A 56,807-nucleotide genomic window follows, 5' to 3' on the forward strand; every position below is an offset into this window, starting at 1 on the left:
TTACCAGAACAGCGAGCGCCTGAGCTACGCCAACATCGTCAAGCTGCAAGCCGTGAGCCTCGATACCGAGCTGGAGCAGCAGTTCCTGACCCGCGCCCGCGAGGAATACATCAAGGCCCGCCGCCAGCTGCCGGGCGAGCTGGTGGACCGCTTCACGGAGGAAATCCGGCGGATGTTCCTGAATCCCGAGCAGGGTCCGTTCTACGCGAACCGCTTGATCTATACGAACAAGGGCGCGAGCCTGCTGGAGCTGATCCGCTCCTACATCGAGACGCTCCGGGAATCGCTGTACCGCATTCCCCAGGACATCGAAGCGGCGAAGGCCGCATCGGAGCAGCGGCTCGGCGACGCGCGGGACGCCTTCATCTCCAAGGAGAAGAAGAAAGACCTGTACATCGAAGCCAAAATCCAGGAATATGAGCTATACTCCGACCGCGAGCGGATGGAGCAGATGGTCGACTTTTACGAGGACCTGTACCGCGTCCTGAACGATCAGAACTCCCGCATTTACTCGGTGTTCACCGAGCTCTTGAACGCCCTGAACGTCATCTTCGAGAAGAACGGCCAGATCCTGGCCGAGGGCGAGGAGAACATCGACCACAAGGGCAACCGGACCTACTACTGGAATATCGTCGGCGTGCCGGATGTCGAGCGGGTGATCAATGGCATCATGGACGAAAAGAACGTCAGCGACCTGATCCGCGATTTTACGGCGGAACTGCTGGACAAATCGGCGAATTGGATCAAGGATTCCGAGGTCGACGTCGTCGGCTCGATCTCCGAATTCATGACCGACCAGTTCGGCGACCTGATCACCAAGTCGATGGAGGACTTCCTGCTGATCAAATACGGCAAGGACGAGTCGATCGAGAGCATCATGGAGAAGATCATCGCCAAGCGGCTTAACGAGGAAGCGGTGCCGGTGTTCCACCTGAGCAACAGCTCGGGCGCGTTTCATTTCCCGTCCTACGGCTTCGTGTCCGTGCCGGTCAAGGCCCCGAACATCTACAAAGGGATCAAGAACTTCGAGGCCCATTCCGTCGGCAACTCCCGGTTCACCGTCAAGGAGAGCGAGGTCAAGAACCGCATCTTCTGGCTGAATACGAAGAACGGGGTGCCGCTGTTCTCTTACGCTCCGCTGAAGAGCTACGAGGAGAGCTACGAGAAGACGATCCTGCTGCCCGAGGGCACGGGACGCCATCTCGTGCAGACCGACAAGGTCAACTGGGTCAACCTGCCGTCTCCGATTCCGGAGAAATCCTGGGGAGACACGTACGGCAACAACCGGGTGCGGCAATTGAACCTCACGGTCCGCGCCCTGTTCGAGGAAGCGGAGCGGCGGCGGATCATCCGCGAGAAGTCGGCGGAGTCGAACACCTCGGCCCGCTTCGAATGCATCCTGACCGCTCCCTTTGACCCGGCGGCCTTCCTCGCCCGCTTCGATCTCCAGCTGACCGGCGGCAAGCCGAACCTCGGCGAGGTGAAGCGCGCGGCGGCGGAGCTGAAGGCGCTGGCCGAGAAAGGACTTGCGCGGCAGGCGAGCCGCGAGATCTTCGGCAGCGTGAACCGGGAGCTGGCCATCGACAACTTCACCCGCTACCCCGGCTTATGCGAAGAGGTGCGGCAGGAGATCGCCAAGTACGAGCGGATCGAGGCCGAGATCGCGAAGCTGACCGCCGTGATCGGAGCGCATCAGGACGAGGAGAAATGGCTGAACCTGTTCATCGAAGCGATCTACACCGGCACCGTCGTCAAGAAAGGCGCGCAGTACGTGTACGACCACGACGCCGAGGAGGAAGCCTGGGAGCCGCTCGTCAACCTGCTTCGCGTGAACCGCTTCGTCGATTACGCTCTCTATGAGAAGCTGAAATCGCTCGATGCGAAGCGAGTCGCCGCACTCGAGCGGAAGGCGGCGCGGCGCAGCGAGAAGCTGACCGGGGCGGCCGACGTCGAGCAGCTCGTCACCCGGCTCGAGGTGATGGCGGCCGGCTTCCAGGAAGCCAAGGAAGCGCTCGACTTCGACCGGGCCGAGCTGGTCAACGGGGAAGAGATGTACCGCTTCTACCGAATGGCGGCCGCCCGGGTGAACGACATTTGGAAGACCATCAAGTAAGCCGCCGTCCGCGGCTGCCGCATGGCCGGGCTCTCAAGGCCCGGCTTTGCCGGTTCCTGCGGCTTCAGGCTTGAAGGATGTGCAAAAGCCGATGCGCGAACGGTTGCGCCAATTTCTATATGAATACGACAACGCGGCCGACAACGCGGCTGCCGAATCGGATGAACAGCGGAGCCTGTACGCTCCGCTCGTGTTCCTGTTCATTGGGGACCGGGCGGGCGAAGCGCTGCGGGCGGTTCACCGGAGGATGGCGCGGGGCTGTGCCAACAGCCGGGCGCTGGTCTACCTGCACCTGGCCGCGAGCGAGCCGGTGGAGGAGTTGGAGGGCGTGCTGCCCTTTCGCCTGAGCGGCGAAAGCGAGCCGGACCGCCGCTCGGCTCGTCCCGAGCTGCACCGCCGTTTCCGGGCCGACGCCGAGCAGCTCGCCCGGCTGAACCGGCTGGTCCGCCAGGCGGGCAACCGCGTCGCCGAGAACGGCCGCCAGTTCGCCAGCTTCGAGCGGCTCAGCTTGGCCGTGGTCACGCGGGCGGACGACCCGGCGAACGTGCTGCTGCCGGAGGCGGTGCTCTTAGCGAAGAGCATTCTGGGCGAATCGTTCAAATTCATCCAAACCGATCTCTACGCCCTGCTGTCCGAGGGAGAAGCGGGCGACGACTTCGCCTATTACTCCTCCCTGGGCTTAAGCTTTCTGGCGGAGCTCGAGGGCTATCAGTCGCGGAGCTTTCGGCTGAGCGAGCCGCTCCTCCTGACCGGGGACGGCTACGCGCTAACGGCGGAGCATGGTCCCGCCCCGTTGTTCGACCTGGTTTACCTGCTCTCGGACAAGGACGAGGCGGGGCTGCTCGCCCCCGACGGGCTGCGCAAGGCCTATGCCGCGATCAGCAGCCTGACGCTGCTCAAGAACCGCCGCACCGTGCACGAGTTCGACCGGGAGAGCGGGCTGTACAACAACCTGCAATACAAGCAGAGCATCATGAACCCCGCCGTCCCGGACAACGTCTATTCCTCGGCGGGGTACGCCGAGGTCCGGCGGCCGAACGCGGCGATCGCCGTGACGGTGCTGCAGCAGGTCTTCCGCGGCTTCCGCGAGCGGCTCCTGGAGGCCGGGCGGGTGCAGCCGGCGGAAGCGGCCGAGCTCTTCGGCCTCGATGCGCCCGCCGTGGCTCGCCGCACACAGGCCCTGCTGCCGCCGGAGTCGGCGCTCAGCGAGCTGCACGCGCTGCTCTCCCGAAGCGTTCCGCTTGGCGAGCTGCAGCGGCTCAGCCTCGGGGAAGCGGCCGAGCAGCTGTACGGCGGGAATGCTTCCGCCTTCTTCTCGGCCCACTTCGAGGCCGCGGCGCGGGAAGCGCTGAACGCCCTTTCGCTCGAGGAGGAGACGGAGCGCCGCCTGGCGGAGCGGCTGAAGCCGCCTTACAGCTTCTACTCCGTCTACGAGTGGACGCATCCGAAGAGCGAGACCGGGCTCGTCCGGGAGCTGCATCGCCAGGAAGCGGAGACGGACCGGCTGCTGGCCGATGCGCGCGAGGAGCTGCGGTCGGCGCTGGACGGCCGCGCCGACCGCCTTCCCGCCGGCGGCCTGCTGCCGGGCGCGCGGCTGCGGCATTTCCGCCGGGCGCTCCTCGACAGCATCTATCCGCTGCGCTACCGCATCCTCGAGCTGGAGACGCGGCTCGCGCTCCTGCAGCGTTCGGAAGAGGTGCTCGCCCGGCTGCATCAGCGCGCCTACCGCCGGGTGGAGCAGATGGAAGAGCTTGCCGCGCTGCTGGACGAGGAGGTTCGGGAATTCGCCGGACCCCGCGGCGACTACCTGAACCGCAACCTCCCGGAGTACTACGGACCCGAGACCCGGCGAATCGTTCAGGAGCTGGCCGCCCGCCGGGGGCCCGATTTCTATTTCGGCTCCGGCTTTTTCGGCGATATCGCCGAATGGCTGGACCGGGGCACGGACGCGCTGCTCGCCCGCCTGATCGAAGTCTGCCGCCGCGAGGTGTTCACGGACGCCGTGTTCCGCCAGTCCTTCGAGGAAGAGCTGCTGGAGCGGGCGAACGTGACGGTTCGGTTCGAGGAACAGGGCCTGATCCTGCCCAAGGAGGAGCTGTTCCGCGACCTCTACGAACGGCTGGAGAGCGGCGCCGCGATCCGGATCGCCCTGTTCCACTACACCCAGAAACACCGCTACGAGGAAAAATACTTTTTCGGCGATTACGAGAGCGAGTTCATCCGCTATTCCTTCGGGCTCGACAAGGGGAGCCGGGCCTATCAGCTCGGCTGCGTCCACGAGCGGAAGACGAGCGGGATCGACAAGCTGTCGATCATGGGCGGCTTCCGTCTCGCGGACACGATCTACGCCCGCAATGCCAGCAAATATTATCGCACCTACTTGGAGAACGGCTTTCGCTTTCACCCGGAGGGACGGGAAGCGAGCCTTTTCGAGGGGACTGCGGAGCATTCCCGGCCGGCGCGGTTTCCCGATCCGGAAGCTCCGGGTTTTCGCACAGGACAGGAGGAGTAAGGAATGGCACGGCGCAAATTCAGCATGCTGTTGTTTTTGTTCAGCCTGATCGGAGGAGCGGTCGGCTTCGTCGCCGGGGAGCTGCTGCTCGCCCGCTTCGGCGCGGAATGGCCGAACGTGTGGCTCATGGCGCTTTACTTCGGCGTCTTCGCCCTTGCGACGGTCTTCTTCTGCCTGCTGGCGGAGACCGTCTCGCCCGAGCTCGCCGGGCAGGGCTGGCGGATGCGGTATTCGGCCACCGGCTGGAAGCTGCTCGTCCCGGCGGCGTTCGTCCTGCTCTTCGCCGCCGGAGCGCTGTTCCAGCTGCTCTACGGCTTCGGCCTCGGCAAGCATCAGCCGGCCCAGGACATCGTGCTCGTCATCGACAAGTCGGAGAGCATGCTCAAGACCGACCCGAACCGCGAGAGCGTGACGGCGGCGCAGAAGCTGATCCGGCGGATGGATTCCCGCAAGCAAGCGGCGGTGATCCTGTTCAACGAGCGGCCGGAGCTCCTGCAGCCGCTCGCGCCGATGCGCACGGATGAGGACCGGGAAGCCGCGGCCGGGAGGCTGGAGGGGTACACGCCGGCCGGACAGACGGATATCGCGGGAGCGCTGGCCATGGCTATCGATCAGCTCGATGCTCGGACGAACCCGCGCAAAAGCATGGTCATCCTCATCTCGGACGGCTACAGCGACGTCGACCTCGCTCAGGCGACGGCCCCTTTTGCCAGTCAGGGCATTCCGATCGAGACGGTGGGCATGAACCACACGAATGAGGAAGCGGTCAACCTGCTGCGGGCGCTCGCGGAACGGACCGGCGGCGGATACTACGGCATCGAGAACGCGGGCGAACTGTCCGGTGTATTCACCAAGATCTACGACTTGAACCGAGGCTGGCACCTGATGGGCGAGCGCTCGGATGAAGGGGCGGACAGCGCCTATTACCGGTTCCTGCGCGTGCTGCTTCTCATGGGCATCGGGGCGCTTATGGGCGTGGCCCTGGGCATCGTGTTCGACAACCGCCATCTGGCCAAGAGCTTCGGCATCGGCGGAGCGATTGCCGGTCTTCTCGCCGGCGTGGTGCTCGAATTCTGGATGGGGCTCGGCTTCGCGCCCGGCCTCGGCCGATTCTTCGGCGACCTCTTGCTGGCTGCGGTGCTGGCGCTGTCTCCCCTCCTGATTCCGGTTAAGCCTCCCGGTACGCTCGGCCCGGCGGCTTCGCTGAATCGTCCCGGCCGCCGCCCGGCCGGAGGACCGGACCGTCGGGAAAGCGGCAGCGGAAGCTTTGACAGAAGGTGATGAACATGAACGAATGGCAGTGGATTCCCGAAGCCCCGGACGAGCGGAGAATTACGGGGGCGGCCTGCCGGGTCCGCGAGGGCTCGGGGCTGCTTACCTGGAACTGGCCGCCGGGACTGACGTTTGTCTACCTGTATGGCTATGCGCCCGATGAAGCGCCCGGTGCGGGCGGGGAAGCGGACGCTTATGCCTCAGGCGGCCTGGCTTCCGGCCGGACTTATCCGCCGCGTGAGAAGCTGAAGCTGTATACCCGCGAGGAATACAAGGCCAAGGGCGGCTACTCGGAACGGCTGGACCGCTACGGCGCGTATGCTTACCGCATTTACCCCGCGGTCAAGCAGGACGGCGCCATCCTCGCCTATGCCCAGGAGGACGAGGGCAATACGGCCCTCTTCAGCATGGGACGGGCGGCGATCCGCTGCCGGGTCCACTACCGAACGGGCTGGTTCGGCAAGGGAAGGACCGCCCGCATGACGTTGAGCGCCGAGACGGCTGTGCCGAAGGAGGCGCTGTGCTACGTCAAGAAGAGCGGCGGCGTTCCCGAGCACCCCGGAGACGGCACCGCGTACCCGCTGTTGTCCGACCTGCACCCGGGAGACAATCCGCTGCCGGAGATTGACATCGGCCGGGACGACCGGGTCCGGTTCTTTTTTACCGACGGCAAGACGTACGGGGAACGCTACGAGCTGGTTCATCTCTAGCGGCGGGGCTTAGCTTAGCTTTCTTCATCCCGCTCCCCGTAAGCGCGAGAACCCCAAAAGGAGGTAGATCCATGCTGAAGGCGCTGAAGGGCTTGTTCCAGAAGACTCCGGTCAAAGTCAAGCCGCCTTATTACGATATCGTCTGCCCTTTTTGCTTCAGCAAATTCCACCCGGACGAAGTGCTGTTCCGGGCTACCCACGACAAGGAAGGCGATCCCGAGTACCGGCTGCAGGAGGATGAGGAGCTGGACCGGTACCGGGCCAAATTCAACCTCGATTCCGCCGGCGATATCGAGGCGGTCATCTCCCCCTCCTCCGTCCCGGAGGAGAACAAAACCTATGCGGACCGGGTGCTGGTCGGCCTCGTCGACAAGCACGGAGAGCCGACGCGCCGCCGCATCTGTCCCCGCTGCCACAACGAGCTGCCGATTTCGGCGGGCAAGGTGCCGAGCAACATCATCAGCATCATCGGCGCCACCTCGGTGGGCAAGTCGGTCTACATGACTTCGCTGATTCACACGCTGCAGCGGGTCACCGCCGCCAACTTCGGGGCGGCCTGCATTCCGATGAACGCCGACATCAGCCGCCGCTTCCGCACCTATTACGAGGAGCCGATCTTCGAGCAGGGCCGGATGCTCGGCGCGACGCAGAAGATCGAGAAGATGGAGCCGTTCATTTTCAACTTCGTGTTTAAGGACGAGAGCTTGTCGCCGCTGACGCTGGTCTTCTTCGACGTGGCCGGCGAAGGCATGACCGACCGGACCTATCTCGATATCTACGCGGCGCACATCCAGAACTCCTCGGGCATCCTGTTCATGGTCGACCCGCTGCAGATCCGCACCATCCGCGACCGGCTGCTGCTCGCGCTGGGAGATGAAACCGGCGACCTCGCCCCCCGTCATGCGGAGCCGCGCGACGTCATCATCACGCTGTTCGAGAACTTTATCGGCCACAACGAGAAGTCCAAGACCGACATTCCGACCGCCATCGTGCTGACCAAGAGCGACATGCTCCAGTACCTGAAGGAGGAGGACGGGGATTACATCGACACCAACAGCAACGTATTCCGCAACGTCGTACATGCCGGCCACCTCGATCTGACCGAGTTCTCCAACATCGACGGGGAAATCCGACGCTTCCTGGAAAAGGTGGACCGCCCGTTCAAGGACGCGGTGGACGTCTATTTTACCAACACGGCCTATTTCGCGGTCTCCTCGCTCGGCAGCAATCCGGTGAACCGGCAGGTCGAGGGCGTCGTCACGCCGCTGAGGGTGGATGAGCCGTTCGTCTGGCTCCTGCATAAGCTCGATTACATCGAGGGGAGAGAGCGCTGATGGCGGCCGATCCGATTGAGCAGCATTATTACACGCGCGGCCGCGAGGGGCTGTTTCAGGGCGGCGAGGGCTTTGACACCGTGGCCAAATCCCCGGGACTCGATCCTTCGTTCATCCGCAAAACCCTGCATCCGTACTGCCTGTATATCGCTCCGCAGGAGCTGATCCGGCGGGGCGAGCTGGACCCGTCCCGCTATCCGGAATCGCTGACCGTTTTTCCGGCGGACACCGGGGAGCTGGTAATCGGCCGGGCCGTCTTCTGCGGCTCGGACTTCACCGGGCAGCGGGAGGCGGTATTCATCCACCAATTCGTCGTGCCCCGTTCCCGTGCCGACGAATTTCGCCGGGAGCCCGCCGCGCTCACGCGGGTGACGGCTTTTCGCAGCCGTCACGAGGAGGGAGAGGGCAAGGAGCTGCCCGCCCTCGCGGAGCTTCCCCACCTAGCGGCGTCGACGGCCGACGAGCGGGACGAGCTGCTCGCCCGGCTCGGTGTCGGAGAGCCGGTGTTCAAGAGCCTGTTGGCCGCCGTTTTTACGGCGGTCGCCTCCAAGAAGAAGGTCTACGTCGCGCTCGATGCGGACATAACCGATACCCCGGCACTGGCCGCCCGCCTGGTGGAAATTCTCTACGGCTGCCTGCCGATGGAGGTGCGCGCCCGGTTCGGCTTTACCACTTACAACAACGAGCCGCAGGGGAAGAAGAACATCGACCTCATGTTCGTGGAAAAAGGCAGCCTCCGTCCCGGAGACCGGACTGGCCGCGACTATGCGTTTGATTTTCCCAACGAGCGTTTCCCTGCTCCCGAACCGGGGGCGAAGGACGCATTCCTGAGCCTCGCCTGGGAGTGGCGCAACCGGCCGGACGAGCTCGGCGACTTCTTCGATTTCGCCGAGGAGGCGCTGGAGGGGCTGCCGGCCGCGGAACGCGGCTCGCTCGCCGCCTACCAGGAACTGGCGGCTCTCTATCGGACCGGCCGCGGAGAGTATGGCCGCTATGAGATGGAGAAGGGCGACCTGCTCGCGGCAGCGCTTCGCTATCTGCGGGTCGGGGGCTACGACCGCAAGCCCCGGCTCAACGAGCTGATCCTCGCGCTGCTGCGTGCCGAGAAAGCTGCGGATGCCGCGGGCGAAGCCGCTTCCCCGCTCCCCGGCCCGGCGCTCTCCGCCTTTGTCGACTATTATGAGCTGGCCCCGGCAGAGAGCCGGGACGAGCTGGCGGAAGCCGTCATCGGCTTCATGGACCGACTGGCCGCCGGAAATGAACCCGACAACCAGCTTCTGTCGGACGCGCAGGCGGCGCTCGCCCGGCAGCCCGAGCTGACGCGGATCGTCTTCGGACGAATCGGGATGGACATCCGGTATGCGTCGCTTCAAGAGGCTCTCCTGGCCGAACGGATGAACAAGGTGAAATCGGTCAAGGAGCTTCAGGAGGAGATTGTGTTCTGGGCGGGGCATTCCTTCGATTCCCTCGGGCTTCCGTATTTCGTGGATGCCTTCCGCGTCAAGCTGCGCAAGGCCTTGCTCAAATCGGGCGACCAGACGGTGGCGGGCGAGAGCCTGTTCCGCTTCTGCTCGCAGCTCTACCGCGCACATCCGGGCAACCGCGGGTTCGGGACGTTCTGCGACTCGTTGGAAACGGAAACGGCGCGGGTCGTGCTCGATTCGCTGACCTTGGACACCTGTACCTACGCCGAGCTCATAAAGGCGTCGTATATCCTGACCGAGGACCGGCTCTTCACCGGGGTCGGCCTGACCGAGGAGCAGACCGGCAAGCTGCGAATCCTTCGCGGCGTATATGAAGCGATGGTGAACCAGGGCCCGGCCGCAGCGCTGTCCTCCGGCAAAAGCCAACTGGCGGACATCGGCGACCGGCTGGACGCCAAGGTGCCGGTTCCCTCCGGCTTGTTGGCGAAGGAACGGATGGGGGCCTCCCCCGACCGGAAGGAAACCGCCCGGGAACGCCGATTTCCCGCCGAGGACTACACCGATGCGGAGCTCTCGCGCATTCAGGGCCTCGTCCGCCGCTTTCTGAAGGGGCGGATTCATCCACCGCAGTACGGCACTCTGCTGTTCGCTTTCACGGAATGGAGCTTCCGCACCGGCGGCGAGGATCGCCCGGTGTCCTATTACGACCTCTTGAAGTTCATCCATCAGGAAACGGAAGATTCCGAGGATGTCGACAGCTTCCTCCTTTGGAGCTCGACCCAGCCCGCCTTTTTGGAAACGGGCGGCAAGCTGCTCCGTCCCGCCTACCGCAACGCCCTGCGCAAGTACTTCGTCGAGGTGGACCGCAAGGGGCTGGCCGACCGCAAACGGTTCCGAAAGCTGACGGATGAGTCCCTGCCAAGGCCGTTCCGCAAAGCCCTGGCCGACATCCGCGAGGACGGAGGCAGCCCGGCGATGCGCTTCCTGCGCCGCAACCGGCGGTCCCTGTCGCTCCTCGTGCTGCTGGCGGTGTTGATCTCGGCGGGCGTTATGCTTCTCGGACGAGGCGGCGGCAAAGGCGAGGTTTCCCCCTCGCCGGTTTCGTCCCCGCCGCTCACGGCTTCGCCCGCTTCGAGCCCGGGCGCAAGCGGAAGTCCTTCGGGATCGCTAGCTCCGTCCGGCTCCGGGAGTTCCGCAACGCCTGCGGATTCTCCCTCGGGTACGCCGAGTCCGTCCGGTTCGGCCTCCTCGAGCCCGTCCCCAAGCAAGTCACCTTCCCCTTAAGCGAAGAGGAGGGACTTCCCGATCCGGGCGACGACCTTGCAGCCTCAGCGCCGCAAGGCCGCCGCCCGGATTTTTTATGAGGAAATCCAAAAAAAGGATACCTAACCTGAAAAAAGGGGATAGCAGAACGGCGAAGGAAGAGTTAAATTTTACCTGTAATCGATTACAGATGAGGATGGCAAAGGAGATTTAACCTTGCCTCATTCGGAGTCGGAACACTCATTTCGCGGGAGAGGCGGTGGAGCGCCGTTCCAAACGAACGGACGAACGGACGAACGAACGGACGTTTACGCACGGGATACTGCTTCTGCTGTGAAGAGACCTGCACGATCAACCGGATTCATCTCAAAGGAGGCCAAGGTTATGGGAAAAAAAGCTTTGTCGCTGCTCTTGACGGCTGCGATGCTGATCGGTCTTGCGGCTATTCAGCCGGGACGTGCGAGCGCTGCGCTCGGCTCCGGCGATTTTCTGAAGACATCCGGTACGTTGATCAAGAACAACTCCGGAAATGGAAGCGTTGTCAATCTGCATGGAACCAATCTTGGAGGTTGGCTGCTCGAGGAGAACTGGATGTCGCCGCTCGGGGGAACGGACGAATGGACCGTCCGGCAAACACTGATCAATCGGTTCGGCTCCGCTGCCGCCGACAGCCTCATCGCCGGCTATCAGGACACCTGGATTCAGGCCGGCGATCTGGATAACATCAAGAACATGGGGCTGAACCTGGTTCGCGTTCCGATCTACTGGGAAAACCTGATGAACCGGGACGGCTCGATGAAATCCGACAGCGTCTCGTTCCGTAAGCTGGATTGGCTGGTTGCCGAGGCGCAGTCCCGCGGGATCTACGTGCTGCTCGATCTGCACGGCGTGCCGGGCAACGACGACGGCTGGCAGAGCGGCGGGCGTGAAGGCGTCAACGAGCTGTGGACGAACGCGGCTTACCAGAATTGGACCGTCCAGCTGTGGCAGCGGCTGGCTGCGCATTACAAAGGCAACCCGACCATCGCGGGCTACGACCTGCTGAACGAGCCGGTCAGCAACAACAGCAGCCTGAGCATCAGCCAGATGTACGATCGGCTGTACAAAGCGGTGCGCGCGATCGATCCCGATCATATCGTGGTCGTGGAGGCGTTCGGCTACTGGAACAACATCGTTTCTCCCTCGACCTATGACTGGACCAACGTCGTCTACCAGCTGCACAACTACGACTGGAACGCCCAGGATTACAACAGCCAGTCGAACAGCATCAATACCTGGTTTGCCGATATCGTCTCGCATCAGCAGAGCTGGAACGTTCCCGTCTACGTGGGCGAATTTACCCTCTTCGAATTCAACGACCTGTGGGAGAAGTACCTCTCCGGCCTGAACGCGCTGAACGTCTCCTGGACGAACTGGACGTACAAGATTACCGGCGGCGGCAATTGGGGGCTGTACAACAACAACGGCAATCCCTACCCGGACATCAACAACGACAGCTCATCGACGATCCTCGCCAAGCTGGCGAAGTTCACCACAAGCAGCTTCCAGGCCAACACCGCCCTCATCAACAACGTCAAAGCCTTCGCCAAGATCGCGGCTCCTTCGACCCTCGTGGCCAAGGCCAACGGCAATTACGTCACGGCGGATAATTACGGCAACAACCCGCTGATTCCCAATCGGACCACAGCGGGAACTTGGGAGAAATTCATCCTCGTGAACAACGCCGACGGCACGGTCTCGTTCTTGTCGCTCGCCAACAACAAGTACGTGTCGGTGGATCTCAACAACGGTGCACGGCTGATCGCGCGCGCCCAAGGTATCGCCGCTTGGGAGAAGTTCCGCAAGACGACCAACGCGGACGGCACGGTTTCGCTGCAAGCGGTGGCGAACAACAAGTTCGTCTCCGCGGACCTGAACACGGAAGCGGGTACGCTAGTCGCCAACCGAGACTCCGTGGGCGGCGCCTGGGAAGCCTTTACGATTGCGCCGTCTCCGTAACCTTATCTCCGCCGAGATTTGAAGAGACCTCCTTTGCCGGGGCGCAGGGCCGGGCGAAGGAGGTCTTCTTTTTACGATGGGGTCTGGCGCGGCGAGCTTCACTCGTCCTCGGGATTCAGGATCGAGAGCACCATATGATCCTCCCAGCGGCCATTGATCTGTACGTTCTTGCGGGCGATGCCCTCCCGCTCGAAGCCGGCCTTCTCGAGCACGCGGATGGAGCCGAGGTTGGTCGGCTTGGCTTCGGCATAGACACGGTGGAGCTTCAGCTCGCGGAAGGCGTACTCGACGAGCAGCCGGACCGCCTCGGTCATATAGCCTTTGCCTTCATAGTCCTGATCCAGGCTGTAGCCGATCATCGCCCGCTGCATGAAGCGGCGCTCGATCTGGAACAGCTGGATGCTGCCGATCAGCTCGCCGGTTTCCTTCAGGAAGATGCCGAACGGGTACTGCTTGTCCTCGCGTATCTCCTGCTCCGAGCGGCGAATCCATGCGAGTTGGACTTCCTCCGTATAATAGCTCTCCTCCCGCGCAGGGGTGAAAGCCTGAAAGTGGTCGCGATTCTTCAGGTTGTGATGGATCCAGACGCCGACGTCTGATTCGGTTAACGGACGCAGAACGATTCGTTCGCCAATGAGGTTGGTCATGGTTTTCCTCCCGAGCGGTCTTCCGGCCGCCTGTTCATGCAGAATGAAGCTCGGTCGGATCCGCTTTTCTCCTATTGTAGACCAGGAAGGTGTCAAAAGAAAATAAAGTGGTAGACTAAGAAAGTAAAGTATTTTCTTCGTGCTTAGGTTAAGATAAGCCTCCTGTTTAAGCACGGCATGCTGCCCGCGTACGTTCTTTAATAGAGGATAGCTGAACGGATGGCTTATACGAAATTGCATAAAGCCAGCGTAACGAAGATATTATAAAGTACGAAAGGCTGGAATAAATCATGGCAAAAAAAGAAGCGCCGAAAATTCAAACAGAACGATTGATCTTACGACCGAGAGCGGAAAAAGACATTCCCAATATGCTTAAAATGTTTAACAATGATGAAGTGAGGGAATTTCTCGGAAGCAATCCCCCTCGTGATGAACAGTCAATGTTAGAAATGGTCAGGAATCGCAATGAAACAAAGTGGGCTGTCGCATTAAAAAATACGGACGAATTCATCGGCGATGTAATGATTCCAGAAATAGCGGAAGGTTATCTTGGTGAGATTGGTTATCGCTTCATGAGGGAGCATTGGGGATGCGGTTTGGCGTATGAAGCGGTTTCCGCAGTCATTGAGCATTGTAAAAGCACATTAAACCTCAAACGCCTATTTGCTACTATAGATAATAACAATAGGAAGTCAAAAAAGTTAATTGAAAAACTCGGATTTACTTTGGTAGCGGTGTTGCCTGAATCGAATTTACGCGGCAGAGTTGCCGATGTCGCTTACTATTCTCGGATAGTATAAGTATTATCTTCAGTACGCCTAATTCTCCTCCCGCGTTGAAAAGTATATGAATAATTTAAGTGATCTTTATTGGGGGTTGAGGTTCAGATGGACACAATAAATAATTGTAAATGTTGTGATTACCAATTAAATTTTCCGCATGTTTTGTTTGAGTATGAATCCGTTGTCTGCGTCGCCGATGATAATAATATATTAATAGGGTCCTGTTATATCATACCAAAGGCACATAAAGAAACACCCTTTGCTTTATCAGAAAAGGAATGGATAGATACGAAGAAACTGATTGATATAACTAAAGATTACTTAGACAAAAAATATAAGCCAGATGGTTATAATCTAGGCTGGAATATCGGAGAAGCAGGCGGTCAGTTTGTCTATCATGCCCATCTTCATATTGTACCGAGATATAACGATGAACCATTTGCCGGCAAGGGAATTAGGCACTGGCTAATGATGGAGGAAAATAGACGTATTGATACGCAATAACCCTAACGTATTCGGGGATGTCTACCGGATCCTATGCACGTTCGAGGGGGATTCGGCCGGATGGACCTTCACCGACAAGGAGAAGGCTTCATCCGCCTCGGCGCTCTCAACTCAAAAGAACCTTCGATTCGCCGTCAGGCGGCCGAAGGTTCTTTTGAGTTCTGCTTCGAATGCCGGCGCGGCCTCTAAGGCTCGACGGCGGATTAACCGGCCCGGCTTAAACGCGCCAGCGCTTCAGGCGGGGAAACAGCTCCCGCATGGCGGCGCGCGCCGTCTCGGCGTCCGGATATGGCTTGCCATGGATGACGTGGGGGACACAGCTTTCGATCATCTGCTCCATCGTTTCATCCGTGCCGAATTTTCCTTCGTTCCAGCAATAGCGGCAGTAGTCCTCGTTCAAACCGCCGTCCGCGTCGATCCCGCGGTCCTCCGGCTGAATCAGGGGCATGGCGCAGCTTTGGCAGATCGTCATTTCGCTCAGGGGTCACACTCTCCTTCCAGGGATGTCCTTATCCTACTCCAGGCAAGGGGACAGCAGGGTGTCCACTTGTTAGAAGGTCCTTGGAAGTCAGCTGCGGCGCATCGGTTCGGGCATAACGGTTCGCCCCTTGTTCACGTGTACCGGGCCAGAATGCCGGCGGCTTCTGCTTGCAATCGTTCCCGAAGCGAGGCAGGAGAGACGACGTAGAGGTCGGAGCCGAAGGAGAGCAGGGCGGAGAGCACCCAGCCGTCCACCGGCCAGGTGCTCTTCACTTCAATCTCCTCCGGGTTCAGCACGGTGATGGAATCGCTGTGAAACAGGTCGTAGGCCCGGGAGAGGGAGGCGGAGCGAATCCGCAGATGAAGGATGCTGCCGGCTGGCTGCATCCGGGCGGCATCCTCCGATTCCCGTTCCGTCTCGGACAAGCTTGCTTCCCGACGGACGAACGTCTCGTTCAGCGGCTTCAGGGAGACCGTCCGCGACAGCCGGAACAGCCGGAAGCCGCCTCGCAGCCGGCACCATCCCCACAGGTACCAGTTGCTTCCGCGATACAGCAGCGTCATGGGCTCGACGCGGCGGTGTTCCAGGCGGCCTCCGGCTCCGATATAGGCGAGTTCCACCAGCCGGTGCTCCTGAATGGCATCTCGCAAGAGCGAGAACCGCTCGTCGGCGGGACGGGGGCCCCAGCCGCCCAGATCGACCCGCAGCCATTCGTCCTGCGGCTTCGGCCCGAAGAGAGCGCTGAGCTTGGTCAGCAGCTCCCGGGCGCCGACGTCCTCGGTGAGCGTCAGATTGGACAAGAGCGAGAGCAGCAGATTCTTCTCGGCGTCGGTGACCAGTACGCGGGACAGGGAGTAACCCTCCATGAGCCGAATTCCGCCGCCTGTTCCTTGGGAGGCATAGACGGGAATGCCGGCGATGGACAAGTCCTCCATGTCGCGCCGAATGGTCCGGGAGGACACCTCGAAGCGCTCGGCGAGCTCCCGGGCGGTGGTTTTGTCATGCGACAACAGGTACATCAGAATGCCGAGCTGCCGGTTGAGCTTCATCGGCGGAGCCTCCTTCCTTCGCTGTCAAGCGGAGCCGACCAGCTAGGGTCAGTTGGCTTTCTTCGCACCGGACTCGCGCTGCGGCAGCTTGATGACGAAGCTCGTACCCTGGCCCTCCGTGCTGGTGACGTCCAGCTTGCCGCCGTGATCCTGGATGATCTTCAGCGAGATGGACAAACCGAGGCCGGTTCCGGACGCCTTCGTGGTGAAGAACGGGTCGAAGATTTTTTTCAGATCGGCCGGCTTGATGCCTTTGCCCGTATCGGTCAGCACCACATTGACCCACCCCTTGCTCTTGTAGAGGCGCAAGGTCACCTTGCCCGGCTCCTCCATCGCCTCCAGGGCGTTTTTCACCAGGTTGACGAAGACCTGGACAATCTTGTCGGAGTCCATATAGACGCGAAGCTCGGGGGAAAACTCCGAATAATGCAACTGATGGCCATTGACGCGGGCTTCCGATTCGGTGAGCGAAATGACCTTCAGCAGGCAGTCGTGAACCGAGCAGACCTGATAATTGGAGATCCGCGGCTTGGAGAATTCCAGGAACTCGCCGGTCAGCTCGGTCATCCGCTCCACTTCTTCCGTCAGCAGGTCGTACCAGGGCTTAATGGTATATCCCTGCGTTTTGGACAACTGCAGGAAGCCCTTGATCGTCGTCAGCGGGTTGCGGATTTCATGGGCCATTCCGGCTGCCAGCTCGCCCACGACCTTGAGCCGTTCCGATTGGTAGAAGCTGCTCTCCCGCTCGATCTGTTCGATGAGCTGGTTTTTTTCGCGTTCCGTTTTGATGATGTACTGAATGATGAAGACCACGGCGAGCGAGGTGAGAAAATCGGAAATCACGGCCAAACTGTTGTATTTGGTCGGGTCCATGTACGTGAGCCGGGCTCCCGTATACAGCGCCATGGAGGCGAAGCCGACGAAGATGGCAAGCGGCATCCGACGGATCGGGTAGAGCACCTTGCTGAGCAGGATAATATACAGCGAGTAGCACCAATTGAGCTGGGACAAATAATGAAAGCCGAACAGCAAAAGAAATTGGATGACCGAAAACAGCCCGATTCGACGCGGAAAAGGGATGTCGGAAAACATGCTGGCGATGAGCAGGAGTCCGAAAGCGATCAGCAGCGCGTCATTCAAGTCCTTCCCGAGGGTGATGGAAGAATAGATGACAAAGAGCACATAGAGTGGGAACACAACATAATAGACGGCGCGAGAGATCATCGTAGCAACTCCATGTGTTAAATTTTGTAAGACTTTATCAGCCTCCGCTTAATTCGACATTTTTCACGGGTTTTCCTTCTTGTTTGTCGGATTTTTTTTGAAGCGCTGCGAATCCAACCGTTTTTTGCCAGCTAAGGCGGCTCCGTCCAAGCTCCTACGCCTTTGGACACGGTGCCGACCGGCCGCTTAGGCCCTGTTACAGGGAAAAAGAAGTCTTCTTCCATTCGGCTGTGCTGAACAGCAGGTCCCAGTCTTCCAGGCGTTCCTGCCACTCCCGGCAAAAGCACTCGGCGATGTGGCGGACCTCGCCGGTGGAGCGTCCGTGAATCATCGCGTAGAGGTTGTAGGGCCAGTCGGAGTAGGCCCGACGCCGGTAGCAATGGCTGACCTCGGCTCGGCCGGCGAGCCGTTCGCCGGCCTCGTTCAGGCAGTCGAGCGGCAGCCAGCAGACCAGCATGCCGTTCGCGGCAAAGCCCGCCTGCCGGTGGCGAAGCACGGCTCCGATCCGCTTGAGCGCGCCGGAAGCGTGAAGCGCCTCCAGCCGGGAATGCGCCTCCCGGCGGCTCAGGCCGGCGCGCCGGGCCGCCTCACCGAAGGGGTCGCGGCACAGCGGCAGCTCGTGGATCTGCCGCAGCAGCCGGACGTCCGCTTCGTCCGGAACCGGACCGGGCCGATGTTCCGTTAAGCCCGGCCGCCTCGGACAGTCGGGAGCCGAGCCGCTCCCCTCCTCCAGATCCAGGTAGACCTTCAGCTTGAATACGCGCTCCGAGGGAAAATCATAGACCCGTTCCGCTCCGGAGACGCGCAGAATAGCGCCGAGGATGCCGACCTTCTCTTCCTCGGAGGCCACGGAGAGGGTGAACCACAGGTTGAGCCGGCCGCTCCGCCGGTAATTGTGGGTCACGCCGGGGTAGGAATTGACCGTCCGGACCGTCTCCGCATAACGGGGCTCGGGTACCTCCAGCGCGTACAGGCTGCTGGCGTAGCCGCACCGCGACGGATTCAGCACTCCGCCGATGCGGCGAATGAAGCCGTCCCGTTGCAGGCGCTCCAGCCGGCTCAGCACGTCGTCCGGCTCCAGCCCAAGCGCCTGCGCTGCCGGGGCGAACGGATCTTGTGCGACCGTCAACCCCTGCTGCATGAGGTTCAGCAGCCGGCGGTCGAGCGCGTCCATGCCATCCTTCATCTACTAAACTCCTGTCGGCTGGTTTTTGTAGCACCAGGGCTCTTCGGCCATGTAATTTCCTTCGTGATAGACGTAGGCGCGGGCCCGGCAGCCGCCGCACAGCCCGACGTCCGGGCATTTGCCGCAGGCGCCGCCGTAACGGGAATAATCGCGAAGCCGGCCGAAGACGGCGCTCGTCTGCCAGATGGCGTCAAACGGAGCTTCGCGCACGCTGCCCGCCTTGACGGGAAGGTAGGGGCAGACATGCACGTCGCCGTCGGGAAGCACGCAGCAGTAGGCCGTGCCGGCCAGGCAGCCGCGGGTATAGCGAAGAGGCAGCTCCATGTCCCGCGCCATCGGCAGGAACTGGGGGGCGCAGGTCGGCTTGATCTCAAGTGTCCCGGTCCGGCTGCGGTCGAGCACAGCGCGCAGTACCTCATAATAACGGGCCTGCCTCAACATATCCTCTTCCAAGCGGCGGCCGCGTCCCGTCGGCACGAGGAAGAACGGATGGAGCGCCTTTACGCCGAGCTCTTCGGCAAGGTCGGCGACGGCGGCGAAATGACCGGCGTTCTCCTCCGTCAAGGTCATGTTGATCTGGACGGAAAGCCCGGCCGCCTGGCTGTGCCGGATGCCTTCGATCGCCCGTTCCCACGCGTCCGGCCGATTGCGGAACTCGTTGTGGAAGGCGGGCTCGCCGCTGTCGAGGCTGACCGCAGCCCCCGACAACCCGGCTGCCCGGAGCCGCACGGCCGTCTCGCGGTCGAGCAGCGTTCCGTTCGTGCCGATCGCCGTGCGCAGGCCGAGGGAGCGGGCATAGGCGATCAGCTCGGAGAGATCCGGGCGCAGGAGCGGTTCGCCGCCGCTTAAGATGACGAGCCGGAAGCCGGCTCTCCCGATGCCCTCGAGGAGCCGCTTTCCCTCCTCGGTGGTCAACTCGCCGTCGGTGACGGCGCCGGGGCCGGAATTGCGATAGCAGTGCTTGCAGTACAGGTTGCAGGCTTTGGTCACATTCCAGGAAATCAGCATGGGCGGCATCCTCCCGTTAACGGCCGCCCCTCCGTCCGCAGCTCCTCGTCCGTGAGGTAGCAGGCCGGGTCCTCGCCCCACACATCGCCCGATGCGGCGGCGCGGGCGCGGAAATTGCCGTTGCAGATAGCCAGCCAGCCGCAGGCGGAGCAGCGGCCCTTGAGGAGGGGCTGCCGGTCTCGCAGCGCCGCGAGAAAAGAGTCCTGCGGATCATTCCAAATCGCGCTGAACGGGCGCTCGCGGATACTGCCGAGCGGACGACTGCGCGTGAAGGGATCGGGATAGACCCGTCCGTGCCAGTCCACGCAGGCGAAGGCGCTGCCCGACCGGTTGCCGCCGTTGTTAAGCAGCATCGCGAGCGCGGCGTCCGCCCGCTCCGGCAGGTGTTCTTGCATATACCGGTAGAGGAATACGCTGTCGGCGTGGTTGTCCACCGTGAGCAGCTCGGTCCGGACGCCCCGGCGGTGGAAATCGAGAGCGGCCCCGATCAGCCTGCGCACGGCTACTCTCGCTTCCCCGTGCGTGACGTCCTCCGAGCGCAGGCCTCGGCCCCGGCCGGCATAGACGAGATGGTAGAAGCAGGCGCGGGGAATGCCCTCTTCCTCGATCAATTGCAGAATGCGGTCCAGGTCGCCCACGGTATGACGGCTGATCGTGAATCGCAGCCCCGCCTTCTGTCCGGCGGCGAGGCAGTGACGGATGCCTTCAAGCGCCTGTTGATAGGCGCCTTCGACGCCGCGGAAGCGGTCGTTTCCCTCGCCGATGCCGTCCAGGCTGACGCCGACATAGCCGGTTCCCGCCTGCTTCAAGCGGCGGGCCGCGTCGGCGGTGATCCGCGTCCCGTTGGTAGATACCGCCGGACGGATGCCGCGATCGGCGGCATAGGCGATCAGCTCCGTCAGATCGGGCCGCAGCAGCGGCTCCCCGCCCGAGAACAGCAGCACGGGTACCCGGAGGCCGGCCAGATCGTCGATCAGCGCAAGCGCCTCCGAATGGCTCAGTTCGTCCGGGGCCGCGGCGGAGCCGGCGTTGGAATAGCAGTGCAGGCAGCGCAGGTTGCAGGCGCGGGTCGCGTTCCAGACGACGACCGGACCGAGGCCCTCGACGGCGCCGTGCATGCAGCGGGCGGCGCGGGGGGCATAGCGGAGGGAATCTCCCTCCGAAGACAGACCGGTAAGCAGGCGGGTCAAATTCAGCATGGACAACCTCCAAGGGGAAGGAATGGGGGATCTTAGACGTAGTATCTCCTTAATTTGGTAAAGGGTCGGATGCGGATGTGAGCAATAAGTGAATTTTCGGCTGACCGGGCTATTTTCGGCGACAGCGGGGCACACCGCGATGGATTGTGCAAATTGAATTCGGTTTTGCGCAATAATTATGTGCAAATATTGACGGAGTAGAAAACAATCGTGCATTCCAGTTCTTGATTCTCTGGACGATTTTTAGAATAGTGTGCTACTATAGGAAGGGGAATCGCTTTCATTTCGATGAATCGGACATCATTTTGAACAAACGTTTGCACTCGTTTTTTAAACTCAAAGGAGGCACGAAGAATGAACGCAAAGCAATGGCCGACCGTCGCCTATTTCAGCATGGAATATGGGCTGCACTCCGACTTTAAGCTGTACGCGGGCGGACTCGGCATCTTGGCGGGCGATTACATCAAGGGCGCGAAGGACATCGGAGCTCCGATCGTCGCCATCGGCATCAAATGGAAGCAGGGCTACACGGACCAGCGGATCGACAAGGACGGCAGGCCGTACGATACGTATCACAATTACCTCTATGATTTTCTGGAAGACACGGGCGTCAAGGTTACGGTGAAGGTGCGCGGCATTCCGGTCGTCTGCAAGGTCTGGAAGACGGAGCAGTTCGGCAACAACCCGCTCTACCTGCTCGATACCGATATCCCGGAGAACGGAGATGCCTGGATCACCGGCCAGCTCTACGGCTGGTTCGGCGAAGAGCGCATCGCCCAGGAGATCGTGCTCGGCATCGGCGGCGTTAAGGCCATGCGGGCGCTCGGGATTCCGATCGACGTCTATCATTTCAACGAAGGCCACGCCGCCCTCGCCGCCACCGAGCTGATCCGCGAGAAGATGTTCGACGGCTTCAGCTTCGAAGAAGCCTGGAAGGCGACCCGCGAGGAAGTGGTGTTCACCACGCACACCCCGATCAAGGAGGGCAACGAGGAGCACCCGCTCGACCGGCTGGACTACATGGGCGCCTTCAACGGCCTGACCCGCGACCAGATGGTGCGGATCGGCGGCGACCCGTTCAACATGACCGTGGCCGGACTCCGGCTCTCGCGCATCTCCAACGGCGTGGCTCAGCTTCATGCCGAGACGGCCAACAAGATGTGGAAGGAAGTCGCCGGCCGCTCGGAGATCATCGGCATCACCAATGCGATCCATACCCCGACCTGGGTGGACGAGCGAATGACGAAGGCCTTCGAGGAAGGCGGCGACCTGTGGGCGGTTCATACCGAGCTGAAGGGCGAGCTGGTCGATTTCGTCGAGGAGCGCTCGGGCATCCGGCTGAACCCGGAGAACCTGATTATCGGCTTTTCCCGCCGGGCTGCCGTCTACAAGCGCAGCGACCTGATCTTCTCGCAGCCGGAGATCATCGAGCCGTACCTGAGGGACGGCCGGATTCAGATCGTCTTCTCCGGCAAGGCCCATCCGCTCGACGATACCGGCAAGCGAATCGTCGCGAACCTCGTCGCCATGATGAAGAAGTATCCGAAGGCCGTCGTCTTCCTGGAAAACTATGACATGACGATCGGCGCCATGCTCACCCGCGGCTCGGATGTCTGGCTGAACAACCCGCGACGTCCGCTGGAAGCGAGCGGAACCTCGGGCATGAAGGCCTCGATGAACGGCGTGCTGAACTGCTCGATCCTCGACGGCTGGTGGCCGGAAGCCTGCCAGGACGGAGAGAACGGCTGGCAGATCGGCGACGGCTTCGAAACGACCGATTTCGAGCTGCTCGACAAGCACGACAGCGAAGCGCTCTATGAAACGCTGCTGCAGAAGGTCGTGCCGACCTTCTACGAGAACCGCGCCAAGTGGGTCGCCATGATGCACGAGAGCATCGCCACCACGCGCGAAGCGTTCGCCACCAAGCGGATGCTCGAAGAGTATTTCAACCGGATGTACATCAAGCCGAGCGTCCGCTAAGCCGGACGAAATCGGTTCCCACAATGAAACCGCCCTTTGGTACAATGAGGAAAGCAAGTCTTTTCCCCAGTGCCCGAAGAGGGCGGTTTTCGTCTGCTCCGCCGACGCGGGGCGGATAGTCTATCGAAACGGAGAGGTTGCAGCTTGGAACTTACGGAAATTCGCGGACTCGCCGAACGCATCCGCGAGAATGTGGCCCGGGTCATCGTCGGCAAGGAGGATACGGTCGAGCTTCTGCTGGTCGCGCTGATTGCGGGAGGTCACGTGCTCCTGGAGGACGTGCCCGGAACCGGCAAAACGCTGCTGGCCAAAACCTTGGCCCGCTCGCTCGATTGCAGCTTCAAACGCATCCAGTTTACGCCCGATTTGCTGCCGTCGGATGTAAGCGGCATCAATTTCTACAGCCAGAAGACGGGAGAGTTCGAATTCCGCGCCGGGCCGCTGTTTGCCCATATCGTTCTGGCCGACGAGATCAACCGGGCGACGCCCCGCACCCAGTCGAGTCTGCTCGAGGCGATGGAGGAGCGTCAGGTCAGCGTGGACGGCGAGACCCGCCCGCTGCCGGAGCCGTTCCTGGTCATTGCCACCCAGAACCCGGTGGAGAACCAGGGAACCTTCCCGCTTCCGGAAGCGCAGCTCGACCGCTTCCTGCTGAAGCTGTCCATGGGCTATCCGAGCACGGAGGAGGGAGTCGAACTGCTGCGCCGGTTCAAGGAGCGCAATCCCCTCGCGGAAGTCGCCTCCGTTGCCGGGCGGGAGCAGCTTCTTGCGGCGTGCGAGGCTTATTCGCGCGTGCGGGTGAACGATGACCTGCTGCGCTACGTGGTCGAGATCGCCGAGAAGACCCGCACGCATCCCGAGCTGGCGCTCGGCGCCAGTCCGCGCGGGACTCAGGCGCTTCTGCGCTCCGTGCAGGCGCTCGCCGCGATTCGCGGCCGGGATTACGTCCTGCCGGACGACATCAAGCGGCTCGCCGTTCCGGTGCTCGCGCACCGGCTGGTGCCCCGAAACCGGATGCGCGGCGCGTCCGGCGGGCCGGAGCAGATTCTCGAGCGGATTCTCGCGGATACGGCCGTGCCGGCCGAACCCGCGGACCGCTAGGAGCCGGCGATGGCGATCACCTGGCTTCTTCTGGCGGCAGCCGCCGTCACGCTGCTGCAAAGCTCGCTGTTCCGCAACCGGGGGTTGAAGAAGGTGGAGTACTCCCGGCAGTTCAGCCGCAGGGACGCTTATGCGGGAGACGAGGTCGAGCTCTCGGAGACGCTCGCCAACCGCAAGCTGCTGCCGCTGCCCTGGCTGCGGATTGAATCGATGATGCCCGCGGGGCTCCGCTTCGGAAAGCAGGCGAACCTCGACATGTCGAGCGGGCAGCTCTATCAGAACCACAAGAGCCTGTTCAGCCTGATGCCGTACACCCGGATCATCCGCACGCACAGGGTCGTCTGCGAGAAGAGAGGGTTCTACCCGCTGAAGAGCGCCACCATGGCGGCGGGCGATCTGCTGGGCATCCCGGCCGCCGTCATGCAGTTGTCCGCCCCGGCGGAGCTAGTCGTCTATCCGCGGCCTGCGGACCTGGACGAGGTGACGATCGAATCGAACAGCTTCCTGGGAGAAGTCACCGTCCGGCGCTGGATCGTCGACGACCCGTTTCTGGTCAGCGGGGTGCGCGAATACCGGTACGGGGATGCGCTCAGCCGGGTCAATTGGAAGGCGACCGCGCGCAGCGGCAGGCTGCAGGTGCAGCAGCGCGATTTCACGGCGGACCCCCGCTTGGTTCTCCTGGTCAATATGGAGGTGGACGAGCACATGTGGGGGGCGGTGACCGACCCGGACATGATTGAACGAGCGCTGTCCATCGCGGCCGCGCTCGCCGGAGAAGCCATCGGCCGCGGGATTCCGGTCGGTTTTGGATCGAACGGCTGGGAGACCGGAAAAGAGCAGGTGGCGGTTCGGGTGGAATCCGAGGCCGGAAGCGGCCATCTGGCGCTCTTGCTGGAGACGATGGCGAAGCTGGTCGTGGAACGGTGCGAGCCGATGGATGTGTTCCTGGAACGGGAAGCGCTGCGAGGGCCGACGCATACCGATTACGTACTGCTGTCGGCCTTCGTCTCGGAGCCGATGGAACGCTGGATTCGGCACATCGAGGCGGGCGGCAATTCGGTCGGCCGCATCCGGCTCGAGCCGACGCCGCAGGCCGAGAGAGGAGGGGTCTCCCGTGAACGGAATGCCGTCTGACCCGATTGATGCAGCGCCGGAAGCGCAGGCGGCGGAGGCAAAGGCCCCGGAAGCCGCTGCCGAGAAGCGGAGGCTTGCGCCGTTCGCGGCCTATCAGCTGGCCACCGAAGCCTTCTTCTTCCTGCCGTTATTCTTCCTCTTGACGCTCGGCCTGAGCGACCGGTTCGGCTTCCTGCAGGGCTTGGGACCGGCACAGGCGCTCAGCGAGGCGCTGGCATGCGCCGCGCTCGGCTGGCTGTTCGCGGGACGCCCCGGCATCTGGCGGACGCTCGCTCAGCTTGCCGCCGGCCTGATCGCCGCTGCGACGCTGGCTTGGCTGCTGCTCGCGGGAGCGGCGGCCATCCCGCTCGCCGCCGCCGGCTTTCTCTGCGCGCTGCGCGGACGGCGGCTCGCCTACTCGGCGCGGGAAGCGTATTTTCAACCCACCGTTGCCGCCGTCGGGCTGCTCGGCTACTTCCTGCTGCCGCTGTTTCTGCGGTTGCAGCCGTCCCTGGAGCCTTACCGCGGCTTCTTGAGCGGCGCGGGGGCGGCGGCGCTCGGGCTGTTCTTCTTCCGCGTCAGCCGGATGAACCTGCAGAGCGCCGGGCGGCAGAAGGACGGCCGGCCCGCCCCCGGGGTGCTGTGGAAGAATCGGCTGTGGGCGCTGCTGCTGTTCGGCCTGGTACTGCTGGCCGGCTTCATGGTGCCGATCGGCCGGTTCCTCGGCGCGGGCTTTCGGGCGGCGGCGGCGGGGCTCTTGCGTCTGTATCGCTGGCTCCTGCCGGCCGAGCGGCAGGAGCCAGCGCCCATCGCTCCCGGCGATCCGCAAGCCATGCCGGCGCTGCCGGAAGCGACCGAGCCCCGCCGCTGGCTGCTGGTGGCGGAGAAGATCGTCGAGTACGCGGTCTGGATCGCGCTCGCCGTCGCGCTGCTGTTCCTGCTGTACCAGGGCGCGAAGCGGCTGCCCCGCCTGCTCGGCAGGCTGAAGGCTCTGCTCGCGCGCCTGTTCGGCGGCGGAGAGCGGGAGGAAGCGGCGGCCTACCGGGACGAGCGGGAGTCGCTCCTGGAGCTGTCGGACACGCCTCGGCTTCTGGCCGGTCGGATGAAGGAATGGCTCGGCCGCCGATTCCGCCGCAAGGAAAGCTGGGAGGCGCTGGCCGGCAACCGGGAGCGCGTGCGCTACCTCTACCGCCAGCTCCTGAAGCGGGCGGAGGAACGGGGCAAGCGGCCGAGTCCCTCCGCGACGCCGCTGGAGGTGGGCCGGGAGCTTGCCGCGGGCGTGGGCCTGGGAATTCCGTCGGAACGCCTGACGGAAGCCTACAGCTCGGTCCGCTACGGTGAGGGGGAGCCCACCGATAAGCAGGTGGAAGAACTGGCTGAATCTGTATTAAGAAGATGAATTAACCGATTAAATCGATGAAGCATTAAAGCGATAAATTAATTCTGTTAACATAAACGTGACATCATAATGGAGGTTTTCGGCTTCGCACAATCCTCCATCACCAAAGGTTACTTTTTCTGGCGCCTTGACCGCATTTGGGTCGGCGCCTGTTTGTTTTTCCTTGTAAATAAAGGTTTTTATCGAATTTGTCCACGGTTTTTCCCCTGTGAATGATTGGAAAAACTTATTGCCTGTCAGTGTTTTTTTTATGGGGCCGTTCACGTTTTGTTCAAGGTTCGATCTGGTGATAATTGGATTCCGGTGTTACTATAAATAACATCAAATTCCGCTTAATCTGGTGCGCTAACGCATCGTGGCGGTACCGCCAAACCCAGAAAAAGAATCGAGAGGGTGCCCATGGATTATCACATTCAGCAATTGATCAACGGGATTTCGACCGGCAGCATCTATGCCCTGATCGCACTCGGCTACACGATGGTCTACGGAATCATCAAGCTCATCAACTTTGCGCACGGAGACGTCTTTATGGTCGGGGGCTTCGTCGGCCTCTACACGACGCAGATCCTCTCCAAGGTATTGCCTCCCCTTCCGATGTTCCTCGCCGCCCTGATCGTTGCGATGGTCTTCAGCGCCCTGCTCGGAGTGCTCATTGAACGGCTGGCTTACCGTCCTCTCCGGGGAGCCTCCCGAATTGCCGTCCTGATAACGGCCGTCGGCATGTCCTTCCTGCTCGAATACGTCATGATGTACATCGTCGGTCCCCAGGCCAAGGGCTACCCCGGCATCATCGACAAAAAAACCTACCGCCTCTTCCGCGACGTCCAAATCGATTCCAACCAGGTGATGATCCTGCTCGCCACCGTCGTCCTCATGCTCGTTCTCGTCTATGTGGTTCACCGGACCAAGACCGGCAAGGCGATGCGCGCCGTGTCCTTCGATATGGAAGCCGCCCGGCTGATGGGCATCAACGTCGACCGGACGATCTCGGCGACCTTCGCCATCGGCTCGGCCCTGGCGGCCGCGGCCGGCGTGATCTTCGGCATGACCTACAGTTCGATCGACCCGCTGATGGGCATCATGCCCGGCTTGAAGGCGTTCGTGGCAGCGGTGCTCGGCGGAATCGGCAGCATCCCCGGCGCGCTCGTCGGCGGACTCCTGCTCGGCACCATCGAAACCGAGGTGTCGGCCAACGGCTTCTCGATGTGGCGGGACGGCGTCGCCTTCCTCGTGCTCATCCTGATCCTCATCTTCCGTCCGTCCGGTCTCTTCGGCAAAAACGTCAGGGAGAAGGTGTAAGCGATGGAATCCATGCACAAGCTCAAAGGCGTTTCCCTGGCCGTCCTGCAAAAACTCGGCAGCTTTGGGGTGTTCCTCATCGGCGCCGCCGTGGTCTTCGCTGTCATTCAGGTGCTGCTCAGCACCGGCACGATGGGCGACGTCTTCCAGTCCACGGTCGTCCTGATCGGCATCAACATCATCCTCAGCGTCTCGCTCAATCTGATCAACGGCATCACCGGGCAGTTCTCGCTCGGCCACGCCGGGTTTATGTCCGTCGGCGCCTATGCCTCCGCGATCATGACGCTCGATTATAATGTTCCGTTTCCGATCGCGCTCCTCGTCGGCGGTGCGGTAGCGGCGCTCGGCGGCGCGATCATCGGCATTCCGACGCTCCGGCTGAAGGGCGATTACCTCGCCATCGCCACCCTCGGCTTCGGGGAGATCATCCGCATTCTGTTCCTGAACACCGATTACGTCGGCGGCGCCGCAGGACTCAGCGGCATTCCCAACAAGACGACCTGGGTCTGGCTCTGCCTCTTCACCGTGTTGTCCGTCATTGCCATTCAGAACTTCATCCGCTCTAAGCACGGCCGGGCCTGCATCGCCATCCGCGAGAACGAGATCGCGGCGGAGGCCATGGGCATCAACACCACCGCTTACAAGGTGGTCGCCTTCATGATCGGGGCCTTCTTCGCGGGAATCGCCGGCGGCTTGTCCGCCCATTTCTTCTACGTCATCAATCCGTCGAGCTTCGGTTTCATGAAATCCTTCGAAATCCTGGTCATGGTGGTGCTCGGCGGCCTCGGCAGCACGAGCGGAGCCATTCTCGGCGCCGTCGTCCTGACCGTGCTGTTCACCCTGCTCCAGCCTTACCCCGAGCTGCGGATGATCATCTACTCGGCCGCGCTCGTGCTGATGATGATTTTCCGTCCGGGCGGTCTCTTGGGAACGAAAGAATTCACCTTGTCGTTTTTGAAGAAGAAGGAGGGGGATACGCATGGCATCGCAAGCCGTTCTGCTTAACGTCAAGGAGGCCAGCCGCCAGTTCGGCGGAATCCGCGCCCTGACCGATGTAACCATTCAACTTCGCTCGGGAGAGCTGATCGGGCTGATCGGCCCGAACGGCGCGGGCAAGACGACGCTGTTCAACCTGCTGACGGGCGTCTATGAGCCTTCCCAAGGGGAAATAACGCTGGATGGCCAATCCATCGGCGGCAAGAAGCCCTATGAGATCTGCCACAAGGGGGCAGCCCGGACCTTTCAGAACATCCGGCTGTTCGGGGAGATGACGGTGGCGGAGAATATCAAGATCGCCTACACCCGGCACGCCAAATACTCCATCTGGTCCTCCTTCTTCCGGCTTCCCGGTTATTACAAGGGGGAACGGGAGATCGAGGCCAAGACCGACGAGCTGCTGCGCATCTTCGGCCTCTCGGAGCACAAGCACGAGAGATCGAAGAACCTCAGCTACGGCGCGCAGCGGCGGCTGGAGATCGCCCGCGCGCTCGCGTCCCGGCCGAAGCTGCTGCTGCTCGACGAACCGGCGGCCGGCATGAATCCGCAGGAAACCCGCGAGCTGATGAACCTCATTCGCTGGATTCGCGAGGAATTCGACCTCACCATTCTGCTCATCGAGCACGACATGTCGCTCGTCATGGGCGTCTGCGACCGCATTTACGTGCTCGACCAGGGCAAGCTGATCGCCGAGGGAACGCCTGAGCGCATCCGCAGCAACAAGGCCGTCATCGACGCTTATCTTGGACAGGAGGCTTGAAGCGGATGCTCAAAGTCGACAACATCGACGTGTTTTACGGGGCCATCCATGCCCTTAAGGGAATTACCATCGAAGTGAACGCGGGCGAGATCGTCTCCCTGATCGGAGCCAACGGCGCGGGCAAGTCGACGCTGCTGAAGACGATCTCCGGCCTGCTCAAGCCGAAGGCCGGGGACATCCGGTTCCTCGACAAGCCGATCGCCGGCTGCTCCGCGCAGTCGATCGTGAGCCTTGGCCTCGTGCATTGTCCCGAAGGCAGGCGGATATTCGCCAACATGTCGGTGGAAGAGAACCTCGAGCTCGGCGCGTACCTGCGCAAGGACCACGAGATTCCGAAGGATATGATCCACGTCTACGAGCGGTTTCCCCGGCTCGCCGAGCGCCGCAGGCAGCAGGCGGGCACCCTGTCCGGCGGCGAGCAGCAAATGCTGGCCATCGGCCGGGCACTGATGAGCCGTCCCAAGCTGCTGCTGCTGGATGAGCCGTCGATGGGACTCGCGCCGATGCTGGTGCAGGAGATCTTCCGGGTGGTCGAAGAGATTAACCGGACCGGCACGACGGTGCTGCTCGTCGAGCAGAATGCCAACCAGGCGCTGAAGATCGCTCACCGGGCCTATGTGCTGGAGACCGGCAAGATCGTCCTGTCCGGCACGGGGACGGAGCTGTCCGCCGCGGAAGAGGTTAAGCTGGCTTATTTGGGCCATTAACAATAGTCTAGGGGGATAAGGGAGGATACCGTATGAAAGCAAAGCAACTGACGATCTTGGCGGCGGCGCTCGTTCTGGCTCTCGGAACGGCGGGCTGCGGCAGCAAAAAGGCCAGCGACAGCGGAGACATTCTGATCGGGGCCAATTTTGAAATGACCGGTGGTGTCGCTTCCTTCGGAAATTCCGCGCTCAACGGCGTGAAGCTGGCCGTCAAGCAGATCAACGAAGCCGGCGGCGTGCTCGGACGCAAGCTGAAGGTGGAGGAAGCGGACAACGCCTCCAAGGCGGAGGAAGCGACCCGCGCCGCCCAGAAGCTGATCGCCGACGGCGCCGTAGCCTTGATCGGCCCGGTCACCACGGGCAACACGATGGGGGCCGTTCCGGTCGCCATGGAGAAGAAGATTCCGATGATCGCCCCGACCGCCACCGCCGTTAAGGTCACGGTGGACGAACGCACGAACAAGGTGAACGACTACATTTTCCGCGCCTGCTTCATCGATCCCTTCCAGGGCCAGGTCATGGCCAACTTTGCTCTGAACACGCTGAAGGTGAAGAACGTTGCCATCTACGTCAATTCCTCCAGCGACTATTCCAAAGGCCTGCAAAAGTTCTTCAAGGAAACCATCGTCAAAGGCGGCGGCACGGTCGTAGCGGAAGAATCGTTCCAGGAAAAGGATACGGACTTCAAGGCCGTGCTTACCCTGCTCAAGTCCAAGAATCCGGAAGCCATCTATATTCCAGGTTATTACGAGGAGGTCGGCAAGATCGTCAAGCAGGCCCGCGAGCTGGGCATCACGGTGCCGCTGCTCGGCGGCGACGGCTGGGATTCCCCCAAGACGGTGGAGATTGCCGGCAAGGAAGCGCTGAACAATACGTTCTTCTCGAACCACTATGCGCCGGACGACACCTCGAAGGAAATCCAGGATTTCGTCTCGGCCTACAAGAAGGATTACAAGGACCAGACGCCGGACGCCCTGGCCGCTCTCGGCTACGACTCCGTCAAGCTCTTGGCCGACGCCATCAAGCGCGCGGATTCGACCGACCCTGCCAAGCTGAAGGACGCCTTGGCGGCAACGAAGGACCTCAAGCTGGCCACCGGGACGGTTACGCTGAACGAAACCCACGACCCGGTGAAATCCGCCGTCGTGCTGGAATTCGTCGACGGCGTCCAGAAGTTCAAGACGAAAATCGATCCGCAATAAGCGGCTCTGCCCTGGAGGCTGCTTAAGGCAATCGCCCTCCACGCGGCAGCCCAGATTCGAAAACCCCGACTCGCAACCGTGCGCAGTCGGGGTTTTCACTATGGGCTTGAAGACCAACCTGGCAATTATTACAATAAGTGGGGGGTGAAGCGATGGAGAAGAAATGGTATCTCAAACAGGCACTTTCTCTGATCGAACAAAGCCTTTCCGCCCCTCGGTCCGTGGAGGAAATGGCCCGAGAATGCTATGTTTCTCCCCGCCAATTCTATCGCGATTTCTATAGCTTGACCGGACATTCGGTTCACGAATACATAAGCAGAAGGCGGCTGTCCCAAGCGCTCAACTTGCTTCGGCATTCCGAGATGAATGCGGCGGCGGTGGCGTATGCCTGCGGGTACGGCTCTCAAGCGGCCTTCTGCCAATCCGTCAGAGGCCTGTTAGGAATAACGGCCAAGGAATATCGGGAAAGTCCTCTCCATTATTATTTTCCGAAATGGGACAGCGAGAGATTTAGGCAGATCGAAGTGAAGACGGAGGCGCTTCCCGCCCGGATAGCCGTGCACTACCGGGATCGTCGGCTGATCGGCATCGAGAACCGGGCGGTTGCGGCTTTCCTGGCCCAATTCCCCGACTACCCAGGCAGGCTGATCGGCCGGAATGAACGGCAGGTCGGGAAGCTGTACGTGTATGAGCTGCAGGTGGACGCTTCGGACGGGCTCCTCGGGCGATTGCAAGGGTCCGACTTTGCGGTTTCGTCGATCCACCCGCCCGTGACCCGGCTTTACGCCAAAACGATCGTCAGGAACGAGGAAGCGGCGATCACCGATGCCTGGGATGATCTATACGGCCGGTGGATGAAGAACAGCCGGTTTGAACAGGACGAGGGCCCCTATTTTGAGGAATACCTCAGGAAGCAGGGCGGCATCCGGAAGCTTGCCCTGTACCTTCCGATTAAGCTTCGAGCGGACAACCCCGTCATTCGGATCCTCACCCGCAAGGAGCAGCGGGTTCTGGCCTCCACGCAGCGCGGCGCCCATGCGGAGCAGGCAACGGCGAAGACGCTCGCGGATTTTCTGTCCCGGCAATACCCATATTTGTTGAAGACCCAAACCGAATATTATCTGTCTAAGGATGGAGACGTCTGCACCAGCGGAGTCGTTCTCCACGAGCATCGGTACATCCCGGATGACGGCAGCTTGTCGTGGATAACAATTTCGGGCGGCGTCTTTGCCGTTCTGGAAAGCGCTTGCTATGGCAAGAGCAGCGGCGAGGAGTCCATGCTCCGCAGGTGGCTGGAAGAGAACGGACTGGAGCCGGAAGGACCTTCCTTCATCCTCTACGACATAGCGGCCGGCACCGAGCGAGAGCAAATCCGCGTACGGACTTATCTAAAATTGGCAGAAAACGAAAAGACCTGCGTCCCCATGAAGGGTATGCTGGCTAAGAACGGTCGGAAACTAATCCATGAGGAGGACCCCGAATGAACACGGCAAAAAAAACGAGCGAGCATCCCGAAGGCTACGGCCCCGGAGAAAAGCCGGAGCTGATTCGAAGGATTGAGCAGCAGGCGGCAAACCCCTACCGAACCTATAAAACGATTGAGTACCGGATGGATTATGCGGAATACCCGGAAAGCTTCAAAATGGCGGGTGTTCCCTACAGCCAGTATCCGGAGTTTGCCAATATCGACCGGTTTCACCACGAATACAAACCGCTTCTGATGGATCGGTATGCTCCCTATACGGAAGTCGGAATCGGAACCTCGAAGGGATTCGGCGACGGCTATGACTATGTGTTCGGCTGCCAGGTCCGCTCGCTCGCGGGACTTCCCGAAGGGCTGATCGGCATCGATACCGGCTTGAGGCGATTTGCCTCCATCACCTTTCGGGCTTCGTCTACCGAGGAGTTGGTGGGGGGAACCGACGGGCCGGGGGAGGCGATGGTGATCGCCATGGATTACCTGAAACAGATTTGGCTGCCCGAGCATAAGGAGGAGATTGCCGACATCGTCGACTGGAACAGCACCTGCTTTGAGATTAAGAATGGCGACGAAACCTTTTACCTGAACCCGATAGAGGTCTATAAAGTGGAACTCGACGTCGAGGCGGAGATGTGCTATTACCTCCCGTTGAAGCCGTAGCCGCGCGGGCGGCGGTTGGTGGAGAGGCAAGCTTTTGCTACAATAGAGAGGCTTGCAATTTCCATCAGGAGAGGATCGCTCGCATGAACGTTGTGCTCGCTACGCTGAACGCCAAATACATCCATACCAATCTCGCCTTGCGGCTGCTGAAAGCCTACTGCGGCGATGAGTTTCCCGCGGAGATCGCGGAATATACGATCAAGGACCCGACGATGAACATCGTCACCGACTTGTTTGAACGCAAGCCCAACGTGTTGGGCTTTTCCTGTTACATCTGGAACATCGAAGAGACGCTGAAGATCGCTGCCCTGCTGAAAAAGGTGCTGCCCGACGTCCTCATCGTGCTGGGCGGGCCGGAGGTGTCCTACGACACCGACGATTGGCTGAAGCGTTCGCCTGCCGTCGATTTCATCGTCATGGGAGAAGGGGAGGAGCCGTTCCGCTCGCTGCTGCGGCAGATCGCCGGAGAGAAGCGGTATGGCCGGGTAGACGGCATCGCCTACCGGGACGGGGAGCGTATTCGCCTGAACGCCCCGGCGGCCAAGCTGGAGCTCGCCGTTATTCCTTCGCCGTACCGGTTTCCCGAGGATGCACCCGAGCTCGGCAACCGCATCGTCTACTTCGAGACGAGCCGCGGCTGCCCGTTCAACTGCCAGTTTTGCCTGTCGAGCATCGAGACCGGGGTCCGCTATTTCGATATCGAGCGGACGAAGGCGGATATCCTCTATCTGGTTGAGCATGGCGCGAGGACGATCAAATTCGTCGACCGTACGTTCAACATCAAGCGGGACTACGCGCTGGACATGTTTGATTTTCTCATCCGAAATCACGGCGGCTGCGTATTCCAATTCGAGATCACGGCCGATATCATGCGCCCGGAGGTGCTGGCGTTTCTGGCTGAGCATGCGCCGCCCGGCATCTTCCGGTTTGAGATCGGCGTGCAGTCCACCAACGACGAGACGAACGCGCTCGTGCAGCGCAAGCAGAACTTCGCCAAGCTATGCCGCACGGTGAACGCGGTGAAGGATTCGGGCAAGATCGACCAGCATCTCGACCTGATCGCCGGGCTGCCCGGCGAAGACTATGCCTCGTTCAAGAAGACGTTCAACGACGCGTTCGCCCTGCGGCCGGAAGAGCTGCAGCTCGGCTTCCTGAAAATGCTGCGCGGCACCGGTCTGCGCCGGGATGCGGCCCGGTACGGCTATGTCTACATGGATCACCCGCCCTACGAGATTCTCGGCAACGACGTAATGCCGTTCTCGGATATCGTGCGGATCAAGCGGACGGAGGAAAGCCTGGAGAAATACTGGAACGACCATCGGCTCGATCACACGGTTGCCTATCTGATCGAGCAGGTGTTTCCGACGCCGTTCGACTTTTTTCAAGAGTTCGGGGATTATGCGGCGGAGCAGGGATGGGGCACGACGGGGCATCAACTGGAGGACTTGTTCGGAAGGTTGAGCCGGTTTCTGACCGCGCGCGGCACGGAGCGGCCGGAGGTAGCGGAAGGCCTCATGAAGCTCGATTATTTCCTGGGACATAAGTACAAGCCGCGCAAGATCTGGTGGGACTACCGGCTGGACAAAGAGCGGCTCGGCGCGTATCTGCGGTTTGCGGCGGAGTCTCCGGAGAGCTTCGAGGGTCCGATTCTGGCACGGAAGAACGGGGAACAAGCGGAAGAGGGGGAGGGACGCGGGCTCCCGCTGAGAGAGCTGCAGAAGCACGCCATGGCGGAGGTGCTGCCCTTTGACCTTGGGCTGTACCTGCGGGAGAAGCGGATCGATTCGTCGCGGGAGACGCTGCTCATCGCCGTCTATCCGCCGGGGCGGGAGCGGGCGGAATGCTACGCGGCTCCGCTCGGGAAGCTCGGGCAGTAAGCGCCGGTTGGCCCGGCGAGGACGGCCGGTCGGTTGAGCGGCTACGCCTCGCTTTCGCTGTCGTCGGCTGCGGCCTTCGCCCGCGCTCCGCTGCAGAAGAACGCGACGATCGCCTCGGCCGCTTCCTCGCGGGAGGCGAAGGGGCTTGTCTCGGGCTCGCGCCCGCCGATCATGAGCAGCGCGGTGAAGGCATGGGAGAGGAAGAGCGGATTGGCCTCTCCGATCTCTCCCTGCTCCATCGCTTTGCGGAAGGTCTCGGCGAGCAGCTCGTGCAGCCCGCTCTCCGACTGGCGCATGAGCGCCGTCTGCTCGGCGGTGACATGGGGCTTCACCTCGCGCATCATCGTCTCGAAGTCGGGATGACGGTTTTTCAAATAGACGCGAACGACCTGGGTGAGACGTTTCTCCAGGCTGCCGGGCAGCTCGAGAATCCGCCGGGTTTGCTTGCGGATGATTCCCATGAGGGCGACGATGCTCATCGTATAGAGCTCGGCTTTATTTGGAAAATAATAGTAGACCGAGGCTTTGGTTATTCCGCAGGCTTCGGCGATGCTGTCGAGCGAGATTTTCTCGTAGCCGTGCTCCGTAAACAGCCGGGAGGCGTGGAGCAGGATCTGATCCTTCAGGTTCGGCGAATGATCCGATGATTTGGGACGCCCAGGCTGGCGCTTGCCGGGAGGATTCATAACCGCTGACACCGTCCTTTTCAGTGAGATATATCACAGATTGAACTTGATAATTAACTGACTGGTATATATAATATGGTCGAAACCGTTAAAAGCTATGCCATCCGGCTAATAGCCGGAAAGAAGTCAGGTTCTATTATAACGTGCGATGGGCCGAAAAAACACCGCCTGGGCGTTGTCTCGTCCCACCGTCAACGGAGGAGAGGAGAGAATTCGCGTGAACAAGCAACACACGAAACCCGCCGAAGGCGGCCATTCTGCGCTTGGACGGCTGGGCTCCTGGGTGTCCGGCCCGCTGTCCCGCTGGATCACGGTGCTGGTCTGGATCGCCCTGATCGGGGTACTGACCCTGCTGTGGCCGTCGGTATCGAAGGAAGAGAATGATGCGGCGAAGAACTTGCCCGCGACGGAGCCTTCGGCGGTCGCCGAACAGCTCGCCGCCCGGGAATTTCCGGGAGAGGACGGCATCCCCGCCCTGGTGGTCTGGAACCGGGAGAAGGGGCTGACCGAAGCGGACATCGGCGCCATCCGCCAGATCACCTCCGCGCTTACCGATAAGCCCCTGCCGGGACAACTCTCGGTGGCGCCCTATCACAAGCTGCCGCTGCCCGCCCTTCAGGCGAGCCTGTCCAAGGACGGCAGCACCCTCGTCATGCCCGTCCTGTTCCAGAACGGCCTGGCGAGCGATCAACTGAAAGAAGGACTCGAGCAGTTGACGGCAACCGTCAAAACCGTGCTGCCCGATGACCCGTTCGCGGCCGCGAGCCGTTCCCCCGAGGCGCTGAACGCCCGCGTGACCGGCCCGGCCGGAATCTCCGTCGATGCGACCGGCCTGTTCAAGGACGCCGATGTCTCACTCCTGATCGCAACGGTCGTGCTCGTGCTGGTGCTGCTGCTCTTGATTTACCGCTCGCCGGTGCTGGCGCTCATTCCCATCGTTGCCGTCGGCTTCGCCTACGGGCTGGTCAGCCCGATACTCGGCAAGCTGGCGCATGAGGGCGTCATTGTCGTCGACTCTCAAGCGATTTCGATCATGACGGTGCTGCTGTTCGGAGCGGGCACCGATTACTGCCTGTTCCTCGTGGCCCGTTACCGCAGTTATTTGATGGTGGAAGCCGACAAGCGCAAGGCGCTCCTACAGGCCGTTAAGGGCTCGGCCGGCGCGATCGCGATGAGCGGCCTCACGGTCGTGCTGTCGCTGTTCTCGCTCCTGCTCACGCGGTACGGAGCGTATCACCGCTTCGCCGTGCCGTTCGGCTTGTCCATTCTGATCATGGGGCTGGCCAGCCTGACGCTGGTACCGGCGCTCCTCGCCATTCTCGGCAGAGCTTCCTTCTTCCCGGTCATTCCGCGTACGGAGCAGATGAACCGGGAACGCGCGGCCCGCAAGGGCAAGCCGTTCCGCGAACGGCGCTCGGGCAGGATGGGGCGGACGATCGGCTCGCTCGTCACCGGCAAGCCGGTTGCCGTCACCCTGCTGTCGCTGGTTCTGCTCGGCAGCCTCGCCGCGTTCGCGCCCGGCATCCGCGTCACCTACGATCTGCTCTCGTCGTTCCCGGGCGATATGCCGTCGCGGGAAGGCTTCGCGACACTGGGGGATAAGTTCAACCCCGGCTCGCTCGCCCCGGTGCAGGTCATGGTCGATTCGGAAGGCAAAGCGGCGGACGTGAAGCAGGCCCTCGCGGCTCTTCCGTATACCGCGAAGGTATCCGATCCGAAGGAGGGGAAGGAGCATCCGGCTATTCAAGCCTACGAGCTGGAGCTGTCGACCAACCCGTATTCGCGGGAAGCGATGGGGCACATTCCCGATATCCGGGCAGCGGCGGAGAAGGCGCTGGCGAAGGCCGGCGTGACCGATGCCGACGGTAAAGTGTGGATCGGCGGACAGACTGCCGTGCAGTATGACAATGAACAGGTGACGAATCGCGACATGCGGGTCGTCATGCCGGTGGTCATCGGACTGATCGCCCTGCTGCTGCTCGTCTACCTCCGGTCGATCACGGCTACGCTTTATCTGATCCTGACCGTGCTGTTGTCGTTCTTCTCGGCGCTCGGCCTCGGCTGGATCATCCTGCATTACGGCTTCGGAGCGGACGCCATCCAAGGCGCGATCCCGCTGTACACTTTCGTGTTCCTGGTTGCCCTCGGCGAGGATTACAACATCTTCATGGTGTCGAGCATCTGGCAGAAGGCAAGAAGGGGAGTGCCGCTTCGCCAGGCTGTCCGGGAGGGCGTGCGCGAGACCGGCTCGGTCATCACCTCGGCGGGCATCATTCTGGCCGGGACCTTCGCCGTCCTGACCAACCTGCCCATCCAGGTGCTGCTGCAGTTCGGTCTCATCACGGCGCTCGGCGTCCTGCTGGATACGTTCCTGGTCCGCCCCTTCCTCGTACCGGCGCTCACGGTGCTGTTCGGCCGCTTCGCCTTCTGGCCGGATAAGGCCTGGAAGCGGGTAAAGACCGAGGAAGCCGGTTCGCACCGGACAATCGAAGGATAAGATGAATCGGACCCGCTTTTCCTGCGGGAAAAGCATAAACCTGTTATATAGACTGAACAAAAGAAAGCCGAAGAAGTGGAAGGTCGTGAAGAAGCGGAGCGTTCGCCTTTGACCCCGGATTTCCCCCTAAAAAGTTCATTCAGGAAATCGGAAATCAACAGCGATTCGGTTTGACATTCCAACTTCGCAGGCGTAAAGGTTAAGTTCAGTCTATATAGCTTAGCAGACCGCGCCGGTTTTCCGGTGCGGTTTTTCCCGTTTCTTTTTTATGGAGCGCATGGGTAGAGTCAAACTTTCCCAACCCGGGTCTCCGATCCCCCTTATAATAGATAACAGAATTATCCACAGAGAGGATCGGAATCGATGGAATTTAAGAATGAACGCACCATTTCCCCGGAAGTTCGAGGTCAACTGCAGAAGCTGGTCGACCTTTGGAAAAGCCAACTGGGCGACGCCCTGATCGGCGTTTATGTTCACGGGTCGCTGGCTCTGGGCTGCTTTTTGGAAGAGACGAGCGACCTCGATGTCTTGATCGTGACCAATCGGCGCATGGAGCGCGAGGAACGCCTGATTCTTGCCGAAGCGATCATCGCCCTGGACGGCAAGCCCTGTCCTCTGGAGATGTCGGCGATCTTCATCGGCGATCTGAGCCCGTGGCAGCACCCGGTTGCCTGTCAGTTTCATTACAGCGACTATTGGACCGCGGCCTATCGGAGCTTGCTGAACGGTGAGCTTCAAACGAGCTTTATCGTGGACGAAGAGTTCAAGGACGAAGACCTGACCAGCTATATCCACTTGCTGAATCAATGCGGCATTTGCCTCTACGGTGAACCGATCGGCAAGGTTTTTCCGCCGGTGCCCGAATCGGACTTTTGGCAGGCCATTTCCGCCGGGGTGGAGAACTATGATTTTCATGCCTACAATCCCCGGTATTTTGTCAGCAACATCTTGATCCTCGGGCGGGTCTTATCCTATAAAAAGGAACAGCGGATCTTGTCCAAATATGAAGGCGGGCAATGGACATCCCGCTATGTGCCGGAGAGGCTGCGTTATATCGTCGATCATGCGCTTAAGGTTTGGTATGAGGGGGAGGAGCCGGCGGAGTACCCGCAGGCGGACTTGGAGGAGTTGAGGAGCTTCTTGATCGGTGAAATCCTGAAATGAGGGCAGCGTTCACCTGCTTCTGATCTACTTCGATGGTTCGCACGAGGAAATGAACCTGCCGATTCCCTTTGAGCAGCTGGTCGACCGTTTCGAGGAGAAGGGCTGCTCGGACGTTCGGCTCGACAACGGCAGGATTGCGAATATTTCCGTGTTCAAGCAAAAAGGAGCCGTTTATTTCACAGCCCCAAGCGACAAGGGCATGGTCACGCTCACGCCGGACGGCGAGGAATCCAGCGTCACCCGAAAGGATTGACCCAAAAGGAAAACGCCCGGCAGCAGGACGTCGTAAGACACGTCCCTCCGCCGGGCTATTCGTTCATTCCTGCCTGTTTACGGCAAATAGCTGCGCAGCACCGTTCCGTTTCCGTCCAGCGTATACGCGCCGAGGGAAGCGGGCAGCAGGTAGCAGTCGCCGGGAGCGAGCTCCGCTTCGCCGCCCTCCCAGCCGAGCTTGCCGCTGCCGTCGCAGACGACGAGCACGGTGAAGCTGTCCGGCGAGGTCGCGAGCTGCCAGGGACCGCGGACGACCCCCTTCTCCGTCACGAAGTAGGGGGAGCGAGCCAGCTCCAGCCATTCGTTCGGCTGGGCTCCGTTCGTTTTCTGCCGGGTCGCGCCCGAGCCTTCGTAGGCGATGACATTGAGCGAATCCTCGATGTGCAGCTCGCGCGGCTTGCCGTCCAGACCCGGACGGTTGTAATCGTACAGGCGATAAGTGGTGTCGGAATTCTGCTGAATCTCCGCGACCAGGACGCCGGCGCAGAGCGCGTGAACGGTCCCGGCCGGAATGTAGAAGGAATCTCCGGCTTCCACCGGCACTTCCTGCAGGCTGTCCATGATCTTGCCTTCGGCGATCGCGGCGGCCAGCTCTTCGCGGCCGACGCCGTCCTTCAGGCCGTAGATGATCTTCGCACCCGGCTTGGCGCTCAGGACATACCACATCTCGGTCTTGCCCAGCTCGCCCTTCGGGAGCTTGTCGTAGTGGTCGTTCGGGTGAACCTGAACGGAGAGATCGTCCTGGCAGTCGAGCAGCTTGATCAGGAGCGGGAAGCGGGCTTCGGGCGAATAGCCCTTCGAACCGAAGAATTCCCGGCCGTAGCGTTCGCGGACTTCGTTCAGACCGAGTCCGTCCAGCTCGCCGCCGACGACCTTGGTCGTGCCGTTGGCGTGGTCGCCGATGGTCCAAGCTTCGCCGATCTTGCCTTCCGGCAGCTCGAAGCCGAATTGCTCCAGGGCGCGTCCTCCCCAGACCCGTTCCTTCATTTCCGGTTTAAACTTGAGTGGGTATGCTTTCATCTCTTGTCTCCGCCTCTCTTCTTTATCGATCGTGGGCCCTTTCAAATCCTAATCCGCATCGTAGGCCCCCAAAGCCACAGGCAAGCTTTGAATCACGCACTGGCCCACCGCCGGCAAGCCGATCAAGATCGCGCTCTTTACTTCCTCGCGAGTCGCGCCCGCCTGCTTGGCGAGCTTGGTGTGAAAGGGTATGCCGCTTTCAAGCTTGGCAACGGCCAGAACCGAGAGATAAGCCAGTGCTTTGGTTTTTTCATCCAAAGCGCTCGCTCCCTCGAACCCTTCCAGCATCTGACTCCAGCTTGCCGTAAATTCCTTGCCTTCCTCCATAAAACACTTGAACGAATTGCTTACCGAATTGCTCATGGTCGGACCTCCTAAGTTGTTGTCATTTGACGGAACGGAATGGCTTAATTGTAGGTAGGGATTAATGAAGACGAGTCCGTTTCGTTACGGCAAGCAAATAAGGAGCGTCCGCCATGCGGTTGACAAAACGGTAAGTGATCGCCTCGAACGCGTCGCCCGGCAGGGCTTGCGCCCAGCTTTCGACGCAGGCGGCTTCCCGGCCGCCGCCCTCGTGGCCGGGGTACAGCACGGCGGTCAGCACGCCGCCCGGCCGCAGCAGCCGGCAGGCGGCGTCCAGCGCCGGCAGCGTCGTCTCCGGGACGGTGACGAGCGCCTGATCCGAGCCCGGCAGGTAGCCGAGGTTGAACATGACGGCCGCAAGCCGGCCGCGGTGACCGGGATCGAGGGCCTCCTCCATCCGGTCGTGGGAGAGAGGCAGCAGCCGCACATCGGCCAGCCCGGTTTGCCCGCCGAGGCGGCTGCGGGTACGGTCAAGCGCCTCCTGCTGAATATCGAAGGCGTAGACGGTTCCCCGCCGGCCGCTTTTCTGCGCCAGAAACAGGGTGTCCACCCCGGTTCCGGCCGTGGCGTCCACGGCGGGTTCGCCCGGCTGCAGCCGTTCTGCGGCCAGCCTTTGGGCAAACGCCAGCACCGACACAAATCCCATTTGACCTGTCCCCCTTACCGGATAACCGACGGGCGGGCGGGAACGTATTCCTTCCCCTGCCAGGTGTTCCGGCGCTCCAGCTCATCGTCGATGGCGTTCAGGACCTCCCATTTCTTGAGGCTCCACATCGGCCCGATCAGGAGGTCGCGGGGAGCGTCTCCGGTCAGCCGGTGGACCACCATCTCCGGTGGCAGGATTTCCAGCGTGTCCGCGATTAGCCCGACGTATTCGTCCTTCTCGAGAAAACGCAGGAGGCCGGCCTCGTATTGCTTGACCATCGGTGTCTTTCTCATTAAATGAAGCAGGTGGATCTTGATGCCTTGCACGTCCATTCCGGCCACCGCCCGGCCTGTCGCCAGCATCATGTCCCGGTCCTCGCCGGGGAGGCCGTAGATGATATGGGCGCAGGTTCGAATGTTATGGCGGCGCAGCTTTTGCACCCCTTCGACAAAGCAGGCGGTGTCGTGGGCGCGGTTGATCAGCGTGGAGGTCGACTCATGCACCGTTTGCAGCCCCATTTCGATCCACAGGTAAGTGCGTTCGTTGAGCTCTGCCAGGTAATCGACCACGTCATCCGGCAGACAATCCGGCCGGGTTGCGATGGAAAGCCCGACGACACCCGGCTGTTCGAGGATCGCCTCGAAGTATTCGCGCAGGACATCGACCGGGGCGTAGGTGTTGGTATAAGCCTGGAAATAGCCGATGTAACCGGCATTCGGCCACTTTTGGTGCTGGCGGTCGCGCACCTGGTTGAATTGGGTGACCAGATCGTCGCGCCGTCGGCCGGCGAAGTCGCCCGATCCCCGAGCGCTGCAGAAGGTGCAGCCGCCGATGGAAATACGGCCATCCCGGTTGGGACAGGTAAATCCCGCATCGAGCATGACTTTAAAAATCTTGCCGCCGAAGGTCTGGCGCATCTCGTGATTCCAGGTGTGGAACCGCTTGCCGCTCCAGGTCAGCGGTTGTTGCGTGGGCATGGGCATCGGCTCCTCCTGAGTTTTCCTTCATTGAAGCAAATCGCTTTCCCCATTTTAGCGGAAATCCGTGAAAATTGCGAACCTGTTTTCAAGGAGAAAACCGGGCCGGGACTCGCCGAACCGTCGGATAAACCCCGAGCGCACGGAGAATAATAACTCCGTACCATCCATTACATTACGGAAAGGGGTTTTCCATTGAAAAAGTTCGGTTTGGCTCTAATGGTTCTTATGCTGGTATCGGGATTGGGAGCCGGCGCCGCCTTCGGAGAAGGGTCGTCGACGCATTCCGTGAAACAGCACGTCAAGGACATGGCCGCAAGCGGCAACAGCTCGATGGGCGCCGCCGGAATCGGCGCAACGCCTTCGCCGTACTCGGGTAACGGTGCGGGCATGACGGGAACCGGCTTCGGCACCGTCAACACCACCCAGGTTCCTCCCTACGGAGCGAGCAACGGGTACAGCAACTACGGCCGCGCTTACAACAGTCCGACGCCTTACAACATGTCCGGCAGTTACGGAGTATCGGGCGGCACCAATACCTACAGCCGGAACAACTACAACACCACCAGCACGAACGGCACCAACCCGTACGGCACCGGTATTCGCACCAATACCTACCGGGCCCGGTCCACGACGAACAACGGCAATTGGGGCTGGCTCGGCCTCCTCGGTCTGTTTGGTCTGGCCGGGATGCGCAGCCGCAACGAGCGCCAGAACGACAACCGGACCGGCAACAAGATTTAAGCTTTCCGAGTCCGCCTTTTCACCCCGACGACAGGGGGGAAGGCGGATTTTATTTTCGAAAAAACCCAGGAAAACCGGGCATTTTGGCTTGCAAAATCTAACATGTTATGTTATATTACAACCAAGGGGAAAACCTCCTCTTTTATCCAGGACGTTGTCCGCCTCAACTCCGATCGAAGCCGATCTTAAGGGAATAGAACAATCGGGTAGGCAACGCTCTGCCGCCGTGGTTTTCGTCTTCACGCCGCCCGTCTCTCCTGCCGCCATCTTACGTAAAAGGAGTGAACCCGCATGGCTGTACAAGTCGCGATTCCGGAAAAGAAGGTCACCGTGGAGCTGACCGTCAAGGAAGCGATGGCGCTCGGAGGCTATCGGTTCCATGAAGATCCGCATGTCCGCGCCGACGCGCTGAAACGAGTCCTCGACTCGCTCGACAAGACGCTTCTGGAATCGAAATAACGATTCGTGCCGCACACTACACAGCCTCTGCACCCGCTGCAGGGGCTTTTTTCATTTTGCATTTTGCCGGACGATGGCTTATCCTTTGGTAGAAACTAGGCTGGTTGGAGGAACTGCGATGCGATTAAGAGGAAGAAAAGGGATTCGCGAAGAGCTGGAGCAACAGAAGGATTTGATCGTGCTCGACCCGCGGGAGCTGAAGGGCAGATGGCACGAGCATTTCGGCAACGACCGTCCGATTCACATTGAGCTCGGTATGGGCAAGGGGATCTTCATCAGCGAGATGAGCAAGCGCTACCCGGAGATCAATTTCATCGGGATCGACCGCTATGACGAGCTGCTTCGCCGGGCCGCCGCGAAAGCCCGCAGCCTTCACGGGGAAGAGCGGAGCGAATGGAACCTGGCGCTCGCTCTCTTGGATATCTCCCACATCTCGGAGGTTTTTGCGGAAGGGGAAGTGGAGCGCGTCTATCTGAATTTCAGCGACCCGTGGCCGAAAAGCCGCCATGCCCGCCGCCGATTGACGGCTCCCGGCTTTCTTCATCAATATAAGGGGTTCTTGAACGAACGCGGAGAGGTCCATCTGAAGACCGATTCCCGGCTGCTGTTCGAATACTCGCTCAACTCCTTCGCCGATCAGGGACTGAGAATGCGCAACATCTCCCTGAATCTGCACGGCGACGGCATTCGGGAAGATTTGGTCATGACGGAATACGAGAAGAAATTCGTCGAACAAGGGATGCCGATTCACCGCTGCGAGGTCGTGATCGGGGCCGAAGCCCTGCGCGAGCATGAGCGGATGCTGGCGGCCGAGGAAGCTTAAACCGGTTTCAATCTGCGACTATCGCCCCATAGAAGCCCGACCGACACCCGCCCCGCGCCGTTTGGCCGGGGTTTTTGCCCATCTAGTGCGGAGTTCCCAAATTTCCTCGGGAATGGAACTTATCTTGGTTTGAAACGTTCTGTAAAAAGACAGACTAATGCTGATGATTCAGCCGGGGAGGAAGCGGGTAAATCGTGGGGGAACCCGGAAGTCAGCAGGAGGAGGTGCTTTAGCGGCTGCGCCCTCGGAACGCCCAATACGCCAAATACGGCCGGTTTTGGCGGGCTGTGGGGCGAACTGAGGCCCTGTGGGTACATAACCATCCCGTTTCCTCGCGATGCCTCCGCTTTTTCCCGGAGCCGGGGTTTTGACAAACACAAACAATCAAGCGAAAATCAGAGTCGGGCCGCGTTCTCGAAACGCTTTAAAGAGATAAAGAACCTAAAGAGCCTTGGAAAAAGAGAGAAAATCAAATGCACGCGCTGTATTTGAAAAGGGGGAAACACAATGCTGGACACGGTGCTTGTTGTCTTACAAGTGGTGTTTGTGCTGATCGGAGGGTACCAGACGATCGTGGCGTTCTTCGGCCTTGCCCGAAAGGACAAGCGCGCCGTCTACGAACCGCAGAAGTCGTTCGCCATCCTCGTAGCGGCCCACAACGAAGAGAAGGTCGTCGGCGCGCTGCTGGAAAACCTGCGCCACCTGAATTACCCGAAGGAGCTTTACGAAGTCTTCGTTATCGCCGACAACTGCACCGACAATACGGCCTCCATCGCCCGCAGCTACGGGGTCCATGCCTTCGAACGGCATGATTCGTCGCGCCGCGGCAAAGGCTATGCCATCGAGTGGATGCTCCGCGAGCTGTGGAAGCTTCCCCGCCAATTCGACGCCATCGTGATGTTCGATGCCGACAACCTGGCGAGCCCGGATTATCTGCGGCACATGAACAACGACCTCTGCGCGGGCCATCGGGTCATCCAGGCTTACCTGGATACGAAGAACCCGCACGATTCCTGGATTACCTCGGCCTACGCCGTTTCCTACTGGTTCTGCAACCGGCTGTGGCAGATGTCCCGCACCAACCTGGGGCTGGCCAACTACCTCGGCGGAACCGGCATGTGCTTCGAGGCGAAGCTGCTGCGCGAGATCGGCTGGGGCGCGACCAGCCTCGTCGAGGACCTGGAATTTACCATGCGCTGCGTCAAGCGCGGCGTGAAGCCGATCTTCAACTACGAAGCGAAGGTGTTCGATGAGAAGCCGCTTTCCTTCAAGGCTTCCTGGAAGCAGCGGCTGCGCTGGATGCAGGGGCACTTTGAGGTGGCCCGCCGCTACTTCTTCCCGCTGATCTGGCAGGGAATCAAGGAGCGGAGCTGGACCAAGATCGACATGGCGCTGTATGCGCTGAACGTCTACAACGTGTTCATCACCGGCGTCGTGACGACGGTGCTCTACCTGGACATGTTCCTGCCCGGCAAGGCGCATTTCACGTCCGTGTACGCCCATGCGCCGTGGCTGCTCATGACGCTGTCGCTGCTCAGCGTGATCCAATTCCCGATTGCGCTGTATCTGGAGAGGGCGCCGAAGAAGATCATCAAGTCGCTCATTACCTTCCCGCTCTATCTCTTGTCCTGGTACCCGCTGACGTTCTACGCGTTCTTCACGCAGACCAACAAGCAATGGAGCCACACCCAGCATACGCGCGTCATTCGCATCGACGAGATGCAGAAGCAGGCGAGCTGATCATCACTGTTGACATCCGTTTCGCAGCATGCTAAGATGTTTGAGTGTGTTTCACGAAGAAGAAGCGCCCGCTTCTCACCTGCCCGGCAGCAGCCGGCTGGTTCATCCAAACCGTTACGAATGCTGTTGCGAGCTATGGAGATGTGGGCCTTATTCTGCCCGCATCTCCTTTTGATTTTTGGGCAGGTCAAGCAACCATTACGTGGAGGTGGAAAGCTATCAGTAAGGACCATATGATTAACGATGAAATTCGTGCCAAGGAAGTGCGGCTCATCGGCGCAGAAGGCGAACAGCTGGGCATCGTGCCGATCCGGGAAGCCTTTCAACTTGCGGCCGACGCCAATCTCGACTTGGTGAACGTGGCTCCGCAGGCCAAACCGCCGGTATGCCGGATCATGGACTACGGGAAGTTCCGCTACGAGCAGCAGAAGAAGGAGAAGGAAGCCCGCAAGAACCAGAAGGTGGTCGAACTGAAGGAAGTTCGCTTCAGCGCGACGATCGACGAGCACGATTTTCAGACCAAACTGCGCAATGTCATCAAGTTCTTGAACGATCAAGACAAGGTCAAATGTTCGGTGCGCTTTCGCGGTCGTGAGATCACTCACGCTTCGATCGGACAAAAGGTGCTTGAGAGGGTAGCGGAGGAAGCGAAGGAGCTTTGCGTCGTCGAACGCCGGCCCAAGCTGGAAGGCCGCAGCATGATCATGATCCTGTCGCCGAAATAAGGCCGGCCCGACCTTTTCACATAATCGAGTATCGACCGTTAGGCGTGAGATCCATAATCAGTCCTAGGAGGATAAAGTCAATGCCGAAAATGAAAACGAACCGCTCCGCAGCCAAGCGCTTCACCAAGACGGGCAGCGGCAAGATCAAGAGAAACCAAGCTTACAAGCGCCACATTCTCGAAAGCAAATCGCCCGGCCGCAAGCGCCATCTGCGTAAGGGAACTCTTGTCTCCCCCGGAGATGTTAAACGCATCAAGAGCATTATCGTATACGTGAAGTAAATCCAATCTTCAAAACACTCGGGAGGTAGAATTCCATGGCAAGAGTTAAGGGCGGTTTCGTAACCCGCCGTCGTCATAAAAAAGTACTGAAGCTCGCAAAAGGTTATTTCGGTTCCAAGCACCGCCTGTTTAAGACCGCCAACCAGCAGGTCATGAAGTCCGGTCTGTACGCTTACCGCGACCGTCGCCGCAAAAAGCGCGACTTCCGCCGCCTGTGGGTTACCCGCATCAACGCCGGCGCCCGCCAGAACGGTCTGAGCTACAGCAAGTTCATGTACGGCCTGAAGCTGGCCGGCGTGAACGTGAACCGCAAGATCCTGGCCGATCTCGCCATCAGCGACAGCAAGGCGTTCGCCGATCTCGCGAACACCGCGAAGTCCAAAATCAACGCGTAAGCCGAACCGCTCGCGCGCAAAAGCCCGGTCCGACCTCCGTCAGGAGGCTCGGCCGGGCTTTTTTTTCGGATGAAGCAGCTCAGGCGCGGAGCAGAACAGCGGGGACACCATGCGGGTCGGTGTCCCGAGCGAAGCCCGAAGGAACGGGCTGAAACGCGAAGGAACGGTCCGGCATCCCGGCCGAGCTCTACCGGCCTCAGGCCGCGCTTACGGCGTCAACTCGGTCAGCACCTCGGCGAGCCGGTCCATGTCCTCGTCCGTGCCGATGGTGATGCGCAGGAAGCTGCCGATCCGCGGCAGATCGAAATGGCGCACAAGGATGCCCCGCTCCCGGAGCTGTCGGAATAGGTCCCGGGCTTCGGCCTGCGGCGGGGAAGCGAACACGAAGTTCGCCTTCGAGGGCAGCACCGTGAAGCCGAGTGCGCTTAAGCGCTCCGAGAAGCGGTTGCGCGTCGCGGCTACCTTGGCGTTGATCTCGGTATAATAAGCCGTGTCGAGGATGGCGGCCCGCGCCGCAGCTTCGGCGAGCCGGTCGACGGGGTAGGAGTTGAACGAATCCTTCACCCGGACGAGTCCTTCGATCAGGTGCGGTTGGCCGAGCGCGTAGCCGACCCGAAGTCCTGCGAGCGAATGGGACTTGCTGAAGGTGCGCAGCACGAGCAGATTCGGGTAGTCCGCAATCAGCCGGGCGGCACTTTGCGCTCCGAAGGCAACATATGCCTCGTCCACTGCCACCACCCGGTCGCGGTGGTACTCCAGCAGGCGGCGGATGGCGTCCTGCCCGAGCTCAATCCCCGTCGGCGCATTCGGGTTCGGGAAGATGACGCCGCTTGCCGGCCGGAGGTAATCCTCGACCGCGATCTCGAAGCGCTCGTTGAGGGGGATTCGGCTCGTCGGTAACCCGTAATACGACGCGTACACCGGGTAGAAGCTGTAGGTGACGTCGGGAAACAGGAGCGGTCGGTCGTCGTCGAAAAAGGCGTAGAAGGACAGCGACAGCACCTCGTCGCTGCCGTTGCCGCAAAAGACGCAGGATGGGTCCAGTCCCTCTACGGCGCCGATCGCTTCCCGGAGCTCACCGGACAACGGGTCTGGGTAGAGCCGAAGCCGCTCGGCCGCCCGGGCGATCTCGGCATGGACCGCCGGGGAGGGAGGATACGGGTTTTCGTTGGTGTTCAGCTTGATATAGGAGCGGTCTTTGGGCTGCTCTCCCGCCGTATAGGGCGTGAGCCGGTCGGCCCGTCTCGTCAAAAAGCGCATGCGCGTCTTCCTTTCGTTCCTGGGGATTGTCCTTTAGTGTAGCATAAAACGGCCGGTTATCATCGCGAAAGAAAAAGGTGATCCCGTTCGGGATGGCCGGGGGAGGCCGCGTCCGGTAAGACTTTTTCGCCGGAGGCAGGAAGCTTGTGAAGAAATTCTTTAGCGGTTTAAACGAATGAGGTATTGACTATTGGAAATCGCCTGCCTATAATAAGCTTTAATCAAAACCTCACACGAAAGATCAGCTATGATGAGGACGAAGCGACAAGGGCTCTGGTGCACCAGAGAGCGGACGGATCTTGCTGAAACCGACGCCACTATCCTTTGTTAGCGAGCTCACCTCGGAGCTGTTTTCCTGAAAAGCGGGCCGGCCCGCGCATTAGGGAGAATCGGTCCGGCGCCCGTTACGCGCCGCGGTGCATCCCTCAAGACGCGGGACGCACCGGCCAAGGCGCCGCATCGCGAGATGCGGGCAAAGCTGGGTGGTACCACGGAAGCTAACCCCTTTCGTCCCTTCGAACCAAGGAAACGGTTCGGGGACGAAAGGGGTTTTTTGATTCATCGCCGGCATCGACGCCCTGTCACGCGAGGAAACCAAGGGAGGAGTTAGAGAATGAGTATTCCGAGTCCGGCCAAAGTGTTGAAGGAAGAGTTGAAGGTCAAGCTGCTGAAGCCCGACGTCGTCTCCGGCTCCGAGATCCTGCTGCGCTGCCTGCTCCTGGAAGGCGTGGAATGCGTCTTCGGCTATCCGGGCGGCGCGGTACTGTACATCTACGACGCCATGCACGGCAACCCCGACTTCCATCATTTGCTTACCCGCCACGAGCAGGGAGCCATTCATGCGGCAGACGGCTATGCCCGCACCACCGGCAAGGTGGGCGTCTGCATCGCCACCTCCGGTCCGGGGGCGACCAACCTGGTCACCGGCATCGCCACCGCGTACATGGACTCCGTTCCGCTTGTGGTCATCACCGGCAACGTCGCCAGTCCCCTGATCGGGACCGACGCCTTCCAGGAAGCGGATATCACCGGCATCACGATGCCCGTGACGAAGCACAGCTACCTGGTGCGCAGCGTCGAGGAGCTGCCGCGGGTGATCCATGAAGCCTTTCATATTGCCGGAACGGGCCGCAAGGGTCCGGTCCTGATCGATATCCCGAAGGATATCTCCGCCAAGCTCACGGAGTTCCGGCCCGCCCCGGAAGTGAGCATCCGCGGCTACAACCCGACGACCGATCCCAACAAGATGCAGGTCGACAAGATGATCCGGGCCATCCGCGAGGCCGAGCGTCCGGTGATCATCGCCGGCGGCGGCGTCGTCAGCGCGGACGCCTCGGCGGAGCTGATCGAATTCGCCGAGAAGACCCGCATTCCGATCGCGACGACGCTGCTCGGACTGGGCGGCTTCCCGAGCGCCCACGAGCTGTGGATGGGCATGCCGGGCATGCACGGCACCTACACGGCGAACATGGCGATCCAGAATGCCGATCTCTTGATCAACATCGGAGCGCGGTTCGATGACCGGGTGACGATGGAACTGAACGGCTTCGCCCCGAAGGCGAAGAAGATCGTCCACATCGACATCGACCCGGCCGAAATCGGCAAGAACGTCAAGACGGATATCCCGGTGGTCGGCCACGTCAAGAACGTCCTCGCTTACGCCAACACCAAGGCGTCGGCCGCGCCCGACGGCCCCTGGTTGGAGGAAATCCAGCGGATGAAGCGGGAATATCCGCTCCGCTACAACGACTCCAACGAGGAGCTGAAGCCGCAGTTCGTCATCGAGCTGATCCACGAGACGACCGGCGGGGAAGCGATCGTCACCACCGACGTCGGCCAGCACCAGATGTGGGTGGCGCAATACTACAAGTTCCAGCATCCCCGCTCCATCGTCACCTCCGGCGGTCTGGGCACGATGGGCTTCGGATTCCCGGCGGCCATCGGGGCTCAGATGGGCAATCCCGACAAGCTGGTCGTCTCGATCAACGGCGACGGCGGCATCCAGATGTGCTCGCAGGAGCTGGCGGTCTGTGCGATCCACAACATTCCGGTCAAGATCGTCATCATCAACAACCAGGTGCTCGGGATGGTGCGGCAGTGGCAGGAGATCATCTACGATCAGCGCTACAGCCATATCGACCTCGCCGGCAGCCCCGACTTCGTCAAGCTGGCCGAGGCTTACGGCGTCAAGGGTCTGCGCGCGACCAACAAGGAGGAGGCGCGCCGGGTCTGGCAGGAGGCGCTGGATACGCCGGGGCCGGTGCTCATCGACTTCCGGGTGCGCAAGCACGAGAACGTGTACCCGATGGTCACCCAGGGCAACACCATCGACAAGATGATAATGGGGGATGAGGAATGATCGAGTCCAGGCATACGATTTCCGTCTTGGTCAACAACCAGCCCGGCGTCCTGCAGCGGGTCGCCGGCCTGTTCGGCCGCCGCGGCTACAACATTGACAGCATCACCGTCGGCGCGTCCGAAGAACCCGGCCTGTCGCGGATGATTATCGTCACAAACGGTGACGATGCGACGATGGAGCAGATCGAGAAGCAGCTCTACAAGCTGATCGACGTCATCAAGGTCATCGACCTGAGCTCGAATCCGAACGTGGAGCGGGAGGTGGCGCTGATTAAGGTGGCTTCGGAGCCGTCCGCCCGGCCGGAGATTCTCGGCGTGGTCGAGACCTTCCGCGCCTCGGTCGTCGACATCGGGCCGTCGGCGATGATCGTCCAGGCGGTGGGCAGCACGGATAAGATCGACGCGATTGTCGAGCTCTTGAAGCCTTACGGCATCCGCGAGCTGTCGCGCACCGGCGTCACCGCTATGATCCGCAGCCTCAAGTAAGCAAGAAGCCGTCCCGGCTGCGGGTCCTTCGCGAGCCGGCCTGCGGCCGAATTTCCGGTACCGGTTCACCGGCTTTCGCCGGTCGCACTTTCTCCCTTCCAAGGGGAGCCTGAGCGGATGAGCATTCGTCCCTTCAGGTCCCTGCTTGGAAGGGGTCAATCCAAAGGAGGCAACCAGTTATGGCAGTTACGGTTTATTACGAGCAAGACGCGGATTTCGCCGCGCTGAAGGGCAAGACGGTCGCGGTCATCGGGTACGGAAGCCAGGGGCATGCGCAAGCGCAGAACCTGCGCGACAGCGGCATCAAGGTTATCATCGGCCTGCGTCCGGGCAAATCGTTCGATAAGGCGAAGAACGACGGCTTCGACGTCTATACGGTAGCCGAAGCCAGCAAATTGGCCGATGTCGTACAGATCCTCATGCCGGATGAAACCCAAGCGACGGTGTACAAGGACGAGATCGAAGCGAACCTCGTACCGGGCAACGCCCTGCTGTTCTCGCACGGCTTCAACGTTCATTTCGGCCAGATCGTGGCTCCCTCGGGCGTCGACGTTCTCCTCGTCGCTCCGAAATCGCCGGGACACATGGTTCGCCGCACGTATGTGGAAGGCTTCGGCGTTCCCGGCCTGATCGCTATCCATCAGGACGCAACGGGCAATGCCCAGGCCATCGGCCTCGCCTATGCGAAGGGGATCGGCTGTACCCGCGCCGGCGTAATCGAGACCTCCTTTAAGGAAGAAACCGAAACCGACTTGTTCGGCGAGCAGGCCGTGCTCTGCGGCGGCGTGACGGCGCTGATCAAGGCGGGCTTCGAAACGCTGACGGAAGCCGGCTACGCTCCGGAAATGGCCTACTTCGAATGCCTTCATGAAATGAAGCTGATCGTGGACCTGATCTACGAAGGCGGCCTCGCCACCATGCGCGATTCGATCAGCAACACGGCCGAGTACGGCGATTATGTCACCGGTCCGCGTCTCGTGACGGAGGAGACCAAGAAGGAAATGAAGCGGGTGCTGGCCGATATCCAACAAGGCAAATTCGCCCGCGACTTCATTCTGGAGAATCAATCCGGCCGTGCCTTCCTGACGGCTACCCGCCGCAATGAAGCCGAACACCCGATCGAAGTGGTCGGCGGCCGCCTGCGCGAAATGATGCACTGGATCAAGAAATAACGTCGTACCGGGCAAGAGATTACCTATACAGGAGGTGGAATGGGTTGAGGAAGATTTATCTGTTTGACACGACTCTCCGCGACGGAGAGCAGACGCCGGGCGTTCATCTCAATACCCAGGAAAAGGTGGAGATCGCCCTTCAATTGGAGAAGCTGGGCATGGACCGCATTGAAGCGGGGTTCCCGGCCTCCTCTCCGGGAGAAGTGGCAAGCGTCGGCGAGGTCGCCCGCGCGGTGCGGAACGCTTCCATCACGGCGCTGTCGCGCTGCCGCGAGCAGGATATCGACGCGGCGGTGAAAGCCCTGAAGGATGCCCAGGACCCGCGGCTGCATCTGTTCCTCGCCACCTCGCCCATCCATCGCAAGCACAAGCTCCGCATGGAAAAGCACGAGGTGCTTGAGGCGGCGGAGGCAGCGATCCGGTATGCCCGCAAGCATTTCGATAAAGTCGAATTTTCACCCGAGGACGGCGGCCGCACCGAGCTCGATTTCCTCTGCGAGGTCGTGGCGATGGCCATCCGCGCCGGCGCTTCTGTCGTGAACATTCCGGATACGGTGGGGTATCTCTCCCCGGCGGAATACGGCAACATCTTCAAGACGGTCAAGGAGCGGGTTCCGGGAATCGAGAAGATTCAGCTGAGCTGCCACTGCCACGATGACTTGGGAATGGCGACGGCCAATTCCCTCGCGGCGGTGCTGAACGGAGCCGATCAGGTGGAGGGCACTTTCAACGGGATCGGCGAGCGCGCGGGCAACACGGCGCTGGAGGAGATCGCGCTGGCGCTGGAAACCCGCCAGGACTTCTTCCAGGCGAAGACCGGCCTCGTGCTGACGGAGATCGCCCGCACCAGCCGGCTGGTCAGCCGCCTGACCGGCATGCCGGTGCCGAGCAACAAGGCGATCGTCGGCGCCAACGCCTTCGCCCATGAATCCGGCATTCACCAGGACGGCGTGCTGAAGGAGAAGAGCACCTACGAGATCATTTCTCCGCAGACGATCGGCCTGCGCGAGAGCAAGCTGACGCTCGGCAAGCTGTCCGGCCGCCACGCCTTCCGCGAGAAGCTGATCGACCTCGGCTATACGCTGGACGACGAACGGATAAACGAAGCGTTCGCCAAGTTCAAGGAACTCGCCGATAAGAAGAAGGACATCTCCGACGAAGACATCCGGGCGCTGATCGAAGAGAAGCTGATCGCCGTGCCCGAAGCGTTCGTGCTGGAGACCATCCAGGTCGCCTACAGCAACGCTTCCGTGCCGACGGCGTCGGTGCGGATTCATACGGCGGCAGGCGCCGTCGTAGAAGAAGCGGCGGCCGGCAACGGCTCGGTCGATGCGATCTACAAAGCGCTCGACAAGGCCACCGGCGAAGCCGTCGAATTGCAGGACTATTCCATCCATGCCGTCACCCACGGCAAGGATGCGCTCGGCGAGGTGCACGTCGTGCTGGCCCAGGACGGAATCTCCTCCCAAGGTCGGGGCGTCAGCACCGACATTCTGGAAGCCAGCGCCCGCGCTTACGTCGATTCGCTGAATCGGCTCCTCGACCGCAAGCGGTCGCTTGCGGAAGGCCGCCGCGACGGCGTGACGCTCGCTTAGCCCTTTTGCAACATTTCGGCAAGCTCGGCGGCCTTCCCCGCGTGTATCCCGCATTTCCATCGGCCGCACGTGAGACCGCAGCCTTAGCAAACCGCAAGCCGCAAGCCGTATCGTTAAACCGCAAGCCGAATCGCCGAGCAGCGACCGGCTTGCGGTTTTTTACGCCGATGGCTTTATTGATTCTGTCTATCATCTCAATAGATTTTATATCTTGGTCAAATGGATGGGCCTGTGCCAGAATGAAGGAAGATGTTCAGTGACCGAAGGAGAGGAAACGGATGGCAGACGTGAAAAAGATCGCCGTGATCGAGGGAGACGGCATTGGCCCGGAAGTGGTCGCGGAAGCAATCAAGGCAATGCGCAAGACGGAGGAGGTCTACGGGCTGTCCTTCGAATTTGAATACGGCTTGTTCGGCGGAATCGCCATTGACGAGCGGGGAACGCCGCTGCCCGAGGAGACGCTGGCGATGTGCCAACGGTCCGACGCCGTCCTGCTCGGAGCCGTCGGCGGACCGAAATGGGACACCAACCCGAAGGAGCTGCGCCCGGAGACGGGGCTGCTCGGCATTCGCAAAGCGCTCGGCCTGTTCTCCAATATCCGGCCGGCCATGGTCTTCGACTGCCTGAAGGAAGCGTCGACGCTGAAGCCGGAGGTGCTCGCCGGCACCGATCTGATCGTCGTCCGCGAGCTGACGGGCGGCATCTACTTCGGCGAGAAATTCCGCCGGGAGAGCGAAGGCGGCGAGGAGGCGGTGGACACCAGCTCCTACAACGTCAAGGAGGTGGAGCGCATCGCCCGCCAGGGCTTCGAGATCGCCCGCACCCGGCGGAAGAAGCTGGCCTCGGTGGACAAGGCGAATGTGCTGGAGACGTCCCGCCTCTGGCGCGAGACCGTCATCCGCATCTCGGCCGACTATCCGGACGTCGAGCTCGAGCATGTGCTGGTCGACAACTGCGCCATGCAGCTCCTGCGCCGTCCGTCGAGCTTCGACGTCATCGTCACCGAGAACATGTTCGGCGACATTCTGAGCGACGAAGCCGCCATGCTGACCGGCTCGATCGGCATGCTTTCGTCCGCCTCGCTCGGCGAAGGCAGCTTCGGCCTGTACGAGCCGGTGCACGGATCGGCTCCCGATATCGCCGGGCTCGGCGTGGCCAACCCGGTCGCCACCATCCTGTCCGTCGCGCTGATGTACCGGCTCACCTTCGGCTACCACGAAGCCGCCGCCGCTATCGAACGCGCCGTCGCCGAAGTGCTGGACGCCGGCCACCGGACGGGAGACATCGCCGTGGATAAGAGCGCAGCGCTCGGAACGGCAGCGATGGGCGACCTCATCGCCGCCGCCATCCGGTAACCTCCTGCGATTGACTTTCCTTTTTTTCGGTGCTACCCTCGAAGGATAGCCGGACAAGCGTCTTAAGCCTTCCGCGGCAGTAGTTTCCCGGCGGAAGGCTTTTGCATGGGCGGAAAGGAGAAGAAGATGGGGCATACGCAATCGACAAGAAAATACAGCGGCAGCCACGTGTGGGTCGCCTTGGAAGGAAAGACGGCGAGGCTGGGCTTGACGGATTATCTTCAAAACGAGCTCGGGATGATCGTCTTCGCGGAACTTCCCCGTACGGGGGAGCGGCTCGCGGCGGGAGATCCCTTCGGCAGCGTGGAATCGGTCAAATCGGTCAGCGAGCTGGAAGCGCCCGTAAGCGGCATCGTCACCGCCGTCAACCCGGCGGTGGGGAACAACCCCGGTTACATCAACCTCGATCCGTACGCGACCTGGCTGGTGGAGCTGGAGCTGTCGTCCCCGGAAGAGGCCGAAGACCTCTGGGACGAAGAGCGGTACCAGGCGGCTTACCCCGATCCGG

The 56,807-nt window shown here is 61.1% G+C and carries 50 protein-coding genes (2 of these 50 only partly in view); 37 read left to right on the forward strand and 13 right to left on the reverse strand.

Translation table 11 applies throughout. The features are described from left to right. The 7 genes from ACSEXS_RS18240 to ACSEXS_RS18270 form a co-directional block, all read left to right on the forward strand. Window positions 1-2,113, forward strand: partial view of a tubulin-like doman-containing protein gene (locus ACSEXS_RS18240; RefSeq protein ID WP_438434667.1) — the 3' portion only. The gene continues 1,277 nt to the left of window position 1, outside the view; 2,113 of the gene's 3,390 nt are visible here — the last part of the coding sequence; its start codon lies beyond the left edge, outside the window; the stop codon is at window positions 2,111-2,113. Window positions 2,114-2,204: 91 nt separating this feature from the next. Further along, on the forward strand, window positions 2,205-4,625 hold the full coding sequence (locus ACSEXS_RS18245) for a hypothetical protein (protein WP_438434668.1): 2,421 nt from the start codon (window positions 2,205-2,207) through the stop codon (window positions 4,623-4,625). Window positions 4,626-4,628: 3 nt separating this feature from the next. Next, window positions 4,629-5,906, forward strand: coding sequence for a vWA domain-containing protein (locus ACSEXS_RS18250; protein WP_438434669.1), 1,278 nt, complete (start codon window positions 4,629-4,631; stop codon window positions 5,904-5,906). A gap of 5 nt (window positions 5,907-5,911) precedes the next feature. Then, window positions 5,912-6,607 carry a hypothetical protein gene (locus tag ACSEXS_RS18255; RefSeq protein WP_438434670.1) on the forward strand — a complete coding sequence of 232 codons (696 nt, stop codon included), beginning with the start codon at window positions 5,912-5,914 and terminating at the stop codon, window positions 6,605-6,607. A 71-nt stretch (window positions 6,608-6,678) separates the two neighbouring features. Continuing rightward, window positions 6,679-7,941, forward strand: coding sequence for a TRAFAC clade GTPase domain-containing protein (locus ACSEXS_RS18260; RefSeq protein WP_438434671.1), 1,263 nt, complete (start codon window positions 6,679-6,681; stop codon window positions 7,939-7,941). Beyond that, on the forward strand, window positions 7,941-10,649 hold the full coding sequence (locus ACSEXS_RS18265) for a GAP1-N2 domain-containing protein (RefSeq protein WP_438434672.1): 2,709 nt from the start codon (window positions 7,941-7,943) through the stop codon (window positions 10,647-10,649). Before ACSEXS_RS18260 ends, ACSEXS_RS18265 begins: the two co-directional genes overlap by 1 nt. Window positions 10,650-11,012: 363 nt before the next feature. Beyond that, a complete protein-coding gene (locus tag ACSEXS_RS18270; RefSeq protein ID WP_438434673.1) occupies window positions 11,013-12,626 on the forward strand; it encodes a cellulase family glycosylhydrolase in 1,614 nt (537 codons plus the stop codon). A 98-nt stretch (window positions 12,627-12,724) separates the two neighbouring features. On the opposite strand, the gene ACSEXS_RS18275 is transcribed toward ACSEXS_RS18270, so the two are convergent. After that, complete coding sequence (locus ACSEXS_RS18275) at window positions 12,725-13,273, reverse strand: GNAT family N-acetyltransferase (protein ID WP_438434674.1); 549 nt, start codon at window positions 13,271-13,273, stop codon at window positions 12,725-12,727. Between the two features lie 290 nt (window positions 13,274-13,563). Here ACSEXS_RS18275 and ACSEXS_RS18280 point away from each other — a divergent pair, with 290 nt between their 5' ends. Both ACSEXS_RS18280 and ACSEXS_RS18285 read left to right on the forward strand, forming a co-directional pair. Continuing rightward, window positions 13,564-14,073 (forward strand): GNAT family N-acetyltransferase, encoded by a 510-nt coding sequence (locus ACSEXS_RS18280; RefSeq protein WP_438434675.1) that lies wholly within the window; start codon window positions 13,564-13,566, stop codon window positions 14,071-14,073. A gap of 87 nt (window positions 14,074-14,160) precedes the next feature. Then, window positions 14,161-14,559, forward strand: a complete 399-nt coding sequence (locus tag ACSEXS_RS18285; RefSeq protein WP_438434676.1) for an HIT family protein — start codon at window positions 14,161-14,163, stop codon at window positions 14,557-14,559. Between the two features lie 217 nt (window positions 14,560-14,776). Here the strand turns inward: ACSEXS_RS18285 and ACSEXS_RS18290 are convergent, their stop codons facing one another. From ACSEXS_RS18290 to ACSEXS_RS18315, 6 genes are all read right to left on the reverse strand, one after another. Continuing rightward, window positions 14,777-15,031, reverse strand: coding sequence for a zinc ribbon domain-containing protein (locus ACSEXS_RS18290; protein ID WP_438434677.1), 255 nt, complete (start codon window positions 15,029-15,031; stop codon window positions 14,777-14,779). 140 nt (window positions 15,032-15,171) lie between these two features. Then, the gene (locus ACSEXS_RS18295) at window positions 15,172-16,089 is read right to left on the reverse strand and encodes a helix-turn-helix transcriptional regulator (protein WP_438434678.1); all 918 of its coding nucleotides are present in this window, start codon (window positions 16,087-16,089) and stop codon (window positions 15,172-15,174) included. A gap of 48 nt (window positions 16,090-16,137) precedes the next feature. Next, window positions 16,138-17,313: a two-component system sensor histidine kinase NtrB gene (locus ACSEXS_RS18300; protein ID WP_438434679.1), complete on the reverse strand. Its 1,176-nt coding sequence runs from the start codon at window positions 17,311-17,313 to the stop codon at window positions 16,138-16,140. Window positions 17,314-17,509: 196 nt separating this feature from the next. After that, window positions 17,510-18,499, reverse strand: coding sequence for a siroheme decarboxylase subunit beta (gene ahbB / locus ACSEXS_RS18305; protein ID WP_438434680.1), 990 nt, complete (start codon window positions 18,497-18,499; stop codon window positions 17,510-17,512). A gap of 3 nt (window positions 18,500-18,502) precedes the next feature. After that, complete coding sequence (locus ACSEXS_RS18310; RefSeq protein WP_438434681.1) at window positions 18,503-19,507, reverse strand: radical SAM protein; 1,005 nt, start codon at window positions 19,505-19,507, stop codon at window positions 18,503-18,505. Next, complete coding sequence (locus ACSEXS_RS18315) at window positions 19,501-20,706, reverse strand: radical SAM protein (protein ID WP_438434682.1); 1,206 nt, start codon at window positions 20,704-20,706, stop codon at window positions 19,501-19,503. The genes ACSEXS_RS18310 and ACSEXS_RS18315 overlap by 7 nt, the downstream gene beginning before the upstream one ends. 354 nt (window positions 20,707-21,060) lie before the next feature. Between ACSEXS_RS18315 and glgP the strand changes: the two genes are divergently transcribed. From glgP to ACSEXS_RS18375, 12 genes are all read left to right on the forward strand, one after another. Then, on the forward strand, window positions 21,061-22,686 hold the full coding sequence (gene glgP / locus ACSEXS_RS18320) for an alpha-glucan family phosphorylase (RefSeq protein WP_438434683.1): 1,626 nt from the start codon (window positions 21,061-21,063) through the stop codon (window positions 22,684-22,686). A 144-nt stretch (window positions 22,687-22,830) separates the two neighbouring features. Continuing rightward, window positions 22,831-23,787: an AAA family ATPase gene (locus ACSEXS_RS18325; RefSeq protein WP_438434684.1), complete on the forward strand. Its 957-nt coding sequence runs from the start codon at window positions 22,831-22,833 to the stop codon at window positions 23,785-23,787. A gap of 9 nt (window positions 23,788-23,796) precedes the next feature. After that, window positions 23,797-24,921: a DUF58 domain-containing protein gene (locus tag ACSEXS_RS18330; protein WP_438434685.1), complete on the forward strand. Its 1,125-nt coding sequence runs from the start codon at window positions 23,797-23,799 to the stop codon at window positions 24,919-24,921. Next, window positions 24,911-26,299: a DUF4129 domain-containing protein gene (locus tag ACSEXS_RS18335; protein WP_438434755.1), complete on the forward strand. Its 1,389-nt coding sequence runs from the start codon at window positions 24,911-24,913 to the stop codon at window positions 26,297-26,299. Before ACSEXS_RS18330 ends, ACSEXS_RS18335 begins: the two co-directional genes overlap by 11 nt. Before the next feature lie 399 nt (window positions 26,300-26,698). Beyond that, window positions 26,699-27,598 carry a branched-chain amino acid ABC transporter permease gene (locus tag ACSEXS_RS18340; protein WP_438434686.1) on the forward strand — a complete coding sequence of 300 codons (900 nt, stop codon included), beginning with the start codon at window positions 26,699-26,701 and terminating at the stop codon, window positions 27,596-27,598. A 3-nt stretch (window positions 27,599-27,601) separates the two neighbouring features. Then, window positions 27,602-28,603 carry a branched-chain amino acid ABC transporter permease gene (locus ACSEXS_RS18345; protein ID WP_438434687.1) on the forward strand — a complete coding sequence of 334 codons (1,002 nt, stop codon included), beginning with the start codon at window positions 27,602-27,604 and terminating at the stop codon, window positions 28,601-28,603. Continuing rightward, entirely contained in the window at window positions 28,578-29,354 is a 777-nt protein-coding gene (locus ACSEXS_RS18350) for an ABC transporter ATP-binding protein (protein ID WP_438434688.1), read from the forward strand. The genes ACSEXS_RS18345 and ACSEXS_RS18350 overlap by 26 nt, the downstream gene beginning before the upstream one ends. A gap of 5 nt (window positions 29,355-29,359) precedes the next feature. Beyond that, entirely contained in the window at window positions 29,360-30,061 is a 702-nt protein-coding gene (locus ACSEXS_RS18355; RefSeq protein ID WP_438434689.1) for an ABC transporter ATP-binding protein, read from the forward strand. Between the two features lie 32 nt (window positions 30,062-30,093). Beyond that, window positions 30,094-31,263 (forward strand): ABC transporter substrate-binding protein, encoded by a 1,170-nt coding sequence (locus ACSEXS_RS18360; RefSeq protein WP_438434690.1) that lies wholly within the window; start codon window positions 30,094-30,096, stop codon window positions 31,261-31,263. A 152-nt stretch (window positions 31,264-31,415) separates the two neighbouring features. Continuing rightward, window positions 31,416-32,747: a helix-turn-helix domain-containing protein gene (locus tag ACSEXS_RS18365; RefSeq protein WP_438434691.1), complete on the forward strand. Its 1,332-nt coding sequence runs from the start codon at window positions 31,416-31,418 to the stop codon at window positions 32,745-32,747. Continuing rightward, a complete protein-coding gene (locus tag ACSEXS_RS18370; protein ID WP_438434692.1) occupies window positions 32,744-33,403 on the forward strand; it encodes a hypothetical protein in 660 nt (219 codons plus the stop codon). Before ACSEXS_RS18365 ends, ACSEXS_RS18370 begins: the two co-directional genes overlap by 4 nt. A gap of 83 nt (window positions 33,404-33,486) precedes the next feature. Beyond that, the gene (locus ACSEXS_RS18375) at window positions 33,487-35,280 is read left to right on the forward strand and encodes a B12-binding domain-containing radical SAM protein (RefSeq protein ID WP_438434693.1); all 1,794 of its coding nucleotides are present in this window, start codon (window positions 33,487-33,489) and stop codon (window positions 35,278-35,280) included. A 41-nt stretch (window positions 35,281-35,321) separates the two neighbouring features. On the opposite strand, the gene ACSEXS_RS18380 is transcribed toward ACSEXS_RS18375, so the two are convergent. After that, the gene (locus ACSEXS_RS18380; RefSeq protein ID WP_438434694.1) at window positions 35,322-35,966 is read right to left on the reverse strand and encodes a TetR/AcrR family transcriptional regulator; all 645 of its coding nucleotides are present in this window, start codon (window positions 35,964-35,966) and stop codon (window positions 35,322-35,324) included. Between the two features lie 217 nt (window positions 35,967-36,183). On the opposite strand from ACSEXS_RS18380, the gene ACSEXS_RS18385 reads away from it, so the two are divergent. The 3 genes from ACSEXS_RS18385 to ACSEXS_RS18395 all read left to right on the forward strand — a co-directional run bounded on the left by ACSEXS_RS18385 (window position 36,184) and on the right by ACSEXS_RS18395 (window position 39,880). Next, a complete protein-coding gene (locus tag ACSEXS_RS18385) occupies window positions 36,184-38,463 on the forward strand; it encodes an MMPL family transporter (protein ID WP_438434695.1) in 2,280 nt (759 codons plus the stop codon). 363 nt (window positions 38,464-38,826) lie between these two features. Further along, window positions 38,827-39,627, forward strand: a complete 801-nt coding sequence (locus ACSEXS_RS18390) for an aminoglycoside adenylyltransferase domain-containing protein (protein ID WP_438434696.1) — start codon at window positions 38,827-38,829, stop codon at window positions 39,625-39,627. 49 nt (window positions 39,628-39,676) lie between these two features. Next, window positions 39,677-39,880, forward strand: coding sequence for a hypothetical protein (locus ACSEXS_RS18395; RefSeq protein WP_438434697.1), 204 nt, complete (start codon window positions 39,677-39,679; stop codon window positions 39,878-39,880). Window positions 39,881-39,957: 77 nt separating this feature from the next. On the opposite strand, the gene ACSEXS_RS18400 is transcribed toward ACSEXS_RS18395, so the two are convergent. The 4 genes from ACSEXS_RS18400 to mnmL form a co-directional block, all read right to left on the reverse strand. After that, on the reverse strand, window positions 39,958-40,920 hold the full coding sequence (locus ACSEXS_RS18400; RefSeq protein WP_438434698.1) for a type I phosphomannose isomerase catalytic subunit: 963 nt from the start codon (window positions 40,918-40,920) through the stop codon (window positions 39,958-39,960). 48 nt (window positions 40,921-40,968) lie between these two features. After that, window positions 40,969-41,283 (reverse strand): carboxymuconolactone decarboxylase family protein, encoded by a 315-nt coding sequence (locus ACSEXS_RS18405; protein ID WP_438434699.1) that lies wholly within the window; start codon window positions 41,281-41,283, stop codon window positions 40,969-40,971. Window positions 41,284-41,344: 61 nt separating this feature from the next. Continuing rightward, window positions 41,345-41,929 (reverse strand): tRNA 5-(aminomethyl)-2-thiouridylate-methyltransferase MnmM, encoded by a 585-nt coding sequence (gene mnmM, locus ACSEXS_RS18410; protein WP_438434700.1) that lies wholly within the window; start codon window positions 41,927-41,929, stop codon window positions 41,345-41,347. Window positions 41,930-41,943: 14 nt separating this feature from the next. Continuing rightward, complete coding sequence (gene mnmL / locus ACSEXS_RS18415; protein WP_438434701.1) at window positions 41,944-42,912, reverse strand: tRNA modification radical SAM protein MnmL/YtqA; 969 nt, start codon at window positions 42,910-42,912, stop codon at window positions 41,944-41,946. A 189-nt stretch (window positions 42,913-43,101) separates the two neighbouring features. On the opposite strand from mnmL, the gene ACSEXS_RS18420 reads away from it, so the two are divergent. The 7 genes from ACSEXS_RS18420 (at window position 43,102) to rplT (ending at window position 48,073) form a co-directional block, all read left to right on the forward strand. Beyond that, complete coding sequence (locus tag ACSEXS_RS18420) at window positions 43,102-43,650, forward strand: WGxxGxxG family protein (RefSeq protein WP_438434702.1); 549 nt, start codon at window positions 43,102-43,104, stop codon at window positions 43,648-43,650. Between the two features lie 291 nt (window positions 43,651-43,941). Beyond that, the gene (locus tag ACSEXS_RS18425) at window positions 43,942-44,109 is read left to right on the forward strand and encodes a hypothetical protein (RefSeq protein ID WP_438434703.1); all 168 of its coding nucleotides are present in this window, start codon (window positions 43,942-43,944) and stop codon (window positions 44,107-44,109) included. 118 nt (window positions 44,110-44,227) lie between these two features. Next, the gene (trmB, locus tag ACSEXS_RS18430; protein WP_438434704.1) at window positions 44,228-44,932 is read left to right on the forward strand and encodes a tRNA (guanosine(46)-N7)-methyltransferase TrmB; all 705 of its coding nucleotides are present in this window, start codon (window positions 44,228-44,230) and stop codon (window positions 44,930-44,932) included. Window positions 44,933-45,439: 507 nt separating this feature from the next. Beyond that, window positions 45,440-46,672, forward strand: coding sequence for a glycosyltransferase family 2 protein (locus ACSEXS_RS18435; protein WP_438434705.1), 1,233 nt, complete (start codon window positions 45,440-45,442; stop codon window positions 46,670-46,672). 233 nt (window positions 46,673-46,905) lie between these two features. Next, window positions 46,906-47,397, forward strand: coding sequence for a translation initiation factor IF-3 (infC, locus tag ACSEXS_RS18440; RefSeq protein ID WP_438434706.1), 492 nt, complete (start codon window positions 46,906-46,908; stop codon window positions 47,395-47,397). Between the two features lie 80 nt (window positions 47,398-47,477). Further along, window positions 47,478-47,678: a 50S ribosomal protein L35 gene (rpmI, locus tag ACSEXS_RS18445; protein WP_438434707.1), complete on the forward strand. Its 201-nt coding sequence runs from the start codon at window positions 47,478-47,480 to the stop codon at window positions 47,676-47,678. Between the two features lie 35 nt (window positions 47,679-47,713). Further along, window positions 47,714-48,073, forward strand: coding sequence for a 50S ribosomal protein L20 (gene rplT / locus ACSEXS_RS18450; RefSeq protein ID WP_438434708.1), 360 nt, complete (start codon window positions 47,714-47,716; stop codon window positions 48,071-48,073). A gap of 207 nt (window positions 48,074-48,280) precedes the next feature. Here rplT and hisC read toward each other — a convergent pair whose 3' ends face one another. Next, entirely contained in the window at window positions 48,281-49,333 is a 1,053-nt protein-coding gene (gene hisC / locus ACSEXS_RS18455; RefSeq protein ID WP_438434709.1) for a histidinol-phosphate transaminase, read from the reverse strand. Window positions 49,334-49,946: 613 nt separating this feature from the next. On the opposite strand from hisC, the gene ilvB reads away from it, so the two are divergent. The 6 genes from ilvB to ACSEXS_RS18485 form a co-directional block, all read left to right on the forward strand. After that, window positions 49,947-51,692 carry a biosynthetic-type acetolactate synthase large subunit gene (gene ilvB, locus ACSEXS_RS18460; protein WP_438434710.1) on the forward strand — a complete coding sequence of 582 codons (1,746 nt, stop codon included), beginning with the start codon at window positions 49,947-49,949 and terminating at the stop codon, window positions 51,690-51,692. Next, complete coding sequence (ilvN, locus tag ACSEXS_RS18465) at window positions 51,689-52,177, forward strand: acetolactate synthase small subunit (RefSeq protein ID WP_438434711.1); 489 nt, start codon at window positions 51,689-51,691, stop codon at window positions 52,175-52,177. The genes ilvB and ilvN overlap by 4 nt, the downstream gene beginning before the upstream one ends. Before the next feature lie 179 nt (window positions 52,178-52,356). Further along, on the forward strand, window positions 52,357-53,349 hold the full coding sequence (ilvC, locus tag ACSEXS_RS18470; RefSeq protein ID WP_438434712.1) for a ketol-acid reductoisomerase: 993 nt from the start codon (window positions 52,357-52,359) through the stop codon (window positions 53,347-53,349). Window positions 53,350-53,393: 44 nt separating this feature from the next. Continuing rightward, a complete protein-coding gene (locus tag ACSEXS_RS18475; RefSeq protein ID WP_438434713.1) occupies window positions 53,394-54,944 on the forward strand; it encodes a 2-isopropylmalate synthase in 1,551 nt (516 codons plus the stop codon). 278 nt (window positions 54,945-55,222) lie between these two features. Further along, window positions 55,223-56,299 (forward strand): 3-isopropylmalate dehydrogenase, encoded by a 1,077-nt coding sequence (leuB, locus tag ACSEXS_RS18480; protein WP_438434714.1) that lies wholly within the window; start codon window positions 55,223-55,225, stop codon window positions 56,297-56,299. Between the two features lie 105 nt (window positions 56,300-56,404). Then, on the forward strand, window positions 56,405-56,807 hold the 5' portion of the coding sequence (locus ACSEXS_RS18485) for a glycine cleavage system protein H (protein ID WP_438434715.1). It continues 38 nt past the right edge of the window; 403 of the gene's 441 nt are visible here — the first part of the coding sequence; it begins with the start codon at window positions 56,405-56,407; its stop codon lies off the right edge, out of view.

Source organism: Gorillibacterium terrae (assembly GCF_051594785.1).
Lineage (GTDB): Bacteria > Bacillota > Bacilli > Paenibacillales > NBRC-103111 > Gorillibacterium.

What these genes read in the sequence shown, in the direction of transcription:
- glgP (WP_438434683.1), top strand. Translation starts at nt 21,061, where the DNA reads ATGAACGCAAAGCAATGGCCGACCGTCGCCTATTTCAGCATGGAATAT.
- ACSEXS_RS18345 (WP_438434687.1), top strand. Translation starts at nt 27,602, where the DNA reads ATGGAATCCATGCACAAGCTCAAAGGCGTTTCCCTGGCCGTCCTGCAA.
- ACSEXS_RS18350 (WP_438434688.1), top strand. Translation starts at nt 28,578, where the DNA reads ATGGCATCGCAAGCCGTTCTGCTTAACGTCAAGGAGGCCAGCCGCCAG.
- ACSEXS_RS18390 (WP_438434696.1), top strand. Translation starts at nt 38,827, where the DNA reads ATGGAATTTAAGAATGAACGCACCATTTCCCCGGAAGTTCGAGGTCAA.
- ACSEXS_RS18380 (WP_438434694.1), bottom strand. Translation starts at nt 35,966, where the DNA reads ATGAATCCTCCCGGCAAGCGCCAGCCTGGGCGTCCCAAATCATCGGAT.
- ACSEXS_RS18310 (WP_438434681.1), bottom strand. Translation starts at nt 19,507, where the DNA reads ATGCTGATTTCCTGGAATGTGACCAAAGCCTGCAACCTGTACTGCAAG.
- ACSEXS_RS18270 (WP_438434673.1), top strand. Translation starts at nt 11,013, where the DNA reads ATGGGAAAAAAAGCTTTGTCGCTGCTCTTGACGGCTGCGATGCTGATC.
- ACSEXS_RS18370 (WP_438434692.1), top strand. Translation starts at nt 32,744, where the DNA reads ATGAACACGGCAAAAAAAACGAGCGAGCATCCCGAAGGCTACGGCCCC.
- ACSEXS_RS18265 (WP_438434672.1), top strand. Translation starts at nt 7,941, where the DNA reads ATGGCGGCCGATCCGATTGAGCAGCATTATTACACGCGCGGCCGCGAG.
- leuB (WP_438434714.1), top strand. Translation starts at nt 55,223, where the DNA reads ATGGCAGACGTGAAAAAGATCGCCGTGATCGAGGGAGACGGCATTGGC.
- ACSEXS_RS18300 (WP_438434679.1), bottom strand. Translation starts at nt 17,313, where the DNA reads ATGATCTCTCGCGCCGTCTATTATGTTGTGTTCCCACTCTATGTGCTC.
- ACSEXS_RS18360 (WP_438434690.1), top strand. Translation starts at nt 30,094, where the DNA reads ATGAAAGCAAAGCAACTGACGATCTTGGCGGCGGCGCTCGTTCTGGCT.
- ACSEXS_RS18375 (WP_438434693.1), top strand. Translation starts at nt 33,487, where the DNA reads ATGAACGTTGTGCTCGCTACGCTGAACGCCAAATACATCCATACCAAT.
- rplT (WP_438434708.1), top strand. Translation starts at nt 47,714, where the DNA reads ATGGCAAGAGTTAAGGGCGGTTTCGTAACCCGCCGTCGTCATAAAAAA.
- ACSEXS_RS18355 (WP_438434689.1), top strand. Translation starts at nt 29,360, where the DNA reads ATGCTCAAAGTCGACAACATCGACGTGTTTTACGGGGCCATCCATGCC.
- ACSEXS_RS18315 (WP_438434682.1), bottom strand. Translation starts at nt 20,706, where the DNA reads ATGCTGAATTTGACCCGCCTGCTTACCGGTCTGTCTTCGGAGGGAGAT.
- ACSEXS_RS18395 (WP_438434697.1), top strand. Translation starts at nt 39,677, where the DNA reads ATGAACCTGCCGATTCCCTTTGAGCAGCTGGTCGACCGTTTCGAGGAG.
- ACSEXS_RS18330 (WP_438434685.1), top strand. Translation starts at nt 23,797, where the DNA reads ATGGCGATCACCTGGCTTCTTCTGGCGGCAGCCGCCGTCACGCTGCTG.
- ilvC (WP_438434712.1), top strand. Translation starts at nt 52,357, where the DNA reads ATGGCAGTTACGGTTTATTACGAGCAAGACGCGGATTTCGCCGCGCTG.
- ACSEXS_RS18335 (WP_438434755.1), top strand. Translation starts at nt 24,911, where the DNA reads ATGCCGTCTGACCCGATTGATGCAGCGCCGGAAGCGCAGGCGGCGGAG.
- infC (WP_438434706.1), top strand. Translation starts at nt 46,906, where the DNA reads ATGATTAACGATGAAATTCGTGCCAAGGAAGTGCGGCTCATCGGCGCA.
- ACSEXS_RS18290 (WP_438434677.1), bottom strand. Translation starts at nt 15,031, where the DNA reads ATGACGATCTGCCAAAGCTGCGCCATGCCCCTGATTCAGCCGGAGGAC.
- ACSEXS_RS18250 (WP_438434669.1), top strand. Translation starts at nt 4,629, where the DNA reads ATGGCACGGCGCAAATTCAGCATGCTGTTGTTTTTGTTCAGCCTGATC.
- ACSEXS_RS18280 (WP_438434675.1), top strand. Translation starts at nt 13,564, where the DNA reads ATGGCAAAAAAAGAAGCGCCGAAAATTCAAACAGAACGATTGATCTTA.
- ahbB (WP_438434680.1), bottom strand. Translation starts at nt 18,499, where the DNA reads ATGAAGGATGGCATGGACGCGCTCGACCGCCGGCTGCTGAACCTCATG.
- ilvN (WP_438434711.1), top strand. Translation starts at nt 51,689, where the DNA reads ATGATCGAGTCCAGGCATACGATTTCCGTCTTGGTCAACAACCAGCCC.
- ACSEXS_RS18255 (WP_438434670.1), top strand. Translation starts at nt 5,912, where the DNA reads ATGAACGAATGGCAGTGGATTCCCGAAGCCCCGGACGAGCGGAGAATT.
- mnmM (WP_438434700.1), bottom strand. Translation starts at nt 41,929, where the DNA reads ATGGGATTTGTGTCGGTGCTGGCGTTTGCCCAAAGGCTGGCCGCAGAA.
- ACSEXS_RS18435 (WP_438434705.1), top strand. Translation starts at nt 45,440, where the DNA reads ATGCTGGACACGGTGCTTGTTGTCTTACAAGTGGTGTTTGTGCTGATC.
- ACSEXS_RS18260 (WP_438434671.1), top strand. Translation starts at nt 6,679, where the DNA reads ATGCTGAAGGCGCTGAAGGGCTTGTTCCAGAAGACTCCGGTCAAAGTC.
- ACSEXS_RS18245 (WP_438434668.1), top strand. Translation starts at nt 2,205, where the DNA reads ATGCGCGAACGGTTGCGCCAATTTCTATATGAATACGACAACGCGGCC.
- ACSEXS_RS18365 (WP_438434691.1), top strand. Translation starts at nt 31,416, where the DNA reads ATGGAGAAGAAATGGTATCTCAAACAGGCACTTTCTCTGATCGAACAA.
- ACSEXS_RS18295 (WP_438434678.1), bottom strand. Translation starts at nt 16,089, where the DNA reads ATGAAGCTCAACCGGCAGCTCGGCATTCTGATGTACCTGTTGTCGCAT.
- ACSEXS_RS18425 (WP_438434703.1), top strand. Translation starts at nt 43,942, where the DNA reads ATGGCTGTACAAGTCGCGATTCCGGAAAAGAAGGTCACCGTGGAGCTG.
- ACSEXS_RS18400 (WP_438434698.1), bottom strand. Translation starts at nt 40,920, where the DNA reads ATGAAAGCATACCCACTCAAGTTTAAACCGGAAATGAAGGAACGGGTC.
- ACSEXS_RS18405 (WP_438434699.1), bottom strand. Translation starts at nt 41,283, where the DNA reads ATGAGCAATTCGGTAAGCAATTCGTTCAAGTGTTTTATGGAGGAAGGC.
- mnmL (WP_438434701.1), bottom strand. Translation starts at nt 42,912, where the DNA reads ATGCCCATGCCCACGCAACAACCGCTGACCTGGAGCGGCAAGCGGTTC.
- trmB (WP_438434704.1), top strand. Translation starts at nt 44,228, where the DNA reads ATGCGATTAAGAGGAAGAAAAGGGATTCGCGAAGAGCTGGAGCAACAG.
- ACSEXS_RS18340 (WP_438434686.1), top strand. Translation starts at nt 26,699, where the DNA reads ATGGATTATCACATTCAGCAATTGATCAACGGGATTTCGACCGGCAGC.
- hisC (WP_438434709.1), bottom strand. Translation starts at nt 49,333, where the DNA reads ATGCGCTTTTTGACGAGACGGGCCGACCGGCTCACGCCCTATACGGCG.
- rpmI (WP_438434707.1), top strand. Translation starts at nt 47,478, where the DNA reads ATGCCGAAAATGAAAACGAACCGCTCCGCAGCCAAGCGCTTCACCAAG.
- ACSEXS_RS18275 (WP_438434674.1), bottom strand. Translation starts at nt 13,273, where the DNA reads ATGACCAACCTCATTGGCGAACGAATCGTTCTGCGTCCGTTAACCGAA.
- ACSEXS_RS18285 (WP_438434676.1), top strand. Translation starts at nt 14,161, where the DNA reads ATGGACACAATAAATAATTGTAAATGTTGTGATTACCAATTAAATTTT.
- ilvB (WP_438434710.1), top strand. Translation starts at nt 49,947, where the DNA reads ATGAGTATTCCGAGTCCGGCCAAAGTGTTGAAGGAAGAGTTGAAGGTC.